This window comes from Microcoleus sp. PH2017_09_SFU_O_A (assembly GCF_020738625.1).
Lineage (GTDB): Bacteria > Cyanobacteriota > Cyanobacteriia > Cyanobacteriales > Microcoleaceae > Microcoleus.
On the sequence record NZ_JAEQCF010000031.1, the window covers coordinates 57,672 to 108,120 of the forward strand.

The window sequence follows — 50,449 nt, forward strand, 5'->3', positions numbered from 1 at the left end:
CAGCAATCTCAAAACCATCCTTTTGTTCTCTTTTCTTTTCCAGGGCGACTAAATCACCTATAGCTGAGATAAACTGATTGGGAGGTCGATCGCCCGTGAGAGCAAGTTACCAGATTCTTGTAAGCGAGACGGCGATACTCTTACCCTGAGAGAAACGACAGCAAAATAGGTGCCAAAATTCACTCTACCGTCTGCAATTTCCAATAACTGCACGTCTACCACGTAAAATCAAAAGTCAGCAGCAAGGACAAACCGATGGCGAACTCAACTCTTGGCCTAGAAAATCAACTTTACGATTATCTGTTATCTATTTCTTTGCGGGAACCAGATATTCTCGCTTCACTGCGGAAAGAAACTGCTAAGCATCCTATGGGTATGATGCAAATAGCTCCCGAACAAGGGCAGTTTATGGAGATGCTCGTGCAGCTTATGGGAGCGACAAAAACCTTAGAAATTGGAGTTTTTACTGGTTATAGCTCGCTATGTGTAGCTTTAGCACTGCCTTCTAACGGTAAAATTATTGCTTGCGATGTCAGCGAGGAATATACTTCGATCGCGCGACGGTATTGGGAAGCTGCGGGTGTGGCTAACAAAATTTATTTGCATTTGGGCCCAGCACTAAATACTCTCGACAAACTCATAGCCGAGGGACAAGCCGGAACCTTTGATTTTGCCTTCATCGACGCGGATAAAGAAAATTATGAGGCTTATTTTGAGCGATCGCTCCAACTGGTGCGGAATGGCGGTTTAATTGTAATTGACAACGTTCTGTGGTCTGGACGAGTTGCCGATCCTGAAGTACAAGACACAAGTACCCTCGCCCTTCGTAGTTTCAACGACAAGTTGCGTAACGATCCGAGAATAACACTCAGTGTTGTCCCCATTGGTGACGGGTTGAGTTTGGCCCTGAAACGCCGCTGGGCTACGATGATGGAACCTGAAGAACAGAATTAAATAGTTCAAGTGGCTGGGAACTTCATTAAGACTCCTCGAAACCGGGTGGTTATCTGTATTAAAGGCTGCGATACAGTATTTGCATAAAAAACCCGGTTTCTGCCTACCGGTGCATCCAGGACTATATCAATTACCGATGACAAATTACAATTACTAAAAGTAATAACAAGTATTATTAATTACTTTGAGGTAAAAATGCAGGGATCGAATTTACAAATAAAATTACCGATTCATGAAACTTTTCAGTGTACGGTTCAAGGTGAAGGTTATTGGACGGGGACTTTAGTTGATTTTATCAGATTAGCTGGTTGTCCTGTGCGGTGTGCTTGGTGCGATACAGGCTACGGAAATGGTGGCAAAGGTTTGCCATCGGTGCCACAGTCGATCGCACAATTGCTAGATCAATTGCAGTCTTCGAGGGTTGTCATTAGTGGTGGCGAACCTTTTATTCACCAGAATTTGCCGGAGTTAGTGCGAGCTTTGTTAGCAACTGACAAACAGGTGAATATTGAAACTTCTGGCGCTTACTGGCAGGATATTTCGCCGCTGGCTTGGATTACTCTTTCTCCTAAAGAACACGTCAATCCTCAATATCCGGTGCAAGACCGTTTCTGGACGAGAGCTAATGAAATTAAGTTGGTGGTTAGCAGTGGCGAAGAAGTTGATTTTTACACAAAATATTTGGCTGACAATGTGAATATTCCTGTATATTTGCAGCCGGAGTGGGAAAAGCGCGATCGGGCAATTCCGATGATTTTGGAGTTATTGAAACAGCATCCGAGTTACAGGTTGTCTTTGCAAACTCACAAGTTTATTGGTGTTCAATAAACATCCCAAAATGCTGTAGTTCCTGTCTTGAAAAGTCAAGGGGTAGCGAGCAAATAAGTTGGATCGAAAGGTTTTTGGGATTTTAAAATCCCAAAAGGCAAATGTACCCATTTCCGCATGACTCGCACCAATCACCTGCATTTTCACGCCAGCCACGAGCCAATAATCGCACAGCGAGTCGCTTTCAACAAAGGATTGTGACGCATCGCCACTACATAGGGCATATCTGTGTTGGGCCCAGGTACGGAATTTGCGATCGAAGTGCCGATCGACTAAAATTCATTCAACCTGGGAAAATGTAGCAGATTAAACGCATCAATACCAAAGAAACCGGGTTTTTACTTGCATTGTCGGCTGTAACACGTCTTTTCGTAAAAAAACCCGGTTTCTGGCCACCCGTGCAATCGCGAACTGTAATCTATCAAATAGTCCACAGTTTACCGTTTAAAGCAGGCAATATGCAGTTACATTGTTAACTAAATGTGTAATAACTGTATTTGATAGGAGTATTTCGAGTGAACGCTGCCGAACAAGCCAGAAATATAGAATTAGCTAGCAAAATTGCTGCGGTTGTTAATTTATTTAAGTCAGATTTTCCGGATGTGAAAGTCGATTTGAAACCTTGGATGAATGACCAGGATACCAGAGAACTTGTCGATCCTGAGTCGATCGATATTGGCTTCCATTTTCCCGGTAGAAGTCGGTTGTTGCAAAGCCGCAGTATCTTAATCCAAATCCGATTTTACCAAGATCCGGTCGAAGGATCTCGGCGGGCGATCGGGGTTGAGGCGGCAGGTTACGATCATACTGGTCAACAGTGGCGCTTTTCTACCGTGGAAAATTGGGGTTTTGTGGGTGAAACTGAGCCCGCTGCGGAATCAGCCGAAAAGCTCAAACACTTTTGCCGCGAGATATTAGGTTTGTTTAATTGCTGAGAATAATTCCCGGTTAATGACTCATCATAAATCAGGTTTGTAGTGAGGACTTTAGTCCTTCTTGAGCTAAATTCTCCACAGATGCAGAGGACTGAAGTCCAGGTTTGTAGTGAGGACTTTAGTCCTTCTTGACTTAAATTCTCCACAGATGAAGAGGACTGAAGTCCAGGTTTGTAGTGAGGACTTTAGTCCTTCTTGACTTAAATTCTCCACAGATGGAGAGGACTGAAGTCCAGGTTTGTAGTGAGGACTTTAGTCCTTCTTGACTTAAATTCTCCACAGATGGAGAGGACTGAAGTCCTTACTACGAACCACAGATGGAGAGGACTGAAGTCCTCACTACGAACCTGATTTTAAGTCTTGATTATCGCAATTGTCGATCGACCTACAGCCCACTGGATAAGCCGATTTGTAAGTTGTCGATCGCTTGCCAAACAAAGTATAGCGGTTATCGCGCACTTGTTCGTACACGCGATCGCCCATCCACTTCATCCCCGGCATTGCCCGGTAAGCCGCCACAAACACCTCGCCAGCAGGCAATATCCGCCCGATTTCCTCGGCTGCATCGCTACCTTGCCAGCGTTTTTCGGGATTATTCTTATCTATCAAAATCATCCCCATTTCGCAATCCTCAGCAGTTATATCAAACCGCTTTAATCCCTCTAAATCTTGCATGGAAATATACTCAAAGTTCTCGCCTCGATCTAGATTTTCTAGTAACTGCACCAAGGTGACGCAGAGATTGCAATTGCCGTCGTAAATTACGTTGTAATTCATAAGTCAATAACCTAGAAAACTGGGCGGTTGAAACCGCTTCTATACAAGCAAAACCCGCCTCCGCGGGTTGAAGGCAATGCGGTTAAAATACATTATCTTCTTCAGTCCGCGGAGGCGGACATTGTTTGTATAGACGCGGTTTCAACCGCCGTTTGCATCTATGGAATTATAACTCATAATTTCCAATTTTACCGCTAACTTCTAGCGACAGGAATCTCGATCGCAAATTCCGTACCTTGACCCGGTGCAGAATTGCACTTCAGCCGCCCGCCGTGCTTTTCCACCACAATTTGATAACTGATAGACAGCCCCAAGCCAGTACCTTTCCCCGGTTCTTTCGTAGTAAAAAACGGATCGAACAGCCTTTCATGAACATCTATCGGAATCCCCGGCCCGTTGTCAGCAATCCGAATCACAATATGAGAAGGACTGCGAATAGAATCAGCACAAACAGCAGCCTGTTCATATTTTACCTCAGTACAAATCCGCAGCGTCGGCGAAGGACAAGAAGGAATAGGCGCCTGTTCCCCGTCGCCCCACTGTCCGGTTTCCATTGCCTCTTCCAAAGCATCAATTGCATTGCCAATAATATTCATAAATACCTGATTCAACTGTCCTGCATAACACTGTAAGCGGGGCAAATTGCCGAACTCTTTAACCAGCGTAATTTTCGGATGTCCTGCCGTTTCTTTCAGCCTGTGCTGCAAAATCAACAAAGTGCTGTCAATTCCTTCGTGAATGTCCACCTGTTTTTGTTCTGCTTCATCCAATCGCGAGAAATTCTTCAGTGACAGCACAATCTGGCGAATTCGCTCGGCTCCCATTTTCATTGAACTTAATAGCTTTGGCAAATCTTTGAGCAGAAATTTCAAATCTATATCATCTATTTCTTCTCGAATTGCCTCTGTTGGTTCCGGGTATTCGCGCTGGTAAAGTTGCAGCATTTTTAGCAAGTCTTGAAAGTAATCGTCAGCGTGCATGACGTTGCCGTAAATGAAGCTAACTGGATTGTTTATTTCGTGAGCGACGCCAGCTACTAATTGCCCCAAACTTACCATTTTTTCATTTTGAACCATCATGCTTTGAGTTTTATGCACGTCCCGCAGGGCTTTCGCTAATTCTTCATTTTTAGTCCTCAATTGACTTTCGGAAAGCCGCACAGCTTCTTCTGCTTGTTTGCGATCGGTAATATCTTTGCGAATTGCTACATATTGATGGGGTTCTCCCCGAGAATTTAAGAAAGGTACAATCGTAGTATCCAACCAGAATAATCTGCCGTCTTTAGCTTGATTTTTCATTTCTCCCCGCCAAACATTTCCCTGGCGGATTGTTGACCAAAGCTGCTTGAAAAAATCAGTTGGGTGATAGCCGGAATTTACAAGTTTGTGGGTTTTGCCGTTCAATTCTTCCCGAGAATATTTAAACAGTTCGCAGAATTGCTCGTTGACGTAGGTAATAACGCCGAATTCGTTGGTATTTGAGACAATTGCCGATTGATCTAAGGCAAATTTTTCAAATTCTAATTCTTGGAGAGTTTGGCGCAATTCTGCTTCGGCTTGTTTGCGATCGCTAATATCGGTAATCATCCGCAAAACCCCCGCAAATTCGCCGTCAGCGTCGAACATTGGTGTCGCTGAGACGATCGCCCACAAGTGAGAGCCATCTTTGCGGGTAAACTGAAAATCGTGGCGTTCGCGAATGCCTTGCCGCCTGCGCTGCACATAACTTTCGGCTATTTCCCGAGCCTCGTCATCGATAAACTCAAATAGCGATCGCCCCAGCATTTCCTCCACAGTATACCCCAGCATTTCGGCCATCCGACAGTTCGCAAAAGTCGTGCTGCTGTCGGCGTCAAACATCCAAACGCCCTCCGAAGCAGTTTCGACGATGCAGCGGTAATAACTCTCGCTTTCCCTGACAGATTCAGTAGCTTGTTTGCGATCGGTAATATCAGTTTCCACCGCAATAAAACCTTCAAGTTCCCCGGTTTCTCGATAAATCGGGGCGATCGAAAGCGCCACCCAATAACCCTTTCCATCCTTCCTGTAATTGTAAATTTCCTGATTAAACGGCTCGCCTTTATCCAAAGCCGATCGCAATTGGGCAATAGTTAATGGATCTGTTTGAGGGCCTTGCAGCACATCACCCGGTTTTTTTCCCAGCATTTCTTCTAACACGTAACCGCTAATCCGAGTAAATGCTTCATTCACCCATTCAATGCAGCCTTGAGCATCAGTAATAATCACACCATTTTGCGTTTTTTGAGCCACGATGGCCAAGCGCGACAATTCTGTTTCAGTTTTTTTGCTTTCGGTAATATCTTGAGAAATACCCAGAATGTACTTAGGCGCGCCATCAGCGTCAAACAAAGGAACTTTTTTTGTGTGCAAAATCCGTTTTCCCCGGTGCGGAAGTTGGATAATTTCTTCTGGTATATCAACCTCTTTTCCCGTGGCAAATACTTCTAAATCTTGTGCTTGCAAGTAATTTGCCTGATCTGCTTCCAACAAGTCAGCAGCATTATTTCCCAGCACTTCGTCCCTCGAATAGCCAAACAATTCTTCGCTAGCAGCATTCCAATAAATAAATCTTTGTTCCACGGCATCTTTAATAAAGACGCTAACCGGCAGATTTTGCAGTACCGCATTCAGAAAATCTTGAGTGTTTCGCAGCTTTTCCTCAGCGCGCTTGCGCTCAGTAATATCCAAAATCACTCCGTCGAGATAGACAACCTGACACAGAGAATTTGCGATCGGCGAAACCGACGAAACTACACCCGACAAAAATTCCTCTATTTCCCCTTGTCCCTCTTTTCTTTCTCTAGCCTCATCCCCCTCCCCACAAACAGCTTGACCTTTTTCGTAAACCCAGCTAATTTCGCCGTCAGCCCGGAGAATGCGGTATTCCAGGATATACGGAGTTCTAGTTGCTACACTTTTTATGAGAGCCTCCTCCATATTTTTGCGGTCTTGAGGATGGATGATGCTCGCAAAAGAACGGACGCGATCGTTGATAAAATCAGATGATGGATAGCCAGATATTTCTTGAACAGCCTCGCTCAAAAACGCCATTGTCCGTATTAATTCGCCATCGGATCCCGTCCATTCGCAGTTGCAGCGGTATACAGCACCGGGAATATTAGCTACTAAATTTTTATATCGTTCTTCGCTGCTTAACAAAGATGAGCTGTCTTCGTTATGGCGATCGCCATTCTTAACTTTAGAAGAATTCGAGGAAATTTGCATGATTTTTTCACTTGTGACTGCGGGGGCAAGTGTTAGAGTAGATGGCTGTATAAAAAGTGAATTTAATTGGCGAAATAATACGCTATCAACTAATATAGTACAAAATTACTTGTCCGAACATTCAAAAAATTTGAGGGTGGATAATAGCAAGAAGGAAGAGGGAAGAAGGAAGAGGGAAGAAGGAAGTCGGAAGAAGGAAGATTTTGCGACTCTCCCCATCTCCCCATCTCCCCATCTCCCCCTCTCCCCCTCTCCCCCTCTCCCCCTCTCCCCCTCTCCCCATCTCCCGCTCCCCCAATCCTCCACTCTCGTTACAATAAGATAAGTTGCCTTGCTACCGATCGCCCTCAAACAAAAACCATGGCTCAACAACAACCCCGGATTTGCATTCTCGGCGGAGGCTTCGGCGGACTCCACACAGCCCTGCGCTTGAGTCAGTTACCCTTCTCCAAAACCGAAAAACCCGAAATAGTCCTAGTTGACCGTCGCGATCGCTTCCTGTTCGTTCCCCTACTGTACGAGCTCCTCACCGGCGAACTCCAAACCTGGGAAATCGCGCCGCCCTTTGCGGAACTCTTGCAAAACACAGGCGTGCGCTTTTGTCAAGGCACTGTCTCCGGCATCGACGTGGAGTCCAAGCAAGTGCAGTTACACGACGGGCCAGAAATTCCGTGCGATCGCCTAGTATTAGCTTTAGGTGGCGAAACACCCCTAGATATGGTCAAAGGAGCCGTTGAATACGCTTATTCCTTCCGCAGCCTCGACGACGCCTACCGCTTGGAAGAAAGACTGCGGTTTCTCGAAGCTAGCAACCCCGACAAAATTCGGATTGCGATCGTCGGCGCCGGTTATTCGGGAGTAGAATTAGCTTGTAAATTAGCCGATCGACTCGGAGACAAAGGTCGCGTCCGATTAATCGAGCAAGGCGACACGATTTTGCGGACATCACCCGAGTTCAACCGCGAAGCCGCCAACAAAGCATTAGAAAAACGCAAAGTCTGGATCGACTTAGAAACAGCAGTAGAGGCGATCGAATCCGACACCATATCCTTACTCTACAAAGGACAATTAGATGTTCTTCCCGTAGACATAGTATTGTGGACAGTAGGAACCCAAGTTAGTCAAGCAGTGCGATCGCTCCCCCTGAAACAAAACCACCGCGGTCAATTAATAGTTAACTCCCAGATGCAAATCATCGACCATCCAGACATATTTGCCTTGGGAGACTTAGCCGAATGTCACGACGCAACAGGTCAAAAAGTCCCCGGAACAGCCCAAACAGCATTCCAGCAAGCTGACTACACGGCATGGAACATATGGGCATCCCTGAGCGATCGACCATTACTACCTTTCCGGTACCAGCCGCTAGGAGAAATGATGACATTAGGAATAGACGAAGCCACCCTGACAGGTTTAGGAATCAAACTCGACGGACAACTAGCACACATTGCACGCCGCCTAGCCTATCTCTATCGAATGCCAACATTTGACCACCAACTAAAAGTTGGTTTCAACTGGATTAGCAAGCCGATTCAGGAGTTGCTGAAAAAGTAATATAGCGGTTATCAGAAAGATTCGCGGACGTTGTTGGGCTTGGGCCCTCTTGGTTTAAACGGTTATGTAAGCTGTCAGTTATACCTCATCTTTTTGAGATAAGACGTACGAATAGAATTCGCGTCTACACAAACGATGTCCGCCTCCGCGGACTGAAAAAAATAACTTAATGACCTTCGCCCGGTATTATTCTGATTCTTGAACCTGCGGAGGCACGTGAGTGTTTGTGTAGACGCGAATGACCTTCGCCCGGTATTATTCTGATTCTTCAACCTGCGGAGGCAGGTGAGTGTTTGTGTAGACGCGAATGACCTTCGCACGGTATTATTCTGATTCTGGTTCTTCAACCTGCGGAGGCACGTGAGTGTTTGTGTAGACGCGAATGACCTTCGCCCGGTATTATATTACTCGTTTTCAAATTCATTCTAACCAATGACAAAAACTATCTTTTTAGATGCAGCAGGCACACTATTTTACGTTCGCGGTAGCGTCGGCGAAGTCTACGCAAAACTAGCCAAAAACTTCGGAGTAACAGTTAATAGTAAAGACTTAAATACAGCATTTTACCAAAGCTTCGCCTCAGCAAATCCGATGACATTTCCAGGAATCGAAGCAGCAAAAATTCCCCAACTAGAATTTGAGTGGTGGCTAGCAGTTTCGGCAAAAGCTTTTCAAATAGCAGGCGTTTTCAATCAATTTTCAGACTTTCCCAAATTTTTTGCCGAACTCTACGCTCATTTTGCCACCCCCGAACCTTGGTTCGTCTATCCCGACGTATTCCCAGCATTAAATAAATGGCAGCAACAAGGAATCGAATTAGCAGTAGTCTCGAATTTCGACTCGCGACTTTATCCAGTATTAAAAGCACTCAATTTAGCAGAATATTTCACATCAGTGACAATTTCCACCGAAGTAGGTGCAGCAAAACCCCAGCCGGAAATTTTCACCGCAGCTTTGCAAAAGCACAACTGCACAGCCGAGAATGTCTGGCATATCGGCGACAGCTTCAAAGCCGATTATTGCGGCGCCAAATCCGCAGGCTTAAAAGCAATTTGGTTGAACCGAGAACAGGAAAAAGTAGAATCCGGCACATTGCCTTTAACTGAAACTAAATTAGAACAGTGCAGCAGCCTTGATTATTTAACCTTTTAACCGGATAATGAGCAAGATGTAAAATCATGTCCGGTCAATTACCCGCCATCCAAAAGGTTTGTAGTGAGGACTTTAGTCCTTTTTGATGCGGACTAAAGTCCTCACTACAAACCAATTTTACTACGGTCATTAGTCCCGTTAATTAACAGAACTTGATATCTATTATGCAAATCACCTCGCCATGAAACAAAACTCAATTCAAACTATACTAACAGACACAATGACCGTGTTTTGGGGAGAATGGCTAGATTTGCGAGTCCGAATCCTGCCAATTGCCGCTGCTGGTTTAACATCCCCATTAATTTACATTCTAGCTTTTGGTTTCGGGTTGGGCAGTTCCATGCCTAAACCGGCAATTGGTGGCAATTATCTAGAATTCATGCTGCCGGGAATGGTTGCACTTTCATCGATGACAGTAAGTTTTACAGGCGCAGTATTTTCTATTTGTGGCGAACGCCTTTTTAGTAAAACATTTGAGGAATTGCTACTGCTGCCGGTACACCCCCTAGCTTTGCACGCAGGCAAAATGCTAGCCGGAATACTGCGGGGACTGCTAACTTCGGTTTCCGTGATTTTAGTAGCAGTTGTGTTTACTCAAAAGCTAGTATTTTTGCATCCGCTATTTTTGTTAGTGATAATTCTCAACTCCGCTGTATTTGCGGGCCTGGGAGTGATAGTGGGTTTAAACGTAAAATCTCTCGAATCAGTCGGATTGTACAACAATTTTCTGATAACTCCGATGTCATTTTTGGGCGCGACATTTTTCGACCCCGCGTCGCTACCAGTAGCCCTGAAAGGGATAGTTTATCTGTTACCGCTGACTTATGCCAGTATTGGATTGAGGGCTGCTGCTTACGATATCGCCAAGTTTCCTTGGTACAGCATACCTGTTTTGTTGGTGGCTGCGATCGCCTTTTCTGCGATCGGCGCCCGCCAGTTTTCTACCCAACAAGACTGAAGGAAGTCCGCACTCATTAGTCCGCGTCGGCTGACTTCGCTGAGAGTATCTCAGTTTTGCTTTGTACAAAGTGAGATGCACCCATTTCATTTGTCCGCAAGCGGTCTCAACCGCTCAATCATAACAGGAGTGGCTAACTAGGATTGGTTATTACCGCCTCGATCGCACTTGCAGGCCCTTTTGTGGCGATCGTATCAGTCACTTTAAAGCCAGCAGAGGAAAGCAAATGATAAAATTCATCTTCCCTCCGCATAAAAGTACCGCCTATCACAAACAAAGTTAGGCTACCCATACCAATAAAAGGCGACATTTTGCCTGAAGGCAACATAAAATCAACAATCAGCAGGCGATCGTTAGCTGTCATAGCTTGATAGCAATTTTTAAGAATTGTAATAGCACGCTCATCATCCCAATTGAGGAGGACACGAGAGAGTAAGTAAAGATCCCCACCACGCGGCACCGCTTCAAAAAAGCTGCCTCCAACTACTTGACACCTATCTGCAACTCCAGCCGCGTGCAAAACCTGAGGTGCATCCACAATAACATCTTCGCGATCGAACAAAATAGCTTGCATTTGGGGATTAGCATTTAGAATAACAGCCGTGAGAGTTCCAATACCCCCTCCAACATCCACAAGCGTCTTAAATCCTGAAAAATCATAAGCTTCAAGCACCGGAAGCAGCCACTCCCTTGTTGTCTCCTTCATCCACTCATTGAAATTTATAGCCGCCTCAGAATTCTGCGTCAAATAGCTATAAAAACTCATCTTAAAACTATGTTCAAAAGCCGTTTCTCCTGTCTTTATACTGTACAATAAATTACCCCATCCCTGATATAGTTCATCACCCATTGCCAGAACCGTACCTCGCAAAGAATCAGAAGTACCAGTCAAGAGATGCTTGCCCAGAGCATTCAAGCAAAACTTATCATTATCTTCCATAGAAAACACACCAACACTTACTAGCATACGCATCAGGTGATAAATACCCTGAGAATTTACCCCAGCAGCTTCCGCAAGTTCATCAGCAGTCTTAGAACCATCACTCAGAATATCTGCAATTTCCAGTTTAGCCGCTACAAAAATAGCCTGGGATATTTTAAATCCATACATCATTTCTAGTAGCACTGACGATGATTTTTCGCCTTCAGGTTGGGCATTATCTGTATATAAAACCATGAGTTATCCTGTGAATTACAATCTTCAATTATAAGTTGTTGGTATGTTGTTGGGCTTCAGCCCCAAGAGCACTTTGGTATGTTGTTGGGATGCGAGCCCTAAGAGCGCTGAAGCGCAACTACGTACCTGGTTGGTATGTTGTTGGGATGCGAGCCCTAAGAGCGCTGAAGCGCAACTACGTACCTTTAACTACCTACCTTAATCATCCCATCCTTTTCCATAATCTCTTACCGGATATTCTGTCCATGCACTTCTTAGCCACTCTCTTCCTTGATACTCTAAATACCAATGTACGCTACTTGCTGACCAATCATAAGGAGATTTTGCCCAGCCATGTTTGACAGGATTGTAATTGATGTAATTAATAGTGGTATAATAATGCCTTTCGGAACGAATAGCGCGATCGCTAAATGAACACCACACTTTACCTGTAACACGATCCTCAAGATTCCATTGTCGAGCCAAGGGGCCGTGAATCGAACGAAATAGCACACTTAATTGTGGCATATTAACATGATGGACTAAGAGATGATAATGATTCGGTAAAACTACCCAAGCATTAATTTCGATACCATCGGAAATAAACTTCTCAAAAATTGAATCTAAAAGTTGGTGACGGCGTTCCTGAGTATTAATCCGAGATTTATGCTCAAAACAACTAACTGTAAGATGATAAAATTCAAAATCTCGCACTGGATGAGGTGGAGAATGAGCAGGATATCCCTTAGCCAACCTTTCATTAACAAGTTGCACCCGTTCTTCTAAAGTTAATTTCCGATATTCATACATAAAGGTAAGTAGTTGCGCTTCAGCGCTCTAAAAGGTACGTAGTTGCGCTTCAGCGCTCCGAAAGGTACGTAGTTGCGCTTCAGCGCTCCAAAAGGTACGTAGTTGCGCTTCAGCGCTCCGAAAGGTACGTAGTTGCGCTTCAGCGCTCCGAAAGGCTCGTAGTTGTGCTTCAGAGCTCTGAAAGAGGGCTAAAGCCCAACAACGTACCTAAAACGTACCTAATCAGTACCTAATCAATATATTCTCTAAGTTGTTGGGCCATAACCTGAACATGAGGAGGGTAATTCATAGTAATATGATTTCCCGGCACCTCTCGAACCTCTATCCCTCCCCCAGCCACCTCAATCCATGGCAATTCAGGATTTTTAGGATTAACTTCATTTTGTTCGCTAGCACGAAAAAAGATAATTCGACCCGGATAAGCTTGAGGGATGTAATTTCGCATAGCTTGACCGTGTACTTTAAACAGATGAAGAAAGTGACGAATCTCAGGCAATCCAAAATCGGGAGGAACTACCCTATTAGCAATCTTTACTTGCTCTAAAAAGTAGAGAAGTTGCTCATCTTGCTCAAGCTGTTGGAGGACATCCAAAGAAAGAGACAGATCGAAACCAACACCTAGTATATAAACCAGAATTGCTGTATCATCTTCTGTCGCTAAAACAGGCATTTGACCGGGGCCAGGAGTATCTATCAGAGTTAGCAATTCTACTTTTTGACCGATCGCATTCAGTTGTTGCGCCATCTCAAAAGCAACTGTGCCACCAAAGGAAGAACCTCCTAGGAAATAGGGCCCTTCAGGTTGGCGAATCTGCAAAGCTTCGATATAGCGAGTTCCCATTTCCTCAACTGTAGTACAGGCATCTGTTTCATCAACCGAAGCAGGTGCTTGTATTCCCACAATAGGCCGCTCTGAACCGAGATAACGTGCCAAATCCCGATAAATGTAAACGTGTCCGCCTACCGGATGCACTAAAAACAAAGGTTGTTTCAAACTCCCCCGCCGAATCTCCACTAATAAGGACTCCGAAGCTGACTGGGATTGCTGATTATCACTCGCAGACAACCCGGAATCATCTTTAATTAATTCAGCCAAAGCTGCAATAGTTGATGATTGTAACAGGCTGTGGGGAGACAAGTTTTTTTGCAGTTTTTCGTTTAACTTAGTTATTAGTTGAACTGCTAATAATGAATCCCCCCCTAAATCAAAAAAATCATCATCAATTCCCACTTGTTCAATCCCTAGAAATTCTTGCCATATCGTAGCAATAGTTTGCTCAATTTCATCTCTAGGAACACTATAAGTATTTTGTAGATTCGGCCGAGAATGGAGTTGTGCTGAATCTACATTTGGGGAATTGTCATCGGACAAAGATCCAATTTTAATCGGTTGCTCGATTCCTGGTGGTTCAATCCAGTAACGTTGGCGCTCAAAGGGATAGGTTGGCAATGGGAGACGATAACGCTGCTCATCAGCATAAAATTGAGACCAATCTATTTGTACTCCTCCTAGCCAAAGCTGACCCAATGTAGTAAGTAAGAAAGCTACATCTGATTTTTGGTCTTGCGGATGGCGCAATGAAGAAAGTATAATCTGTTCAGAAGGCTTATTGTGATGTTGTTTTGCTAGCGTGTTCAATGTCCGTCCGGGACCCACTTCTAGCAATATTTGATTGGGCTGGTTTAATAGCTGTTGTAAACCCTCTGCAAACCTTACTGTTTGACGCAGGTGTTGACCATAATAACCGGGGCTTGTCGCCTCCCCCGCTGTAATCCAATTCCCAGTAACATTGGATATGTAGGGAATTTTTGGTGATTTGAGCTTGACTTTTTTCACCTGTTCGGTAAATGGCTCTAAAATTGGCTCCATCATTTGTGAATGAAAGGCATGGGAGGTGTGCAACCTGCGACCCTCTATACCTTTTTCTTTTAGTTTTTGTTCCAATTCATCTACGGCATCGATGGCACCTGAAATCACGCTTAGAGATGCTCCATTGATCGCAGCTAGATCCAGCTTATTGCCGAGTAAGGGTTTGACTTGCTGTTCTGTAAGTGGCACTGCAAGCATGGAACCAGCAGGCAGTTGTTGCATCAATTTACCTCGTGCAGCTACCAAGGATAAGCCCTCTTCCAAGGAGAACACGCCAGCCAAACAAGCTGCTACATATTCGCCAATGCTATGACCAATCATTGCTTGAGGATGCACTCCCCAAGACATCCACAATTTAGCTAAAGCATATTCGATCGCAAATAGTGCAGGTTGTGCGATCGCAGTCTGTGTTAGTTGGTTGGTAGCTGCTTCTGCTTCTGCTGCGCTTGGATAAAGTACGTGGCGCAAGTCAATGCCCAAGTAAGGTTTCAGAATTTCCGAACATAGATCGATCTGTTCGCGAAATGTTGGTTCAACTTGGTAAACCTCCAAGCTCATATTGATGTACTGCGAACCCTGTCCTGAAAACATAAATACGACAGGTGGATTTTTGGACTCTGGGAAGTTGGTAAAAACTCGTTTTGGATCGAGATTCTCAAGGGCTGTAAAACCATCTTGACTGTCATTGCAAACCACTATGCGTCGATGATTAAAAGCCTTTCGACCGACTTGCAGCGTGTAAGCCACATCAGCCAAATTTACCTCGGTATTTTGTTGCAAATACTTGCTTAAGTTGGCAGTAGCACTATTAAGTGCAGAGCTACTTTTTGCCGACAAAACTAATAGTTGCGATGGGCGAGATTCTCCTGATGCTTCTGCAATAGGCGCTTCTTCAAGAACTACATGAGCATTAGTTCCACCAATGCCAAAAGAACTAACTCCAGCACGACGGGGTGATTTACCTGCTTTCCATTCGGAAAGTTGGGTATTGACATAAAAAGGACTGTTGGCAAAATCAATCTTAGGATTTGGCTGTTCAAAATGCAAGCTAGGGGGTATTAGCTGGTGTTTGAGAGCCTGGACAGTTTTGATTAAGCCAGCAACACCAGCCGCAGTATCTAAATGTCCGATATTGGTTTTGGCCGAACCGATCGCACAAAAGCCTTTTTTCTTAGTATCCACAGAGAAAGCTTGCGTCAGCGCAGCGATTTCGATCGGATCGCCGAGGGGTGTTCCAGTTCCGTGAGCTTCTATATAGCTGACGGTTTCAGGGGGAATCTCGGCTATTGCTAAGGCATCTGCGATCGCCTGCGCCTGACCGTCTATACTAGGAGCTGTGTAGCCAACTTTCAGAGCACCATCGTTATTAATAGCGCAACCTTTGATTACCGCATGAATATAATCTCCATCTGCGATCGCCTCCTCTAATCTTTTCAAAACCACAATTCCCACACCGCTACCGCTAACAGTTCCCTGTGCATTAGCATCAAAAGCCCTACAGTGCCCGTCTGGAGAAAGAATCATGCCCTCTTTATAAAAATAGCCTGTCTTTTGATTGACGCCTATAGAAACGCCACCAGCCAAAGCCATATCGCATTGGTAATTTAGCAAACTTTGGCAAGCCATGCCGATCGCAACTAATGAAGTTGAACAGGCTGTTTGGACAGTAACACTCGGCCCCTTCAAGTTTAATTTATAAGAAACGCGAGTTGACAAAAAATCTTTCTCATTGGCGATCGTAAGTTGGAAATCTCCCACAGATTCTCTAAGCTGACGATTCGGATAAAGGTTATTCAAAAAATAAGTATTGAAACTCCCTGCACCTGCGTAAACCCCAATCGCACCTTCGTAAGTTTCCGAGTTGTAGCCCGCATTTTCTAGAGCCTGCCAAGCCGATTCCAAGAAAAAGCGGTGTTGTGGATCTGTGATTTCAGCTTCTCTAGGATTCAACCCAAAGAATGAAGCATCAAACAACTCAATATCTGCTAGTACCGCTCTGGCTTTTACATAGCGAGGATCGCGCACGACTGACTCGTCAATCCCGAAAGATTCTAGTTCTTGTTCGGAGAAGAAAGAAATAGATTCAACACCATCACGCAGGTTTTGCCAAAACTCATCAACATTTTTCGCGCCAGGAAAGCGACCCGCCATGCCGACGATCGCGATACCTTCTAGAGAAGATTGGGTGGTTTTTTCAGAGTTATCCATTTTGATTCTTTCCTGGTAACAATACTTTGGACAATTGAATCGGTACGTTGTTGGGCTTTAGCCCTCTTAGGTACGTTGTTGGGCTTTAGCCCTCTTAGGTATGTTGTTGGGCTTTAGCCCTCTTTGAGGATGGTATGTTGTTGGGCTTTAGCCCTCTTTCGGGATGGTATGTTGTTGGGCTTGAGCCTCCTTCCGGAGCGCTGAAGCGCAACAACGTACCTAAGAGCGCAACTACGTACCTCATTTGGAAAATTTAGAGCTATCGATTTTTATTTTTTCCCTTTAGGGCTTGTTTTTGCTTTTGGCGGTTCATGGCGTCTTTTTGTTTTTTAATCCGCTCTTGACTTGACCCAACAGAGGATTGTTCTTCAGGCTCCTCACTTAAATATTTAGCCAAAGATCTGATGGTTGGATATTTAAACATTTCAACGATTGACACATCTCTGTCCACCACTTCGCGCAGTTGGCTGTGAGCCTGAGCCATCAATAATGAATGACCCCCTAAATCGAAGAAATTATCATCTACACCTACTTTTTCCAAGTGTAATAGCTGTTGCCAAACAGTAGCGATATTTTGTTCTATCTCAGTTTGAGGAGCCACATAAGTTGCTGACAACTCTGGGTTAATAGCCTCAGGTTCAGGCAGTGCCTTACGGTCTACTTTGCCATTGGGTGTAAGTGGGAAATTAGGCAAAAATACAAAGCTGGAAGGCACCATATAGTCGGGCAGTTTTTGCTTCAAAAAGTTTCGCCAACTGCCGAAATCTGTGTGTTCTAGTCCGAGGTTGGAAATAATATAAGCGACTAAGCGCTGGTTGCCGGAGACATCGGAGCGGCTGATAACTAGAGACTCCTGCACATCTGGGTGTTGGCTTAATACCGCCTCAATTTCTCCTAATTCGATGCGGAAGCCCCGAATTTTTACTTGGTGATCGATGCGGCCTAGAAATTCGATATTGCCATCGGGTAAGTAGCGAGCTAAGTCGCCTGTTTTATAGAGGCGAGAACCCGGTTCGTTGCTAAAGGGGTTGGGAATAAAGCGTTCCGCAGTTAGTTCAGGTCGGTTGAGGTAGCCCCGCGCTAAACCAGCACCGCCAATATAGATTTCTCCGGGAATGCCGATCGGCATAAGCTGCAAATGGGCATCCAACAGATAAACTTGCGTATTGGCGATCGGGCGACCGATGGACGGCGGCTCTTGACTATCGGTACATTCGGCGATCGTTGCACAAACGGTGGATTCGGTCGGCCCATAAGCGTTAAAGAATCGACGACCCGGTGCCCACTTAGCCACAACATCGACGGAAACAGTTTCTCCCCCAACAATAATTGTTTGCAATGTAGAAAGCTCTTCAAAAGGAACAACTCCCAAGACTGCTACTGGTAATTCAATGTGGGTAATAGCTCGATCGCGCAATACCTCAATCAAATCAGAACCTGCCAAAAGAGCATTATTGATTGCGATACAGAGAGTTGCTCCCGAACACAAGGCAATAACCCAATCGGAAGTTGCAACATCAAAGCTCAAGGAAGCAAATTGGAGAACTCTGCTGTTCGGTTGTACGTCGAATATCTGAATCTGTGCTATAGCCAGGTTGCATAGTCCTCGATGCCCGACAAGTACGCCTTTTGGCTTCCCTGTAGACCCGGAAGTGTAAATCACATAAGCCAGGTTCTCAGAGGTTAAGCTGCATTCAGGATTTTCCTCACTCTGTCGCTCAATAATTTCCCAATCTGTGTCCAGACAGACAACTCGCGCTTGGTGTTTGGGAAGAGATTCAACTAACCGCCTCTGAGTCAGCAGCACTGGTACTTGGGCATCTTCTAACATCAAGGCCAAACGCTCTGGCGGATAAGCTGGATCTAGTGGTACATAAGCCCCGCCAGCTTTGAGAATACCCAGCAGTCCCACTACCATCTCCAAGGAACGCTCTACACAAATTCCCACCATTACTTCAGCGGTGACACCTAATTTGCCCAGATAATGCGCTAACTGGTTTGCTCGTTGGTTCAGCTCTTTATAGGTAAGTTGTTGGTCTTCAAATACTAGGGCAATAGCATCTGGCGATCGCTCTACCTGCTCTTCAAACAACTGGTGTATGCACGCATTTTGAGGGTAATCGGTTGCGGTATTATTCCACGCTACTAACTGCTGCCGTTCCCACTCAGTTAAAAGGGGTAATTCTGAGATTTTTTGCTCTGGATTAGAGACGATTCCTTCCAGCAGGGTTTGGAAATGTCCAACCATCCGATCGATCGTGTCAGCATTAAACAAATCTATGCTGTACTCAAAACGACCGACTATGCCCTCGGATGTCTCCTGTAATTCCAGGGTTAAATCAAACTTTGCCGTTTCAGTATCAATATCTAACTGGCTCCAATTCAGAATCGAATTAACGCCTGACATTGGGGGTTGGAGAACAAAAGCAACTTGGAACAGCGGGTTTTGACCCAAATTTCGCTCCGGTTGCAGTGCTTCTACCAACTTCTCAAAAGGCACATCTTGGCAAGCAAATGCTTCCAAAGTCACTTCCCGCATCCTTTCGAGCAACTGCCGGAAAGTAGGGTTGTCCTTGAAATCGGTACGCAGTACCAAAGTGTTGACGAAGCACCCAATTAGCTGCTGAATCTCGGGCTGGTTGCGTCCTGCGGTGACAGTGCCTACAACAATATCGGTCTGCCCCGTGTAGCGATAGAGCAAGGTTTTGAACGCTGCCAGCAGTGTCATGTAGAGGGTAACGCCTTCTTTCTGACTCAATTTCGCGATCGCCTCGCTCAAAGTTTGAGGTAGCGCTAGACATTGCCTTGCACCCCGAAAAGTTTGGATTGGCGATCGCGATCGATCTGTGGGCAGTTGCAGCGTTGACAGATTCGCTAGTTGCTGTTTCCAGTATCTCAGTTGGTTTTCCAGCACCTCTGGCTGTAGCCATTGCCGTTGCCAATAGGCAAAGTCCGCAAACTGAACCGGCAGTTCTGGCAGGGGCGATCGCCCGCCCAAAGAAAAGGCGCTGTAGAGTGTCGCCAGTTCCTTCATAAACAAGCTGTACAAAGAAACACCATCGATCGCGATGTGGTGTATGGTCAGGAACAACCTGTAATCAGCCTCGCCCAACCGCATGAGAGTACCCCGCAGCAGTGGCCCTTGGGTAAGGTCAAAAGGCTGCTGCGCTTCCAAAGTTCCCAGCCGCAATGCTTCAGACTCCCGTTCTGCCTCTGGCAATTCCCCAATATTCACCACTGGCAGGATGAAATTAAAGGCATCTTGAATCACCATCACTGGCTGCCCATCCACGACAGCAAAGGTCGTTCGCAAAATTTCGTGACGCTTGATGATTTCGTTGATGCTGCGCTCCAGAGCAGCAATGTTGACGGAACCAGGTAGGCGAATGGTAATCGGTTCGTTATAAAAAGGTAGATCGGGAGCCAGTTGACATAAAAACCACAGTTGTTGCTGGCTGAAGGATAGAGGTAAGTCCCGATGCCGCGAAATCGGTTGAATCGAGGAAGGCTGGGGTGTTGGAGATTTTTGACTGGCGATTTCCAGATTGCGAGCCAGATCGGCGACTGTGGCAGACTCAAACAAGGTACGCAAAGGTAACTCTACCTGGAAAGTGTCTCGGATTCGAGTTGCAATCTGCGTGACTACCAGAGAGTGACCTCCCAATTCTAAGAAATTGTCGCGAATACCCACTCGCTCTAGTCCCAGAACTTCGGCCCAGATTCCTGCCACCACATCTTCCACAGGAGTTTGAGGTGCCACATAATCTTGTCCTAGTTCGGGAATTTTAATGGCAGGCGCTAGTAGCTTCTGACGGTCTATTTTGCCGTTGGGCGTGAGCGGCATGGTTTTCAGGAACACAAAGCTGGAAGGCACCATATAGTCTGGCAACTTATCTTTCAGGAAGTTACGCAACTTGCCCGCTGTCGTGCGTTGCAAAAATTTTAAGAATCCTTGAGTTTCTAGGAGGTAGTCGATACTCTGCTGAATCACAGCTTTTTCACTCGCTGTGAGAGATAACTCAATTCCTGCCTGATTTCCTTGACACCAAGCGACAGTTCCCTCAAAACATCGCTCTTCGGTATCTCCCGGTAGCACGAGGCGCAAGTGCAGGCGTTTACCTTTTGACCAATTATCTGGCACTCCGATCGCGCCAATCCCACTGATCGATATGTCTTCTGTTTCTAACTTAACTGAGCGATCGCCATCAAATTCTGCTAAACACTCGCTTTTAAAGGGTATTCGTTCTGCGGTGACCTTGGAAACAACATAAGCGGCGATCGAGCGCTTCTGTCCGGGGACATCTTCTTGTGCTGCTACCACTGCTACCTGCACGTCGGGGTGTTGTCCCAGCACCGCTTCAATCTCGCCTAGTTCAATGCGGAAACCGCGAATTTTCACTTGGTGGTCGATGCGGCCTATAAACTCGATATTGCCATCCGGCAGATAGCTACCCAAATCGCCAGTACAGTAAAGCCGATCGCCTGTATGGGGATGAGTGATGAAGCGTTTGCTAGTCTTTTCCTCATCTCGCCAATAGCATCGGGCTAGACCAATTCCCCCAATATAAAGCTCTCCGACTACTCCCTCTTGACATGGTTCCATCGCTTCGTCGAGCACATAAAAATGCTGGTTGGTCATTGACCCACCGTAAGGGATACTTTTCCAGGTGGGGTCTATTGTTTCGATGGGATATAAAATCGACCAGATAGAAGCCTCCGTTGCACCTCCTAAGCCGATGACAGCAGGGATTAAAGATTCGTCTAGCTGAGAGCTTGAATCAAGGCACTGGCCGGGCTGGACGCCCGCCCTACTCAACTGAGGTTCAATATCTAAATCTAAACTTTCCGACACCCACCTAGAAACTAAATTTTTGATTTGATCTGGCAAAGTCAAAGGTATCCAATCGCCGCTGAGAAGGACTAATCGCAGAGACGAAGATAAATCTTTGCTATGAACAGCGGCATAATCTACCAGCATCTGCATCAATGCCGGTGCAGAGTTCCAGATAGTGACTTGTGCTTGCACTATCAAATCGACCCAGTGAGCGGGATCTGGCGTTGCTGATACTTGAGGGATTACAACAGTTCCTCCTGCTGCCAGCAAGCCGAAAATATCATATACCGATAGGTCAAAGCTCAGGGAAGATAGAGCTAAGACCCGATCGCCCGCTCCCACTTCAAAGCGTTGGTTGATATCGAGTAGAGTGTTGACAGCACCCCGATGCTCGATCGCTACTCCCTTCGGTTGACCAGTTGAGCCGGATGTGTAAATCACATAAGCTAAATTATCCGATGTCACCCCACTGTCTGGATTTTCCTCTCTGGAGCGATCGACAGTTTCTAAATTCCCATCCAAACAGATGACACGCGCTTGATGCGAGGGAAGAGACTCGACTAAATGCTGTTGTGTAAGCAACACTGGCGTTTGAGAATGTTCCAACATAAATGCCAGTCTATTTGCCGGATAATGCGGATCTAGCGGTACATAAGCTCCCCCTGCTTTCAGAATACCTAATAGACCTACAACCATCTCCAGCGATCGCTCCACACAGGCTGCCACCAATACCTCTGGCCCAACACCCACAGTCTTCAGATAATGTGCCAACTGGTTAGCTTGAGAGTTTAAGTCCTGATAAGTTAGCTGCTTCCCTTCAAAAATTACGGCAATGGCATCAGGCGATCGCTCTACTTGGAACTCAAATAGTTCGTGAATGCACCTATCCGGGAAATTATCTAACATTTTATTTTTCCTTATATCGAGGTATACAGAGTTTTTTTTTCTTTGTTTTCGTAACTATTGCTGAGTTAAGCTGATCCAGCCAAAAGGCTTAAATTATTAACAAAAATGCCGTCATACATAAGGGGTTAAACCCCTTTATACAAGCCCATAAACCTAGTCACTGGCATCGTTATATTTTAGTTGCTATTCCTAAACTCACCTATTATATTTCTATAAGGTTCACTTAGCGCTAATGTCCGAAAATTAGGTACGTTGTTGCGCTTGAGCGCTCTAGTTGATACATGAGAGCGCTCAAGCGCAACAACGTACCTTTCTTTAATGTGAAACTTGCATCCATGACTGATGTAGCAAAACCCTTGAAAAAGGGTATTGCCAATAATCGAAAGACGAAAATATAGAATAATTTTTAACTATCAAATTTTCAGAAAAATTATACCTGCTACCTTCTCCTTATTAAATTTTCTGCTGAATAGGAATCTCAATCACGAAATCCGCTCCCTTACCTCGTGCTGAAATACAAGTTAAGCTCCCCTGATGTTTTTCCACCACAATTTGATAGCTAATAGCTAACCCCAAACCAGTACCCGATCCCACAGGTTTCGTAGTAAAGAAAGGATCGAAAATTTTTCGACATACTTCCTCAGTCATCCCCGCTCCATTGTCCGCAATAGATATCTCCACTTTATTACGGTTTACGACTCTGGTGCGAATGCAAATTTTTCCTTTATTATGCGTCACAAATTCTTTTTTCTGTGCAGCTACTGTGGGACAAACCGCAAATGACTCTTCAATCGCATCAATCGCATTGTTGAGTATATTCATAAATACTTGGTTCAAAAAGCCGGGGTAACACTCTACCCTAGGCAATTTTCCATACTCTTTAACAATTTCAATACCTAATTTTGAGGTGCTGGCTTGTAGCTGATTTTGTAACAGCAGCAGAGTGCTATCGATCCCTTCATGGATATCTACTGGTTTCATTTGAGCCTCATCCAAGCGCGAGAAATTCCGTAGCGACAAGATAATCTGGCGAATGCGCTCTGCCCCTACCTGCATCGAATCAATCAATCTAGGAAAATCTGAAATTATGAATTCGATATCAATATCTTCTGCATAGTTTTGAATCTCAGGAGTTGCATTAGGCAATTGCTGCTGGTAAAGATTCAGCAACCCCAGCAAGTGATCGACATAGTCACTAGAGTGGGTAAGATTGCCATAGATAAAGTTAATCGGGTTATTAATTTCGTGAGCTATACCACCAACCAATTGCCCCAGACTTGACATTTTTTCAGTCTGAATTAGTTGAGTCTGTGTCGCTTGCAATTCCTGTAAAGCAAGTTCAAGCTCAACTGCTTGTTCTCTCAAAAGTCTATTTTTTTCTTGTAACTCCAGCGTCCTTGCTTCGACTTTCTGTTCCAGCCTTTGGTTGTAATCGTCTAATTGCTCGTTGGCTGTTTTCAATTTTTGAGTTGCGGCTTCCAATTTACCATAGAGCATCGCATTTTTAAGGGAGATAGCTATCTGTGAAGAAAGTATCTTCAACAATTCCAGCCTCTCCGTTGTAAAGGCACCTACTGTCAGATTATTTTCTAAATAAATAATTCCAATTAGTTTGCCTTGATTAATAAGAGGCATAGACAAGATTGACTTCGGCTTGGTTTTGATGATGTAAGGATCGTTGATAAATATTCCTGAAACTGCTGCATCATTTAATGCGATATTTTCTTTGGCAATGCGAACATAATTAATCATAGAAACAGGAAGATTGTCACTTGTTTCAAATGGTGAGTCTGAATACAATACAACCGCATCACTATCCACAACACCTGTAGCTTCTATCAAAAGCTTTCCATCTTTTTCTAGAATCAGGCAGCTACTTGTAGCTCCGGCATTTTCCATCACAATTTTAAGTAACTTATTCAGCAACTTATCCAGCACTATTTCCTCAGCCAAGGCTAGAGATGCTTTGTTGACAGTAGACAAATCCAATACCGCCGAATTTCCTCCTGCGACCGATGTTGTTGTCCTATTAATCTCTAGGCCTATGGATTCTCGCTTTAGAATCTCGGAAAATACCAAAGGATATCTAGACTCTAAATCTTTAACTTTGGCATTGGCTCCCCAACGAATATATCCATAGTAAGCCTGTGTCAGATAAATTTGAGCAAACTTGTCTCTGCCCAGGGATAAATAAAACTCTGCCGCTAGTTCTGAAGCTAGTGCTTCTTCCTGAATGTATCCTTGTTCTTTAGCTCCCGTTATAGCTCGGTCATAATAGTCCATTGATTCTAAAATTTGCCCTTGAATCCTTGCTTTTTCGGCCTCCACAAGTTCGTACTTATGCTGGAAGTTAAAGGGGGCATGGAATGCCCATTTCTGCATTTGTTGTTGATTAGCTTCTACCAAGCTCATATATTGTTGTTGTTCGGCCTGAGAAACTTGAGGATAAACAGCGAGTAGAGCAAGGGAATAATAGAAGTTATGAGGAGCAGAAACTACCATACCCATGACGTTACCTGCGTGTTCTGCGCCTAAACTGGCGCTGGCAATAGCATTCTTAGGTTCTTTAAATAGATAAGAAAGAATTGTTTTGGCAAGATAGGAAACATATAGCAAAGTTCGATTGTTACTTTCAATAAAAACAGGCAGCATTTGTGTTTCATTAAAACTTTCGCCAATCAACTGACATTTTTCTCCACTTCTATCTTCAAGATTTAGCGTCATTTGGTGGAATATTTTGATGTAGTAGATTGAATAGTCTTGTTTTAGCTTGATTGCCAAATCAAGATATTGTCTTTGCTTATGATCTACAATGTCTAATCGCTCCCCCGTCAAAAATATGCTCGCGCAATAAACAGTAATACAATAACCAGCATATTCTATATCTCCAGTTTCCAGTCCACTTTGTAGCCCAGAGAGTAAGGGTAACAACGCTTCTTTACCATGCGCTTTCCAATGTATAACCAAACCATAAAATATTTGATGTACTTTACATATAAGCGAGTTCGCATTAAATTTATCCAACAACTTTAAAGCCAAGTTGCCTGCATGATATCCGGCATCTATATCCCCGATTGCCGAACACAGTATTACACTATAAGAGACATACGCAACAGCACTAAGAGGGGAGTTGCCGTGTTCCAGGCAGATTTTAACCAAGCTCACTATAAGCAGGGGCAAAATTTCGGGATTAGCAGCGACAGCAGGAGAAACAAGGGATGTCATTATCCTTAAAGCTGCTATTTTGTAGGGGTCTGTCATTTCTGGGATATTTTCTAAGTCGCTGAGCTTTGGTAACTCAAAAACAAAACCCCCGTCGCCCACTTCATTTGACAAGGAAACACCCAGCATATCCAATACTTGCAGACCCGTATCAATGGCTTTTAACATCTGATTTTGAGCCATATAAAACTGGATTTGGAGCTCGTATACCTTCACTCTTTCGAGCAGAGTGTTTGCTTTTTGCAAAACAACTTCAGCCAGGGTTGCTGACCTTTCGTAATTGGTATTAAGATATTCCGCTTCTACGGCTTCTACATAGAGTGATAGTGTCAGATTGTAGTTGGTCTGCCAACTGTTTTCTGCTAAGAGTTTTAACCCTACTCTTAGTTGTGTGACAGCAGCTTCATAAGCTGACGCTGCTTTGGCTTTCCGACCAGCTATTAAATTTAAGTGAGCCAGGTTATATTTTTCTTCTTGCTCGGTAAGGAATTCCACTCCGACATTTAGCTGGTTAACAATATCAAAGATATTGTCTTCTAGGATGTCTGGATTCATATTCTGTAACAAGAGTTGACCAATTTTCAGGTGCGTAGCTTTTTGCTGCTCAGTAGGAATCAGAGAATATGCTGCTTGCTGCACTCGGTCATGCAAAAATCTGTAGGAAACTTTGTAATTATTAATTTCTAATTGGGTTCCTTGAGTATTGGCTACTACCAAGGACTCATTACTCTGGCACAGTAACGGTATTTTGCAAGCACTTTCTCCCAAAGGCAAAATTAGACCAGTCTGAAGCCCCTCCCATAAAGCAGATGCCGTTTCTGATATAGATTTTTCATTGACTATTGCCAAAACATCCAAATCAAATCGATTCCCAATACAAGCTGCTAACTTTAAAACTTTCTGGGTATCTGAAGGTAGTTTTTCAATGTTTCTGGCGATGAGTTCGACGACATTATAATCGGCGATTCCTACAGTTTGAATCTGTCCCATGTCCCACTGCCATCTGCCAATGCTGAAGTCGAATGTCAACAGTTTTTCTGCGTAAAGGGTAGTGAGTAGCTGAGTTAAGAAAAAGGGATTTCCTTGAGTTTTATTGAAAACTAGCTCAGCTAGTAATTGCCATCTTTGTGTTTCATATCCATCGTTTCCTACAAGTAAACTTTCTTCCTCAAGTTGTTCTTGTTGATCGAACAAGCAAGTCAGAGGAGATGCTGCTGATAAGAAGCTTTCACCCAAAGTATCAGCAACTAATTGACTGACGGTATTAAATGTCAACGGTTGAAGGATGATATTATTGACGATCGATCCAGATGAATAAATACTATCTAAGGTCTGCATTAACGGATGAGCTGGGCTGACTTCGTTATTTCGATATGCTCCAATCACGAATAAATATTTGCTATCTCGGTCAGTTAGCAGCACATGAATCAATTTCAAAGAAGCAGAATCTGCCCACTGCAAATCATCTAAAAATAATACTAGGGGATGTGCTTTTTGGGTAAAAATATGAATGAATTGTTGAAAAACATGATTGAAACGGTTTTGTGATTCGCTTGCCCCTAGTTGAGTAACTTCGGGTTGCTCGCCAACAATTAATTGTAATTCGGGAATAACGTCAATTATGACTCTAGTATTTTGACCTAAATTATTTAAAATCTCCTGTTTCCAAAAATTTATTTTTTCAGAACTTTCTGTTAACAATTGTCGAATTAGTTCTTCAAAAGCTTGAATCAAGGCTCCATAGGGAATATTGCGTTTAAATTGATCGAACTTACCAGCGATAAAATAACCCCTTGCTCTGACAATGGGTTTGTGGATTTCATAAACTAAGCATGATTTACCTATTCCTGAGTAACCGGAAACTAGCATCATCTCGGCTGTTCCAGCACTAACTCTATCAAAAGCATCCATTAGATTGGCTACTTGCGTTTCTCGTCCGTACAGTTTTTGGGGGATCAGAAAATGACCTGATTTATCACACTTGCCCGGAATAAAGTTACAATTTTTTCCACTTTGCTGCAATTGATTTAGACATTGTTCTAGATCGGCCTTGAGGCCATAACCACTTTGATATCTATCTTCAGCAGTCTTGGCTATTAATTTCATCACAATGTCAGAAATTGCTTTGAGAATCTCGCCATTTTGAATTTGAGATTTGGAGTGATTGCTGCTAATTTCTACTTGCCTATTTTGCTCTTTTGCACATATAATCTTCCAGGGCGATACAGGCTGTTTAGCGATATGGCAGTGAACTAATTCCATTGGATCTGTAGCTTTAAATGGCACTTCACCGCACATCATTTCATAGAATGTGATACCTAAAGAGTAGAAGTCTGTGCGGTAGTCAATTGAGCGATTCATCCGCCCAGTTTGCTCTGGTGACATATAGGCAATTGTGCCTTCTAGTAAATTGGGATGGCTGAGTGTTTGGGTCGATCTAGACAATCGCGTAGCAATACTAAAGTCAGTAATTTTTACTTGGAGGGTGGCAGGATGGATGATGATATTTGTTGGTTTAATATCTTTATGAATAATTTGGTTGTCATGCAGTTTACCCAGAGTATCTGCTAACTGAATAGCGATTGATAAAAAATCTTTTAGTTTAAGCTTGTGAATGCTCAAAAAGTTTTTGAGTGCTTCTCCTTTTGAATCTTCTAATATCAATGCCAGACCATTGCGATGATTTTCTAATCCGTAGGGCTTGACAATACCTTCTAAATTGAGATTTCTAGAGAGTTCGTATTCATGTCTCAATTGCATAATCTCTTCGAGATTAGGATATTCTGCTCTCAAAATTTTGATGATTACAGCTTGTCGATCTTGCTTCCTCTGAGCCCGATAAACTACTGTATTCAAACCTTGGTTGATTTTTTCTATTAATTGGTAGTTAATCTTAATACTCATAAGCATTTAGTTAAATTAAATCTAGTGAGTGAATTATGTTATAATATACCACAGTCAATCTAAAAGTGTGCTTTTTTACACAATATCTGAGAGCTTTTTGGGAGTTTTTTGGTTGACTATGTTTGTGATACAAATTATCTTAACGTACTTGGGGTCTGATTAGAATCCGTAATTTCCACATGATTTTCATTTTATTGCTACTACCAAAAGCGATCGCAAGTTTTGCCACCCTCTAAATACCAATAAAAAATTAGGATTGTTTATTGTATAGTTGGTTCGCTCAAACCTGATGTTCTTTTCGTCTGAACAAGTAAGCAAATTGGTATTCCTAAATTCGCGGTATAATTAGAGAACAAAATTAGGCGTTCCTGATTTGGAGTATGATTTGCCTCGGAAATGAGCGAGTAGGGGCAATTCATGAATTGCCCCTACTCGCTCATTTCCGAGATTGCCTAAGCGACTGAATCATACCTAAATTCAGCAACGCCCATAATTTTTTGATGGATAGGGAAACGGCTGATTAACGTTGATAAACGTAGTCTGAAGCCCTAGGGTGCCGATACATAAAAAATCTTCAATAAAAATCGACTTTTTGAGCAGCGATGCACCTGAAAAATAGTTGAGTAAACACACTTAAAACTAATTTTTTAGTATCAAAAATTGACACTAATTACGCATTTTAGATCGAGTAAACAGGTTTTTCGCCAAAAGTTGTGCCTCTAGAGAATAATTTTTGTAAAAAAATCCGGTTTCAGACCACCAGTGCGTAAGTCCTAATTGAGAGAAATGATATTAGTTAAGCCACCCCTGGCATGGTGCGTTGCTACTATATGGTTCGATTTGCTCGACATATTGTTGATGGCGGCGCACCCTAAGACTTACTACGAGCGGGTAAATTAAGACTTAATAAAAAAACCCGCACTGGCGGGTTTTTTTATGCGGGAAATTAGCTCGAAGTTTGCTTAAAGCGATCGATAAACGCGATAATTGATCTCGGGGAAGATGTTGTCTATCTCCTGAACCTTCTCCAACCAGCCGGAATCGACTTTGCCTTCTTTGACTTCATCGTACAGCTTGTGGAAACGCATTAAGTGCGATCGCGTCCGCCGCACTGCATAGGGCACCATCGTCCCTGTACGCATGATAAACGCCCAGTCAGACGATTGAGCTAACAACACTTCCCGCGCAGCCTGATTCAAAGCCCGCAACTGCAACTCATCCTCTGCTTCCATGTTTCCCAATTCAATCATCCGTTCCGCGGCTTTGTGCAAGTGCGGGTAAATCCAAGCATTGGTATCGTTTAGCCAATATTCGTGGAAACCCCGGAAACCCCAGCTAGACTGGGACGGACGGCATACTTGCTGAGTCGGATTTCCGCGCAAATAATCGGCTAAGTGCGTCATTTCGTAGGTATTTTGGTCGTACCAACTCTTGCGGAACAGGTAGTCTAAGAACCAAGGCCCTTCGTACCACCAGTGACCGAAAAGTTCGGCGTCGTAAGGTGAAACGATAATCGGAGGACGCTGCATGATGCCGTTGAGGTGCTCGACTTGGCGTTCGCGATTAAAGGCAAAGTTGCTGGCGTGTTCGGCTGCTTTTTCCCGCGCCCAATACGGATCGTATAACTGTTTGTCGCCTAAACCCAATCCGCGACCGGTGATTTTGTGATATTTAATCCCGGTGTTTTTGCGCTGGCCGTTGGGCATGATGTAGGGTTTGATGTAGTCGTATTCGGCTTCCCAACCTAAATCTTTGTAAAATTCGCGGTATTCGGCGGCGCCCGGATAGCCGACTTCGGATGACCAAACTTGCTGGGATGATTCGTGATCCCGACCGAATGCTGCTACTCCGCATTCGGTGAAAATTGGGGCGTAGCTACCGTAGCGGGGACGCGGGCGGGCGTAGAGGATGCCGTGACCGTCTGTGAGGAAGTAGCGGAGGCCGGCGTCGGCTAACATCCTCTCTAAGCCTTCGTAGTAGGCGCATTCGGGCAGCCAAATGCCTTTTGGGCGGCGGCCGAAGTTTTGTTCGTAGCTTTCGCAGGCTACTTGTATTTGCGCCCAAACTGCTTCGGGGTACATTTTCATCAGCGGTAGGTAGCCGTGGGTGGCCCCGCAGGTCATGATTTCAAGGTTGTTGCTGTCTTGAAATTGTTTGAAGGCTTTGACTAAATCTCGATCGAACTTTTCCCAATAATTCCGAACTTGGGAGAAGTGGGCGGTGTAATGTTCGGCTAAGTACCTAACGTGACCGTTGTCGCTGTTGTGTTCAATTTCGAGTTCGGCTAGTTCTTCGAGTTTTGCTAAGTGGTCGTCGAAACGGTCTTGCAGCAAGGGGTCGCGCAGCATGGCTACCAAGGGCGGTGTCATGCTCATGGTAATTTTAAAGTCGATGCCGTCGCGCTTTAGCCCTTCAAAGACTTGCAGCAGGGGAATGTAGGTTTCGGCGATCGCCTCAAACAGCCATTCTTCTTCTAAAACGTAGTCGCTTTCGGGGTGGCGGACAAAGGGCAGGTGGGCGTGGAGAACGAGGGCGAGGTAGCCAATAGCCATAATGATTTGGATGACGCCAGTTAGGGACAGCTTTAAAATATTTTAAGATTTTATGCCGAAATGGGATCCACAAAGTTCAGTGTTTTTTTAATGACCTTTGTGTGACAGACTAAATCTTCGCAAATTCTAATTTTGTGCTTGCTGCTGGATTAAGACTGCTGCTGTTTGAGAGTCTACTGGCTTTGAGAAAAAGAATCCCTGGGCGAACTCGCATTTTAATCCTTTGAGTATCGATAGTTGCGAGGCTTCTTCGACTCCTTCTGCTACTACATCCATTCCTAAATTGTGGGATAAAGTCACGATCGATCGCACAATTTCTGTGGGGTCGATGCCTCCTTTGCCGAGGTCGAAGTCGCCTCCCATCCTGCTGACAAAGGATCGGTCTATTTTTAAGGTATTGGTGGGGAAGCGGTGCAGGTAGGAGAGTGATGAATAGCCGGTGCCGAAGTCGTCGATGCACAGGTGTATGTTTCGGGCTCTAAGCTGCACCAGCATGGCTGTGACTGATTCGGAATTTTCTATGAGTACGCTTTCGGTAATTTCTAGCTTTAAACTGTTGCCGTCGAGGTGACTTTCTTCGAGAACTCGATCGATATATTCGATTAAATCTGGCTGAGAAAACTGTTTGACTGACAGGTTGACGCTGACGCTTAAGGGCGGGTTATTTTGAAATAGCTGCTGCCACTGGCGGATTTGCTGGCAAGCTGTGCGGAGTACCCAGCGGCCCAGCGGTACGATCAATCCGGTTTCTTCGGCTATGGGAATAAATTCGTTGGGCGAAACTAAGCCTCGTTCAGGATGCTGCCACCGCACCAGGGCCTCAAAACCGATAATTGTGTTATGGGCGATCGACATAATCGGCTGGTAGTGAATGATAAACTGGGGTGTTGGGGATAAGGGAGGTAAGCCCGATCGGGCTGATTGCGGAGAGTCTTCTTCTCTAGCGGGGTCTCTAATTGATTCGATCGCCCGTCGCAGGTCATTTTCTAACTGCAACAGCTTCAAAGCGTGGGCGTGCATGGAACTATTGAAAACTTCGTGTCGGGCTCTGCCGAGTTCTTTGGCGCGGTACATGGCTGTATCGGCGTCGCGTAGCAGGCTTGTCGGTTCCTCGTATTCGCCGGAGCTCAATGCAATGCCGATGCTGGCGGTGATAAAGACTTCGTGTCCGTCTAGCAGGATGGGGGAGGTGATTGTCTTTTGCAAGCGGTTGACTATGTTGGTAGCTTCATTTACGCCGTCGATGTCTTCGAGTAACAGCACAAATTCGTCTCCTCCGAGGCGGGCCACTGTATCTCCGACTCTGAGACAAGCTGTTAGACGCTGCGCGATCGCAACTAGCAGTTGATCGCCGATCGCATGGCCGAGGGAATCGTTGACTACTTTAAATCGATCTAAATCGAGAAACAGCACGGCAAATAAGTAGTCTTTGCGCCGTTTTGCTAGCCTCAGAGCGTGTTCCAGCCGATCGCTAAATAGCGATCGGTTGGGCAATCCGGTAAGGGCATCGTGAAAAGCGTCGTGCAGCAATTGTGCTTCGGCGAGTTTGCGCTGAGTGATGTCGTGGCAGTTGATCACGATGCCCTTGACTGCCGGATCGTGCAGTAAATTGGTGGCTACAGCTTCTACATAACACCAGGAACCGTTGCGGTGGAGCACTCTATACTCCAGGGGGCACTGGCTTGTTTTGGGGTTTTCAATGGCTTTGTGGAGGGTTTGGGCGATCGCGGCGCAGTCGTCGGGATGAACAGTCCCTAGGGCGCTGCGCCCGATCGCCTGGTGGGGCGCGTAGCCTAAAATTCGCTTGACGGAAGGGCTGATGTAGCGGAATATGCCCTCGGCGTCGAGAATGATCGTGATGTCTGTGGCGTTTTCAATCAGCGATCGAAATCGCTGTTCGCTTTGTCTGAGGGCTGATTCTGCCTGTTTGCGTCCGCTGATATCAAGGGCTACTCCGTCTATAATGATGTCCCCGTTTTTGTTTTTGGAAAATCTGGCGCTGTCTTGCACCCACTTGACTTGGCCTGAATTCAACAGGATCCGGTACTGGCGATCGCAGGGCAACAGACTGGCACTCGATGCTGCGACGCTGCTGTCATAGGAACTTTTGTCATCGGGATGGATGATTTTGGTCAACTGTTCGGGGTACGCCATTGCTTCTTCTGGCCCGATCCCAGTAAGTTCGCGCACCCCCGGACTAATGTAGGGCATGGAGGTTGTGCCGTCTGGATGCAGCACGGCGCGGTAGACTGAACCGGGAATGTTGGCTGCCATTGTGGCTAGCTGTTGCTGGATGCCGCGGACTTCGGCTTCAGCGCGTTTGCGTTCTGCGAGTTCGGTTTGGGCTTGTTGGTAGAGTTCGGCTTGGTGGATTGCGATCGCACATTGATCTGCGATCGCTTTGAGTAGCGACAGTTCTTCGGCGCTCCAATAGCGATCGCGATCGCACTGATAGATACTAATTCCTCCCAAAAATGACTGACGGTAAAGCAGCGGTGCGATCGTGACGGTGCGAAACCCTACAAACTCTGCTGATGCTTGCAGGGACGGGCACAGGCCCGATAACTCTTCGATGACGACGGCTTCTCCTGCCGCGAGTTCGGTTTGGTAGTGTTGGGCAAATGTGCAATTTAGCCCGATGAGTCCTTGTTTCTCTGCGGCTTTGCTGATATGGCGGACTACAATCCTGCCTTCAGCATCTGGCTGCAAGATCGCGCAGCCGCTGATTTCGAGAGATTCGTGCAGTTGATCTGCGGTAGTTTGCAGCACTTCGTCGAGTACCAGGGTTTCGCGCATGGCTTGGATGATGCGGTTGACGATCGCCTCACGAGTCGCTTGCCGCTGAATTTGGGCGATCGCGAATTGTTGCTGGCGGCGCATTTTGTATTCTTGGAGCGATCGTTCTAATACTGTTGGCAGCCTAAACAGCCGCCCTTTTAATACAAAATCGTTCATGCCGGCTTTGATGCACTCAACTGCCGCTTCTTCTCCCAAACTTCCCGTTACTAAAATAAATGGTATTTCTTGCCCTAATTCCTGCATTAATTTCAACACTTCTAAACCGTTAAACCCAGGGAGGCGGTAATCTGACAGCACTGCGTCGTACTTGCAATTGTGGATCAGTTGTCTGCATTCTGTTGCTGTTTCGGCAGTATCGTAGTTAAAATTTACTCCCCCCGCTTCTAACGCGAGCACTATTAATTCCAGATCTTCCGCCATGTCTTCGACAATCAACAATTTTAACGTTGATTCTGATACTGTTTTTAGTAAATAGTTTGTCTGAGTTCTATCTAACATACGGTATTGTGGAGTATTAAATTTGTTGTTCGTTTTTGGGCTAGATTTCATTTATTAAATTGAGTATAGTTAAGTTTGTATCACTGTTTTTAGTTAGATTTTTAATGCTTTAGCAATATTAATGATGTTTTGATGACATTGATTTAGCACGTGCAACGGAGGGCTGGCAGAACCGACTGTTACTTATTGAACTGTATAATAGTTTTCAATTATAAATTAAGAACTACTATAGCATCGAAGGCGAAGAGTGACGTATGTCTGGTAATAGGTAATGAATAATGTGCCAGAAAGCTTTTGAACAGCAAGCTTTTCGGTGATTGCCGATTACCTTTTTCCCGATTACCCAAGCGTACCCGATCTTTCTGAGAACTGCTATATACTGGTCACTTGCGAATCTACATTGCTGTTTGAGATTGTTTGCCTAGTTTAAAGTAGAACGTGGCTCCTTGACTAGGTATGCTTTCTGCCCAAATCGTGCCGCCGTGGCGGTGAATAATCCGCCCGACGATCGCCAAACCGATCCCCGTACCTTCAAATTCTCTCTGGGAATGCAGCCTCACAAAGGCTCCAAAAAGTCGATCGGCATATTCCATCGGAAAACCCACGCCGTTATCCTTGACAAAAATCGTTCCATCAGGTAAGGAATCAATAACTATTGTAGCCGGAGTGCGTCCGCGGCTGAACTTGACGGCGTTGCTAATCAAGTTGCTGAACACCTGTTGCAGCAAGGTGGGATCTCCCATCACCGTCGGCAAATCTCCGACGGCAAATTCAACGCTGTCGGGAGTTGGGCCCAGATCTCCGGCTGTTCGGGGTTTAGTCAATTTAATCGCAGTTTGCACCAGGCGGGTGAGATCGATCGGAATTTGCACTAACTCGGTGCGGCCCACCCGCGAAAGAGCGAGTAAACCGTCAATCAACAAACTCATTTTTTGGCTGCTATCATCAATCACTTCCATGTAGTGAACGATTTTAGGATCGTTCAAGATTTCAGTTGATTCTAAGCGTTGTTTCAAAGCATTAACAAAACCTGAAATATGGCGTAAAGGAGCGCGGAGATCGTGGGAAACAGAATAGCAAAAAGATTCTAATTCTTGATTAGCAGCCTCTAATTGCTCAGTGCGTTTCGACAAAGCTTGTTTTGTCTCAACCAACTCAGTGATATCGCGAGAAGTGCCAATTAAAGCATAAACCTCGCCATCGAGATTCCTGAGAGGAATTTTAAAAGTGTCGAAGTAAACAGTATCGCCGGACAATACAAATTTTTCTTGCAAGTGTAGAGTTTCACCTGATTCAAATACCAGCAAGTTTTCACGCACAAATTTTGTGACAACTTCAGGGGAAAAACACTCAGACACGGTTTTTCCTTGCATTTCTTTTCGGCTGTTGAACCCTGCCATTTTTGCCAAAGGTTGATTGACAAAAACCTGACGCATATCTTCGCGTTCTACAACAAAAATGTGATCGGGTAAAGCATCAAAAAAAGTTTCAAGTTCGGCGGTACGCTGGGCAACTTGAACTTCTAAAGTTTCGTAGAGCTGTTTGAGTTCTGCTTCGGCTCGTTTGCGATCGCTGATATCTTGACCGATGCCGATGTGTCGGCCGTCGGAGAGACGAATATTTGCCCAAGTAGTGTCAATTATTCGCCCGTCTCTAACTGTTGTTTTGAAGTCTTTCCAGTTCTCAGTTGCTGCTTGGATTTCATCCAAAACGTATTGGCGGTATTCTGCCTGCGGGTAGCATTCGGCAAAGATATCGTAGTTTTTGAGTTCTGCAAAACTCCAGCCCAGCACTTTTTCCCAGTAGCGGTTTACCCACTCTATTTCACCGCTATGTCCCAAGAATGATAGCATGACTGGCACGTTGTCGAAGATTGTTTGCAGCACTTCGTTTTGCTCTTTTAAGGATTCTTCGGCTTGTTTGCGTTGCGTAGCTGCCGCCACGGCATCGCTGATGTCGAGTATCGAACCGATAATTTGCTGAATTTGTCCCCCTGGGGTTCTTTTGAAAATTGTCGATCGATCGTGCACCCACCGCCATTCGCCGTTTTTGTGTTTGATTCTGTAGTCAGTGTCATTTGTAGCGTGAGGGTTGGTGCTGTGTGCCAGCCACTGCATACTTGCACTTAACTTGTGCAGATCCTCGGGGTGAACTAAGCTAGAAATAGCTTCTGTACCCAACTCTTGCATTTCTTGGGGAGTGTAGCCCAGGATGGCTGTGACGGCTGCATTGGCATAGATATTTTGCTGTGCTTCTGTGTCGTAAATGTACAGAAAGTTCGGGAGGGTTGTAACAATGCTTTCTAAAAGTTTTTGCTGTTTTTGCAGCTCTAATTCAGCTTGTTTGCGCTGTGTCAAATCCAGCACAAAACTCACCCCAACTTCCTGGCTTCCTTCTAAAAATGCAGCGCCTAGCAGCACCGGAACGCGGCTGCCGTCCGAGCAGATGTATTCTTTTTCATAGGGAATAGCTGTGGTGGTAACTGTCATTTCTGCAAGTTTTTGTTCGTCTAGGCTGCGGTACTTTGGCGGTGTCATTTTTAGCCAGCTAATTTTTTTTTCAAGCAAATCGTGTCTTGTGTATTTTACTAGGTTTAAAAAAGCTTGATTTGCGTCGGTAATCTGACCGTTAATTTCCCAAAAAAAGATGCCGATAATATTAGAGTTAACTACGCGCCTAAACCTAGCTTCGCTTTGACGCAACTGAGCTTCGACTTGTTTGATTTCTGTGATGTCCCGGGTGATGCTTAAAACTGTTTCTACTGAATTGTCCTCAGCAAATTCGGGAATTACTCGACTTTGATAGTATTTTGTCCCATCGGGAGTGGGAAAGTCAAATTCGATGGTTTCTTGTTTGCCGGTGCGACAAACTTTGACACACGCTTCGTCCCACAGGTTGCAAATGTGGGGGGACATTCCTAATTCTTTGTTGCTTTTGCCGATAAATTCTGAGGGGGGTTTTCCGGTGGCTCGTTCGACTTCTTTGTTGACGTAAAGGTGGCGCAGTTCTCGATCGAACCGCGCTATGATATCGGTAGCATTTTCCGCTAGGGCGCTGAAGGCCTGTTGGCGCTGGCGAAGTTGTTCTTGAGTGCGGTGCTGTTCGGTGATGTCTGTGGCAAAAGACAGAATTGAAACTAATTTTCCTTCTGCATCGATTAGTGCAGAATTGTACCACTCGCAGTAAATTACTGAGCCATCTTTGGTAGAGTTGCGGTTGCGGCAAACGTTGCGGGGTTCTCTGCTGTAAAACATTTGATTTGCCGCAGCGCTGACTTGCTCGAAGTCTTCTGGATAAATTATTGAGCATTCGTGCCAGTATTGGCCGATTATTTCTGCTGCACTCCAGCCAAATATTTGTTCGGCCATTGGCGACCACCGCACTACCCGCAGTTCGCTATCCCACTCTAGAACTGCCATTGGCGAGTTTTCTAGGTGAAATTCCCGCTGCGAGTTGGCTTGTTTTATTTTGGTTTGAAGTTGCTGGCGGAGTTCCTTGGCTGCGACAAAGCGCTCGCTGATTTCCTGTGCGTTTGCGGCGCCGGCTTTGGCTATCTGAGCAATGGTTTCTGCTGTTTGTTTTTCGAGTTCGTTCCAAGCGAGTTCGAGGGCTGATTCCACCTCCTCTAGCTCAGTGATGCTGTTCTGAAACAGTGCGGCACTTTCCACTGGAATTTCAGGCATATTTTTGACAGTTAAGCAAGTGTTAGGTTGAGACTTTTAAATTAAACTTTAACAATTAAAAATGTGTAGTTTATTGTTAAATTATACATTTTTACTTTTTAATTTGTGCGTGGCGCCGATTTTGAGTGGCGGCGGTGCTATTAAAGACGGCAGGTATAGGTTTAGCGTGCAGATCGGCACTTGCGATCGATCGCCCCAAAACTCTCCTCACCCAAGTACGGGCGCACTCTGCTCTGTATATTTTTGCACAGGATTGTGTTCCCGTGGCGTCGAAATAATACTGAGGCAGATCTGTGCGCGAGCCGATCGCGCATCCGTAGTAGAGCATTGGGTGTGCCGATCGCCAGCAAGAAGAGCGCGGCGGGGGAAAACTAACCCAGGGAAGTCAATTATTAGCCACCAGTGGCCCAAATGGTCGATCGATCTTGTTTGCGAACTCTGCCGGTGTGAAGTGAAAACCGTCCCTAGCCGACAAATACTCCCAAGTCGGTTTCGTCAATAAACAGCTAAAATATAATAGACCTCTTGCAAAAATCCTTTTAACCAAATTTTGGGACGGGCTAGAAGCCCATCCCACAAGAAAAAAGATTTTTGTGGGATGGGCTTCTAGCCCGGAGGTCTAATCTTAAAGTTATTCAGTCTTTATAGGTCTCTTATGACTGCTGCTACATCAGTTAAAACTCAGTACGAAGCTGTTATCGGTCTCGAAACTCACTGTCAATTGAGTACGAATACTAAAATTTTCTCCAGCTCTTCTACAGAATTTGGTAATGCTCCAAATACTAACATTGACCCAATTTGTATGGGGATGCCTGGAGTGTTGCCAGTATTAAATCAAAAAGTGCTGGAGTATGCAGTGAAGGCAGGGCTAGCTCTCAACTGTCAAATTGCACCTTATAGTAAGTTTGACCGCAAGCAATATTTCTATCCCGATTTGCCAAAAAATTATCAAATTTCTCAGTTCGATTTGCCGATCGCTACTAACGGTTCAATAGAAATTGAACTGGTGGACGAGACAGGCAATTCTACTAGAAAAAAAATCGGAATCACTCGCTTGCACATGGAGGAAGATGCAGGGAAATTGGTTCACGGCGGTAGCGATCGCCTCAGCGGTTCTACTTATTCAATGGTAGATTACAACCGCGCCGGCGTGCCTTTAATCGAAATTGTTTCGGAACCGGATTTGCGAACGGGCGCGGAAGCTGCCGAGTACGGTCAAGAATTGCGCCGGATCGTGCGTTATATCGGTGTCGGCGACGGGAATATGCAGGAAGGTTCCCTGCGCTGCGACGTGAATATTTCGGTGCGCCCCGTTGGCAGAAAAGAGTTCGGCACGAAGGTGGAAATTAAAAATATGAACTCTTTTAATGCGATCGAACGGGCGATCGATTACGAGATCGAGCGGCAAATTCAAGCGATCGAAAATGGCGAAACCATCATCCAAGAAACGCGGCTTTGGGATGAAAACAAGCAGTGTACTTTCAGTATGCGGATTAAGGAAGGTGCGAGCGATTACCGCTATTTCCCGGAACCGGATTTGCCTCCGATCGAAGTTTCGGCAGATCAACTGCACGATTGGAAAGCTCAACTGCCGGAATTGCCAGCAGAAAAACGATACCGCTACGAAACTCAACTAGGTCTTTCTCCCTACGACGCGCGGGTTTTGACTGACGACAAAGCGGTGGCTGAGTATTTTGAAAAGTCGATCGCCGCCGGTGCTGTGGCTAAAGGCGCTGCGAATTGGGTGATGGGCGATATCACTGCTTATCTGAAAAATGAGAAACTGGCGATCGCACAAATTCCTTTCCAACCGCAGGATTTGGCCGAACTGCTGGGGCTAATTGATGCTGGCACGATCAGCGGCAAAATCGCTAAGGATATTTTGCCGGAGTTACTAGCAAACGGCGGTTCGCCTCAGAAGTTGGTTGAAAGCAAGGGTTTGATTCAAATTTCTGATACAGGGGCGATCGATCGCGCGATCGATGCAGTGTTGGCCGCCAATCCCAAGGAGCTCGAACAGTACCGGGCTGGCAAAACTAAGCTGCTGGGCTTTTTCGTCGGCAAGGTGATGAAAGAAACAGGCGGCCGGGCAGATCCCAAATTGACCAATGAGTTGCTGGCAGCCAAGCTTAACAGCCCAGCCTAAGCAGTCGTTAAAGGAGTCGTGTAGCGGATAGAGTGGCGGGCGATCGGTTTTTCCTGAGCCCGTCCTTCCCGCTTCATGGTAACTTTACAATTAAGTATACATTTCTTGACAATATCTTCACATTTAGGGGTATCACCCCTCATGCCTGTTGTGTTATATTCTGTTATGTAGATGCACCCTGATGGCAAGGAGAGTTACTTCCGTAGCTCTCTCTTTTTTTTGTCTTTTTTTTGTGGGACACGGACGTGAAAATACGGATGAGCGGTTTCTGGAAGGTTTCAATCGTGGTATCGTGTAGCGGATAGAGTAGCGGGCAATCGGTTTTTCCTGAGCCCGTCCTTCCCGCTTCATGGTAACTTTACAATTAAGTATACATTTCTTGACAATATCTTCACATTTGGGGGTATCACCCCTCAGTCCTGTCGTGTTATATTGTGTTATGTAGATGCACCCTGATGGCAAAGAGAGTTACTTTCGTAGCTCTCTCTTTTTTTGTCTTTTTTTTTGTGACTACGGTCGTAAAAATACGGATCGCAAGATTCTGGCTGGACCAATACCGAATAATCGCAGCAGGAAAATGCTAAAGACAGTCAGAAATAGACAATAAGAAGCTGGCAATCTTGATATGTAAAGGTTTGAGGCGCTTGGGCTAGCTATACTTCTTCATTAAAATTTTACATAAGATGGTGTCACCCCTCATCCCTAATGTGTTATAGTCTGTTATGTAGATGCACCCTGATGGCAGGGAGAGTTACTTCCGTAGCTCTCTCTTTTTTTTTGTCTTTTTTTGTGGGGCACGGACGTGAAAATACTGATGAGCGGTTTCTGCTTGGAAGAATCCCGAATTGTGGAACCGCGAGGACGCTTGTCACGAAGGAAGATACCTGAAGCAACTGCCAATCTTCAGCCCGCAAGGTTTAAATCGTTGCGCCAGCTATACTTTTTCATCAAAGCCTGACAAACTGGGCTTTGCCCCTCATTCTCAATATGTTATATCATGTTACAGAGATGCACCCTGATGGTCGGGAGAGTTACTGAGGTGACTCTCCTTTTTTTGTCTGAATGGGGAGAATGGGAGAGGGGACAATGGCGAGAGTTGGCCATACTGATTGCCGATTACCCATTAGCAATTACCCATTAGCAATTACCCATTAGCAATTACCCATTAGCAATTACCGCTGGAAGTCGATTAATATCAACTTGAGTTATTAAGTGATTTTGACAGCATGAGCGAACAAGCTAGCGAGCTAATCAAGCAAGGGATTTTGCAATATCAGGCGCACCAATTTGAGGCGGCGCTGGATTCTTGGCAGGAAGCCCTGACGCTGTATCGCTCAATGGACGATAAGCGCCGATCGGGTGCAGCGTTGGGTAATATGGGCGTGGCTTACGAGGCGCTCTTGAATTACGATCGCGCGATCGACTGTTATCAGCAGCATTTGGTGTTAGCGCGGGAAATTGGCGATCGCCGGGGCGAGGCAAATGCTTTGGGAAATCTGGGCAATGCTTGCTGTGCCCTTGAAGATTTTTCTGGTGCTATTGATTACCAGCAGCAGCGTTTGGCGATCGCGCGAGAGACTGGCGACTTTCGCGGAGAGTTGGAAGCTTTGGGCAATTTGGCCCTGGCTTGCGATGCTAATGGAAATTTGCCCGATGCGATCGAGTGTTATCAGCAGCAATTGTCGATGGCGCGCGCCCACCAGGACGATCGCGTTGAGCGCAGTGCTCTCAAGAGTTTGAAGCTGGCTTACAAATATTTAGCCGATTACGAGAAAGCCGACGAGTACCGACAGCAGCAATTGGCGATCGTGCGGGAACTGTTTTTAACCGACAAACATCATGATTTTGTCCAACTTGCAGAAACAGTTGGTTTGAATCCCGTCGAAGATTTTGCCGGAGCTGATTTAAGGAATTTTGACTTGAACTACGCTGATTTGAACGGTGCAGATTTACGCGAAACCAACCTCCAAGGTGCAGATTTGACCTTGGCAGATCTCAGCGGTGCTTTGCTGAGTTCTGCTATTTTAATTGATGCTACTTTGTGCAATGCTAATTTGCGGGATGCTGAACTCAGCAGTGCCAATTTAAGCGGTGCAGATTTGCGAACCAAGCTGCCGAGGGCAAATTTAACCGGTGCAAATTTAACCGGGGCTAATTTGAGCAGTGCTTATTTACCGAATGCAATTTTAGTTAATGCGAATTTGACAAACACTGATTTCAAAAATGCTGACTTGAGCGGTGTTGATTTGAGCGGTGCAAATTTAAACGGTGCAGATTTAAGCCGCGCGGATTTAAAAAATGTGGTAGTGGAGAATGCGAGGTTTGTTGGTTGTTTGGGGATTTCGGAAGGGGTCAAAGTTGAGTTGACGACGCGGGGCGGGATTTTCGAGTAAAATAGGAATGTTGGTAATTGTAGAGGGGAATAAAAGCTATGACTGCCGTAACTGCAAAACGATTCTCGATCGCCGAATATGACCGTTTGGCAGAACTGGGATTTTTTGAATCCGATAACCGATTTGAATTGATTCGCGGAGAAATTATCAAAATGGCTGCTAAAGGTAGGCTTCACTCGGTTTGTAATACTCTTTTAGTTGAGGAGTTAATCATTTTACTGGCAAGACGCGCTCGCGTGCGCGTACAGGAACCGATTATTTTGTCAGATGATAGTGAACCAGAACCTGATGTGGTTATTGCCCGCCGTTCTGACAATTATGTATCTTCTCACCCCCTAGCTGCTGATATTTTGTTGGTAATTGAGGTTTCTGATTCGACATTGAAGTACGATCGGAGAACGAAGTTATCTCTTTACGCTGAATCGGGAATTTCTGATTATTGGATATTTAATTTGGTAGAGCCTCAACTGGAAATGTACAGCGAACCTTATCAGAAACAAACAGGTGGTTTCGATTATCGAGTCAAACGAGTGGTTTTGCCGAATGAGGTTGTGGTAATTCCAGGTTTCCCAGATTTGTCTCTCGATTTATCTGCGGTATTTCCGGCGCAGATGGGTGAGTAGACTTGAATTGCATTCATTTACAGACTATCTGGAAATTATCTGCGTTTATCTGTGTTCATCAGCCCTGCATCTGCGGTCGATCTATCAATCAAAGATTTATGCAATCTTATCTAGTGAAGGTGCCGATCGATCGCCCGAATTGATGGTATAATCCAAAAGTGCGATCTAACTACTCAGCAAAATACCACTATGCCCGCTGAAAATCTCACCTCGCCAGGCCAAAATATCCAGTTATCGGGTATCAGTTGGCAAACCTACGAAACCTTGCTCGCCGAATACATTGACCGGCCACTGCGGCTGAAATACAATGGTGGCAATCTAGAGATTCTGGAACCTTCACCAGAACACCAATTTTACAAAACAATAATCGGCAGATTTGTGGAAACCCTGGCTGAAGAATTCGGACTGAACATTGCAGCCGTCGGTTCCACAACTTTTAAGCGTCCAGAACTCAGCAGTGCAGAACCAAATGAATGTTTTTACATCCAGAATTTATCTGCAATTAAAGGAATAAAAAGAATTGACACGAAGGAAAGTCCGCCACCTGATTTAGTAGTGGAACTCGATCTCACGAGTTACTCGGAAAATAGCTTGCAAGTTTATGCTGATGTCGGCGTGCCGGAAGTTTGGATTTATAACGGCGAACGCCTGATTATCAATAGATTAGAAAATAGAGCATACGTTTCGTGCGATCGCAGTTTAGCATTTCCCACTGTACCTATTTTAGAAATTGTCGGTTTTTTGCAACAGGCGGAAACAATGGATTATTTAGAATTAGTTCAAGCATTTCGGAATTGGGTAAAAAACCAAATACTACCAACCAATTAAGCTAAGGTGCATCACGGGTGTCGCCAACCAACGATAAATTATCACAGATAAAAATTCGATCAATAGTTTGGCTCAATAGTGATAAAATAAAATAAAGCACTCGTCAAAATCTCCATCACAGTCTGGCAGAGCCAGCACTTCTACCGATATGCGATCGCTAGAGTCTCACAACAAATACCCAGATTGCTTGTGGATGCAACTAGAAGCAATTCCAGTGCCATCAGTTGCAGCCCAAACCCAGCAGCTTGACATTCACTTGAGCCTCAATTTTAACGAGCATTGGGAACCGCTGCTGGGCGGCCGCGTTAAATTTGGTCTGCAAGGCGGAACGCTCAAACTAAATCTGGAAAACTGCGAAATTCCGGTAGCATCGCGTCAATTAGTGGGTGATTTTGAGCTGTCGCCCATCGACAGCAGTACAGAGATTTTGTCAACCGAAAGTCAGCGGAAAGTCCGAGACAACGAGAAGGTGGAAAAAATCCAGGAAACTGACTGCACGTTTTGTCATGTTTCCACAATCGGCGACGATACAAAACCCGCTTGGATTTTTTCATTAAAACGGGGAAAACCAATATTAAAAGGTTTGCTAAAAAGTGTTAAACTGGGAGAATTTCCCGCCAAACCATTGCGGATTGCAGCGGCTTTTGAAGTTGCGAAAGAAGATATTTATCTCACAGATGCGGAGGGTTTGTGGCCGCACGATATTACGCCAAATCAACATTCGGTTTTAGAAAGAATCCTGACTGTATATTTAGCAAATAAGCTCCAACCGGCTCTCAGTTGGGCGCTATTGTCTTACAATTTGCCTGCGGTGGAACAGCCTGAGGTGGAAATTATCGCGCCAGCCGAAGCCGAGTTGCAGGAAATGGTCGATCGCATTATAGCTGCTGAAACCGATGATTTTGTAGAACTGGCAACAATCGCCAATCTCAATCCCGCACTGGATTTCGCGGGCGGTAGCTTGCGCGGGACAAGTTTAAGTGCAGTGGATTTTAGTAGTGCAAATCTCCCGGCGGCAAATTTCCGGGGTGCAAACTTAAACGATGCCGATTTCAGCGACGCCAACCTGCAAAACGCCAAATTTGGCGGTGCAGATTTGAGTGGCGCTTTCCTCGGAAATGCAGATTTGAGCGGTGCAGATTTGTACCGCGCCAGTCTGGCTTTAGCAAACCTCAGCGGTGCCGATTTTAGTCGCGCAAATCTGCTCGAAGTTAACCTAACAAATGCTAATTTCAGCGGTGCGAATGTCAAGTCAGCGAGGTTTGGGAATAACTCGGGACTTGCGGAAGATGTCAAGCTAAATTTACAGCAGCGGGGAGCAATTTTTGAGGATGTTTAGCCCGTAAATGCCAGATCCCGTTCATCCATCCGCATCCATCGTGGCACGGGCCCAAAAGCCTGTGCGATAGATCGGTTCAAAAAATATCGCTCGCGTTTCTTAAACTTTTTGTGGCTTTGGCTAATAAATTTACAATTCTGCTGTAGAGCTATTGAGCGATCGCCTGACTCGATTCAATCTTTGCAGGCGAAGCTGTTCTGCCAGTAGCGTATTAATTTCTCCTAATTCTAAATTGACTTCTTGAACCTCCATACGAGTTCGGCGGAGGTTAGCTAGCAAACGTTTAGATGTTTCTGGATCGGGGATGCGCGGTTGTTTATTCATGGCAAGTTGTATTCCATCTTAACTTCTTCAATACTACGCTCCAGTGCCGGAATCCTTGCTTGGGTTCGTGCTATAGCTCGTTCTAGTAATTGTAGCATATCACCAGAGGCAACAGGTTGAGCTTGGGCAATTTGAAGCTGGATAGTAGATAGTTGAGAGTAGGAAGATTCAGCATCATCGGCTGCACTTTTCATTTCATCTAGTGCCGCAATCGTTGCCTCGGTCTCTCCAAATAGTTCAAAAATGGTTAATTCCAAGGCAGAAGCTTCATTAACAATATCTAAAGCCTGCTGTTTTAATTGATTTATAATTTCAGTAGTTCTTGATGGTAAATTAGCCATATTTACACCCCTAAAATTAAGTTATTGCCATAAAAATTTAACATACCATAGTGTAATCGATCAACATCCGAAGCAGTTCACAATCATACCGAAATCCCTTTCATCCATCAGCGTCCATCGTGGCACGAACCCAAAAGCCCGTGTTCCCGAATCGGTTCAAAAAAGAGCGTGAAGCGAAGCTATCTTCCCGCAAGGGTTCGGTGAAGGGTAGGGAATCGCCCTCAAAAAGAGCGATGGCTACGCCCGGGCCCCGGCCTACGCACTTCACCAAAACAAATTATCCCTCATCCTCCGATTTCACAGGAGCACGCCCAGAAATCACAATAAATCCTACCGACTCAAGAGTTAGGTGCGGGTGGCGAATTCCCGCTAAAACCGCTTGACTCAACAAACTTTCGGTACTAATTTCATCAGCCAAAACTGATTCTAAAAGCTGTTCCGATTTAGAAAGTCGATTCAAACGTAATTGCAATTGATTCACCCGGTTTTCGAGTTGAATTGCAGCACTGGTAGCAGAATTATTGCACATTTCGACAAAAGCCTCGCGCCCGCGCAGTAATTCCTCCGATACCACCCGCCCCTTCTGACAAAAATCATCCCAATCCAGGGAATCTACAAAATTGTCAATCAGCGACGTGCGATTTTTAGACAAATTGTAATCCCGATTCGGGCCGCCTTTCCCTTTATAACCCCGCTGCAAAATTGCCAAAACTTCCGCATCTTCTACCAGAGACATTTGTTCGCTGCGAGCATCTACATACACAGTTTCAAAAATTGGTAAAAACAGAGCATCAGCGCGCCGTTGCAAAGCTTTTAAGTTGTAATTTTCGATGTTTTGTGCTTGCAAAATTTGAGCAGCAGGCTGCACATCAGTCTGAATTGAATAATTAAACTGAAAGCCAAACCATTCCTTCCCTTCCGCAGCATCCCAACTTTCATCGTGACGCCACATCGCAAAAGCTTGACCCCGATCGTCCCAGCGAACATAGGCGCCCAGTGCATCAATTAATCCCTCGCCTGTTCGATAAAGCACGACATCGATATTTTGATGAGCAATACGCCGATTGTAACTACCGTATTGCTGACAATAGGGAACTAATTGAGTTGTCAAATCCTTGGAGGGAATTAAGGTTTTTTGAGTAGGTTGATAGCGCACCAAACCAGAGATACTGGGATGTTCGACTTGTTTGAAATGGAGGGCTTGACACAACCAACCTTCCGCCGCCCGCTGCATTTCTTTATGGCGTGCGTCGCAGTTGTCGAGGGATTCAAAATACTGAGATGCGCTGTCATCAAGAATATCAATTTCATCGAGGGCGTATTGTTCATCGATTTTGATTTTCTCTTGTTCGATTTCAGTTTTAATCGATTCAAGTTCGCTTGATAGGCCTTTTGCTCCTTCAGTAAACAACTTTTCTTCAAGTGTAATCAGTTTGGTTTCGGCATAAAACTGAAGGCTGGCGATCGATTTGTTGAAGATATCAAACCCGTTTTTTAAGACTTGAAACCAAGCTTCGTGGGGGCTATCGGGCATATCCGGGCCTGCAAACAAACAAAATTGCACTCCCATTTTGCTACCAATGCGATCGACTCTGCTGAGTCTTTGTTCTAGCTGGTTGGGAAACCACGGTAAATCGAAGTGGACTAACCAATCTATAAATTGTAGGTTGACGCCTGTTTCTGCCGATCGATCGCACACCAAGACAAAACAATGCGGTTCAGTCTTAAACCGATGGAGATTCGCCTCCACATCATCCGCTGATTTGGTCATGTCATGACTGGCGATCGCCTTTTTACCAAAGATTTTAGCTAAATTTTCCGCAATCTCTTGACAAGTCGTCGTAAAACTGGTGAAAATCACAATTTTCGGGAAACGTTCGCCCGGAATCGGCCGTTTAATTTGCTGTTGAATTCTGGAGAGCAAATCGCGAGGATTGCTGTGATATTCGCGCGGAACCTTCAATGCAACTGCGAGAAATCGCAAAATAGCGATTCGTAACAAACCCAGTCGATCGAACCCTTCCTCGACCTTTGACACAGTGTTGAGCAAGGTTTCCAGCAGTTCCCTTTCTTCGGAAAACAGCGCAGTTCTGGTCAAAATTGCGGTGTCGCTTTGTCCAAATTCGCGATCGAGCTCTGGACTAGATTTTTTCTGCAAGCGAGCTTTGATAACCCGTTCCAAAACATTCAACCAAGTACCGGAAGCGCGGAAAAACAGCAGAAAAATTCTCTGATATTCGCTAGATTTGGGAGCAGCAGCGCGCCATTTATCGAGTACAGTTTGAATTTCAGACCACTGTTCGTCATTCAGATCGTACTCGGCTTTAGGTACTGTATCGCGATCGAAAATCACATCTTCCACCGCATCCCGGCGGTTGCGGAGAATGCGGCGGTGCAGGCGGTAGGTATCTCTAACGTGGGTGCGAATAGTTCGGATCAGGCGAGATTTTTCTTCGGTTTCTTTGGTTTTTAGGCTTTTTTCTAATTCCTTTGCCAATGCGATTAAATAATCATCTTTAGCAAAAAGAGTGCGAAGTTGAGCAAGTTTTGTTTGCAAAACAGCAGGCTGTGTTGTCTCTCGGAAATCGAGTAAAGTTCGACCAATTTCTTGACGGTTCTGCACCTGTGCTTTGAAACTTTGTAAATCGTCAACACGGTAGGTTGTGGGGTCTAGCAAGTGCAGCATCGTGAGAAAATCTTGCTCGCGGCCGATGACTGGCGTTGCAGATAATAACAATAAATTTTTGCTTTTATGAGCTAGTTTCTGGCAGAGTTCAAAGGATTGTTGTTGATTGCGATCGCTCGAATTAGCCATGGCTGCGAGTTCTTGCGCTTCATCAACAATCAAAAAATCTAGGTTAGCATTGCGGCTAATTTGATTGATTTCGCTCAAAGAAACAAGCTGCACTCGATCGGCAAAATGAGACAAATAGAATTTATTTTCTAACTCTTGCCGCCACTGTTCGAGCAGGTATTTGGGAACGATTACCACAGCGCGCCCGTTAGCATCGTCTAGCAAGAATTGGCGGAGAATTGTTCCCGCTTCTACTGTTTTCCCCAGTCCAGCTTCATCTGCCAACAAATAGCGCACGATTGGGTCTTCTAGGACGCGCCGCACGACTTCAACTTGGTGCGGGTACAGGTCTATGTTAGCAGAAATTAAGCCCGTCATGCCGCGACTGACGGCGCGCTGTTCGATCGCAGATTGGACAAAAGCCAAACGGCGATCGTGAAAATAGGGAGTTTCTTGGCCTTTAACTGCTAAAATGTCGATCGGATCGGCGATCGGGATATTGCAGCGAACGTAAAGCTCGGCTTCGACAGCTTGCAAACTTTGGCTGTCGGGGAGGTCAATTTCGTACTCTAGTTTATCTTCATCCCAGTCATAAACTCGGCCAATTATCCACCTTTCCTGACTTGTACTCCAGAGGTAGCAGCGGGTTTGACGCTGAAGTCGGGCTTCTTGTAGCAAACTGAGGGGTACAGTTTTGCGGATGCGGTTTTTTACTGAGCAAAAATATTCAACTATGGCATCGGGGTGGGATACCTCGACAACTTTTCCGATTCCCATATCGTTTTTGGGCGATCGAACTAATGAACCAACATCAATCATAATTTTAGCCTGACAATATCTGTTAGAATACACTAACGCCTGAGGGAATAGAATAACATTACATATGAGATTTATTGCATAAATTTTTGATGGATAGGTAAACCGCAGATATCCGGCAGATTAACACAGATAAACGCAGATAATTTTAAGAATTGATAACAAATGAAAGCAATCTTATCTGTTGATTGAATATAATTACGATCGCCCAAAAATAACGGTGGGATTCCCCGATTCCCATTTGGGGTATTTCTGCATCACACTGGCGTAAATTTCCGAGTCGGTGAAGGCTGTCAACCAAGCTTGTAGGGGAATCCAAGGCTGTTCCTCGAACCAAATTTTATCGGTATGGGCGAATTGACGGACAAAAGGTGCGATCGCCATATCAGCCAATGCTACATTATTACCAAACAAATATTTATTCTTGATTAACTTAGCATTGAGTTTCCCCAGATATAAAGCACATTCATCGCGATGTGCTTGAGCATCAACACCAGCATAACGCTCAGGGTATTTATAACGGTCAAGATGATATTTAAACCCATAATCAAATTGAGAGATAAGTTCCAGCATTTCTGCAACAGAACCTTCCTTTGGCCTCAACCATTTTTCAGGATCGTGTTGTTCCAACGCCCACAACATGATATCGATACTTTGATCGAGTACGCGCCCGTCAACATCAATCAATATCGGTACTGTACCTTTCGGAGATACGTCTAACATTTCTTGTGGTTTGTCTCGCAAAACAACTTCCCGCAACTCACACGCGCGATTGCTAATCATCAGCGCTAAACGTGCGCGCATAGCATAGGGACAACGGCGGAATGAATATAAAATTGGATATATTGGTGACATATAGTCATTGGGCATTGGGCATTTCTTGGTACGTAGTTGCGATGCAAGCGCTCTTGGGGCTCAAGCCCAACAACATACCTTTCTTGGTACGTAGTTGCGCTTCAGCGCTCTTGGGGCTCAAGCCCAACAACATACCTTTCTTGGT

General features: G+C 45.0%; 27 protein-coding genes. 11 read left to right on the top strand and 16 right to left on the bottom strand.

The features are described 5' to 3' along the window. Window positions 1–255 precede the first annotated feature (255 nt). The 3 genes from JGK16_RS13405 to JGK16_RS13415 all read left to right on the top strand — a co-directional run bounded on the left by JGK16_RS13405 (window position 256) and on the right by JGK16_RS13415 (window position 2,717). Window positions 256–954 carry a class I SAM-dependent methyltransferase gene (locus JGK16_RS13405; RefSeq protein WP_293179940.1) on the top strand — a complete coding sequence of 233 codons (699 nt, stop codon included), beginning with the start codon at window positions 256–258 and terminating at the stop codon, window positions 952–954. A 195-nt stretch (window positions 955–1,149) separates the two neighbouring features. Then, a complete protein-coding gene (locus tag JGK16_RS13410; protein WP_293179937.1) occupies window positions 1,150–1,782 on the top strand; it encodes a 7-carboxy-7-deazaguanine synthase QueE in 633 nt (210 codons plus the stop codon). A gap of 515 nt (window positions 1,783–2,297) precedes the next feature. Beyond that, window positions 2,298–2,717 (top strand): hypothetical protein, encoded by a 420-nt coding sequence (locus tag JGK16_RS13415; protein ID WP_293190896.1) that lies wholly within the window; start codon window positions 2,298–2,300, stop codon window positions 2,715–2,717. 339 nt (window positions 2,718–3,056) lie between these two features. On the opposite strand, the gene JGK16_RS13420 is transcribed toward JGK16_RS13415, so the two are convergent. Together JGK16_RS13420 and JGK16_RS13425 are read right to left on the bottom strand one after the other, a co-directional pair. Then, the gene (locus tag JGK16_RS13420) at window positions 3,057–3,494 is read right to left on the bottom strand and encodes a DCC1-like thiol-disulfide oxidoreductase family protein (protein ID WP_293179931.1); all 438 of its coding nucleotides are present in this window, start codon (window positions 3,492–3,494) and stop codon (window positions 3,057–3,059) included. Between the two features lie 194 nt (window positions 3,495–3,688). Continuing rightward, window positions 3,689–6,739: a PAS domain S-box protein gene (locus tag JGK16_RS13425; RefSeq protein WP_293190899.1), complete on the bottom strand. Its 3,051-nt coding sequence runs from the start codon at window positions 6,737–6,739 to the stop codon at window positions 3,689–3,691. 360 nt (window positions 6,740–7,099) lie between these two features. Between JGK16_RS13425 and JGK16_RS13430 the strand changes: the two genes are divergently transcribed. The 3 genes from JGK16_RS13430 to JGK16_RS13440 all read left to right on the top strand — a co-directional run bounded on the left by JGK16_RS13430 (window position 7,100) and on the right by JGK16_RS13440 (window position 10,403). Beyond that, window positions 7,100–8,293 (top strand): NAD(P)/FAD-dependent oxidoreductase, encoded by a 1,194-nt coding sequence (locus tag JGK16_RS13430; RefSeq protein WP_293179925.1) that lies wholly within the window; start codon window positions 7,100–7,102, stop codon window positions 8,291–8,293. A gap of 432 nt (window positions 8,294–8,725) precedes the next feature. After that, complete coding sequence (locus tag JGK16_RS13435; protein WP_293179922.1) at window positions 8,726–9,445, top strand: HAD-IA family hydrolase; 720 nt, start codon at window positions 8,726–8,728, stop codon at window positions 9,443–9,445. A 181-nt stretch (window positions 9,446–9,626) separates the two neighbouring features. Then, a complete protein-coding gene (locus JGK16_RS13440; RefSeq protein WP_293190902.1) occupies window positions 9,627–10,403 on the top strand; it encodes an ABC transporter permease in 777 nt (258 codons plus the stop codon). Between the two features lie 133 nt (window positions 10,404–10,536). On the opposite strand, the gene JGK16_RS13445 is transcribed toward JGK16_RS13440, so the two are convergent. The 9 genes from JGK16_RS13445 to JGK16_RS13485 form a co-directional block, all read right to left on the bottom strand. After that, a complete protein-coding gene (locus JGK16_RS13445; protein ID WP_293190905.1) occupies window positions 10,537–11,580 on the bottom strand; it encodes a methyltransferase in 1,044 nt (347 codons plus the stop codon). A 198-nt stretch (window positions 11,581–11,778) separates the two neighbouring features. Beyond that, entirely contained in the window at window positions 11,779–12,369 is a 591-nt protein-coding gene (locus tag JGK16_RS13450) for a transposase (protein ID WP_293179913.1), read from the bottom strand. A 229-nt stretch (window positions 12,370–12,598) separates the two neighbouring features. Then, window positions 12,599–16,447 (bottom strand): beta-ketoacyl synthase N-terminal-like domain-containing protein, encoded by a 3,849-nt coding sequence (locus JGK16_RS13455; RefSeq protein WP_293190907.1) that lies wholly within the window; start codon window positions 16,445–16,447, stop codon window positions 12,599–12,601. A 259-nt stretch (window positions 16,448–16,706) separates the two neighbouring features. Continuing rightward, complete coding sequence (locus JGK16_RS13460; protein ID WP_293190909.1) at window positions 16,707–22,187, bottom strand: non-ribosomal peptide synthetase; 5,481 nt, start codon at window positions 22,185–22,187, stop codon at window positions 16,707–16,709. Between the two features lie 453 nt (window positions 22,188–22,640). Then, window positions 22,641–28,313 carry an ATP-binding sensor histidine kinase gene (locus JGK16_RS13465; protein WP_293190911.1) on the bottom strand — a complete coding sequence of 1,891 codons (5,673 nt, stop codon included), beginning with the start codon at window positions 28,311–28,313 and terminating at the stop codon, window positions 22,641–22,643. Window positions 28,314–29,275: 962 nt separating this feature from the next. After that, the gene (locus JGK16_RS13470; protein ID WP_293179901.1) at window positions 29,276–30,865 is read right to left on the bottom strand and encodes a glycoside hydrolase family 57 protein; all 1,590 of its coding nucleotides are present in this window, start codon (window positions 30,863–30,865) and stop codon (window positions 29,276–29,278) included. Window positions 30,866–30,991: 126 nt separating this feature from the next. Next, entirely contained in the window at window positions 30,992–34,162 is a 3,171-nt protein-coding gene (locus JGK16_RS13475) for an EAL domain-containing protein (protein WP_293179898.1), read from the bottom strand. Between the two features lie 395 nt (window positions 34,163–34,557). Next, window positions 34,558–37,845 (bottom strand): PAS domain S-box protein, encoded by a 3,288-nt coding sequence (locus JGK16_RS13480; protein WP_293190913.1) that lies wholly within the window; start codon window positions 37,843–37,845, stop codon window positions 34,558–34,560. Window positions 37,846–37,936: 91 nt separating this feature from the next. Next, entirely contained in the window at window positions 37,937–38,173 is a 237-nt protein-coding gene (locus tag JGK16_RS13485) for a hypothetical protein (protein WP_293179892.1), read from the bottom strand. A 327-nt stretch (window positions 38,174–38,500) separates the two neighbouring features. Between JGK16_RS13485 and gatB the strand changes: the two genes are divergently transcribed. Beyond that, a complete protein-coding gene (gene gatB / locus JGK16_RS13490; RefSeq protein ID WP_293190915.1) occupies window positions 38,501–39,991 on the top strand; it encodes an Asp-tRNA(Asn)/Glu-tRNA(Gln) amidotransferase subunit GatB in 1,491 nt (496 codons plus the stop codon). On the opposite strand, the gene JGK16_RS13495 is transcribed toward gatB, so the two are convergent. Next, window positions 39,988–40,134: a hypothetical protein gene (locus JGK16_RS13495; protein ID WP_293203166.1), complete on the bottom strand. Its 147-nt coding sequence runs from the start codon at window positions 40,132–40,134 to the stop codon at window positions 39,988–39,990. The two genes, gatB and JGK16_RS13495, sit on opposite strands and share 4 nt — an antisense overlap. 1,083 nt (window positions 40,135–41,217) lie before the next feature. Here JGK16_RS13495 and JGK16_RS13500 point away from each other — a divergent pair. The 4 genes from JGK16_RS13500 (at window position 41,218) to JGK16_RS13515 (ending at window position 45,174) form a co-directional block, all read left to right on the top strand. Then, window positions 41,218–42,384 carry a pentapeptide repeat-containing protein gene (locus tag JGK16_RS13500; RefSeq protein WP_293179886.1) on the top strand — a complete coding sequence of 389 codons (1,167 nt, stop codon included), beginning with the start codon at window positions 41,218–41,220 and terminating at the stop codon, window positions 42,382–42,384. 38 nt (window positions 42,385–42,422) lie between these two features. Further along, on the top strand, window positions 42,423–43,007 hold the full coding sequence (locus tag JGK16_RS13505) for a Uma2 family endonuclease (protein WP_293190917.1): 585 nt from the start codon (window positions 42,423–42,425) through the stop codon (window positions 43,005–43,007). 189 nt (window positions 43,008–43,196) lie between these two features. Continuing rightward, on the top strand, window positions 43,197–43,835 hold the full coding sequence (locus JGK16_RS13510; protein WP_293179883.1) for a Uma2 family endonuclease: 639 nt from the start codon (window positions 43,197–43,199) through the stop codon (window positions 43,833–43,835). Window positions 43,836–43,983: 148 nt separating this feature from the next. After that, window positions 43,984–45,174, top strand: coding sequence for a pentapeptide repeat-containing protein (locus tag JGK16_RS13515; RefSeq protein ID WP_293190919.1), 1,191 nt, complete (start codon window positions 43,984–43,986; stop codon window positions 45,172–45,174). A 129-nt stretch (window positions 45,175–45,303) separates the two neighbouring features. On the opposite strand, the gene JGK16_RS13520 is transcribed toward JGK16_RS13515, so the two are convergent. The 4 genes from JGK16_RS13520 to JGK16_RS13535 all read right to left on the bottom strand — a co-directional run bounded on the left by JGK16_RS13520 (window position 45,304) and on the right by JGK16_RS13535 (window position 50,319). Then, window positions 45,304–45,498 carry a hypothetical protein gene (locus tag JGK16_RS13520; protein ID WP_293179877.1) on the bottom strand — a complete coding sequence of 65 codons (195 nt, stop codon included), beginning with the start codon at window positions 45,496–45,498 and terminating at the stop codon, window positions 45,304–45,306. Beyond that, a complete protein-coding gene (locus JGK16_RS13525; RefSeq protein ID WP_293190921.1) occupies window positions 45,495–45,839 on the bottom strand; it encodes a hypothetical protein in 345 nt (114 codons plus the stop codon). Before JGK16_RS13525 ends, JGK16_RS13520 begins: the two co-directional genes overlap by 4 nt. A 277-nt stretch (window positions 45,840–46,116) precedes the next feature. After that, the gene (dpdE, locus tag JGK16_RS13530) at window positions 46,117–49,452 is read right to left on the bottom strand and encodes a protein DpdE (protein WP_293190923.1); all 3,336 of its coding nucleotides are present in this window, start codon (window positions 49,450–49,452) and stop codon (window positions 46,117–46,119) included. A 195-nt stretch (window positions 49,453–49,647) separates the two neighbouring features. Then, a complete protein-coding gene (locus JGK16_RS13535; RefSeq protein ID WP_293190925.1) occupies window positions 49,648–50,319 on the bottom strand; it encodes a glutathione S-transferase in 672 nt (223 codons plus the stop codon). Window positions 50,320–50,449: the final 130 nt, after the last annotated feature.

Coding starts and splice junctions, on each gene's coding strand:
- JGK16_RS13460 (WP_293190909.1), bottom strand. CDS start 22,187: ATGTTAGATAATTTCCCGGATAGGTGCATTCACGAACTATTTGAGTTC.
- JGK16_RS13470 (WP_293179901.1), bottom strand. CDS start 30,865: ATGGCTATTGGCTACCTCGCCCTCGTTCTCCACGCCCACCTGCCCTTT.
- JGK16_RS13450 (WP_293179913.1), bottom strand. CDS start 12,369: ATGTATGAATATCGGAAATTAACTTTAGAAGAACGGGTGCAACTTGTT.
- JGK16_RS13405 (WP_293179940.1), top strand. CDS start 256: ATGGCGAACTCAACTCTTGGCCTAGAAAATCAACTTTACGATTATCTG.
- JGK16_RS13425 (WP_293190899.1), bottom strand. CDS start 6,739: ATGCAAATTTCCTCGAATTCTTCTAAAGTTAAGAATGGCGATCGCCAT.
- JGK16_RS13505 (WP_293190917.1), top strand. CDS start 42,423: ATGACTGCCGTAACTGCAAAACGATTCTCGATCGCCGAATATGACCGT.
- JGK16_RS13510 (WP_293179883.1), top strand. CDS start 43,197: ATGCCCGCTGAAAATCTCACCTCGCCAGGCCAAAATATCCAGTTATCG.
- JGK16_RS13455 (WP_293190907.1), bottom strand. CDS start 16,447: ATGGATAACTCTGAAAAAACCACCCAATCTTCTCTAGAAGGTATCGCG.
- JGK16_RS13500 (WP_293179886.1), top strand. CDS start 41,218: ATGAGCGAACAAGCTAGCGAGCTAATCAAGCAAGGGATTTTGCAATAT.
- JGK16_RS13440 (WP_293190902.1), top strand. CDS start 9,627: ATGAAACAAAACTCAATTCAAACTATACTAACAGACACAATGACCGTG.
- JGK16_RS13535 (WP_293190925.1), bottom strand. CDS start 50,319: ATGCCCAATGACTATATGTCACCAATATATCCAATTTTATATTCATTC.
- JGK16_RS13475 (WP_293179898.1), bottom strand. CDS start 34,162: ATGTTAGATAGAACTCAGACAAACTATTTACTAAAAACAGTATCAGAA.
- dpdE (WP_293190923.1), bottom strand. CDS start 49,452: ATGATTGATGTTGGTTCATTAGTTCGATCGCCCAAAAACGATATGGGA.
- JGK16_RS13430 (WP_293179925.1), top strand. CDS start 7,100: ATGGCTCAACAACAACCCCGGATTTGCATTCTCGGCGGAGGCTTCGGC.
- JGK16_RS13465 (WP_293190911.1), bottom strand. CDS start 28,313: ATGAGTATTAAGATTAACTACCAATTAATAGAAAAAATCAACCAAGGT.
- JGK16_RS13495 (WP_293203166.1), bottom strand. CDS start 40,134: ATGAGGGGTGATACCCCTAAATGTGAAGATATTGTCAAGAAATGTATA.
- JGK16_RS13515 (WP_293190919.1), top strand. CDS start 43,984: ATGCGATCGCTAGAGTCTCACAACAAATACCCAGATTGCTTGTGGATG.
- gatB (WP_293190915.1), top strand. CDS start 38,501: ATGACTGCTGCTACATCAGTTAAAACTCAGTACGAAGCTGTTATCGGT.
- JGK16_RS13520 (WP_293179877.1), bottom strand. CDS start 45,498: ATGAATAAACAACCGCGCATCCCCGATCCAGAAACATCTAAACGTTTG.
- JGK16_RS13480 (WP_293190913.1), bottom strand. CDS start 37,845: ATGCCTGAAATTCCAGTGGAAAGTGCCGCACTGTTTCAGAACAGCATC.
- JGK16_RS13525 (WP_293190921.1), bottom strand. CDS start 45,839: ATGGCTAATTTACCATCAAGAACTACTGAAATTATAAATCAATTAAAA.
- JGK16_RS13435 (WP_293179922.1), top strand. CDS start 8,726: ATGACAAAAACTATCTTTTTAGATGCAGCAGGCACACTATTTTACGTT.
- JGK16_RS13410 (WP_293179937.1), top strand. CDS start 1,150: ATGCAGGGATCGAATTTACAAATAAAATTACCGATTCATGAAACTTTT.
- JGK16_RS13485 (WP_293179892.1), bottom strand. CDS start 38,173: ATGCTCTACTACGGATGCGCGATCGGCTCGCGCACAGATCTGCCTCAG.
- JGK16_RS13420 (WP_293179931.1), bottom strand. CDS start 3,494: ATGAATTACAACGTAATTTACGACGGCAATTGCAATCTCTGCGTCACC.
- JGK16_RS13445 (WP_293190905.1), bottom strand. CDS start 11,580: ATGGTTTTATATACAGATAATGCCCAACCTGAAGGCGAAAAATCATCG.